The 57,671-nt window shown below is 69.9% G+C and carries 45 protein-coding genes (1 of these 45 cut by a window edge); 23 read left to right on the top strand and 22 right to left on the bottom strand.

All coding sequences use genetic code 11. The features are described 5' to 3' along the window. The 6 genes from ACFY1S_RS26710 to ACFY1S_RS26685 form a co-directional block, all read left to right on the top strand. Positions 1 to 656, top strand: partial view of a hypothetical protein gene (locus tag ACFY1S_RS26710; RefSeq protein WP_387123289.1) — the 3' portion only. 160 nt of this gene lie to the left of the window's left edge; 656 of the gene's 816 nt are visible here — the last part of the coding sequence; the start codon falls outside the window, past its left edge; it ends in the stop codon at positions 654 to 656. Positions 657 to 2,970: 2,314 nt separating this feature from the next. Beyond that, the gene (locus tag ACFY1S_RS26705; protein WP_387123382.1) at positions 2,971 to 4,077 is read left to right on the top strand and encodes a branched-chain amino acid aminotransferase; all 1,107 of its coding nucleotides are present in this window, start codon (positions 2,971 to 2,973) and stop codon (positions 4,075 to 4,077) included. 336 nt (positions 4,078 to 4,413) lie between these two features. Then, entirely contained in the window at positions 4,414 to 5,691 is a 1,278-nt protein-coding gene (locus ACFY1S_RS26700; RefSeq protein WP_387123287.1) for a sensor histidine kinase, read from the top strand. Then, the gene (locus ACFY1S_RS26695; protein WP_139585220.1) at positions 5,640 to 6,248 is read left to right on the top strand and encodes a DNA-binding response regulator; all 609 of its coding nucleotides are present in this window, start codon (positions 5,640 to 5,642) and stop codon (positions 6,246 to 6,248) included. Before ACFY1S_RS26700 ends, ACFY1S_RS26695 begins: the two co-directional genes overlap by 52 nt. 164 nt (positions 6,249 to 6,412) lie before the next feature. Then, entirely contained in the window at positions 6,413 to 6,886 is a 474-nt protein-coding gene (locus ACFY1S_RS26690; protein WP_387123284.1) for an acyl-CoA thioesterase, read from the top strand. A 96-nt stretch (positions 6,887 to 6,982) separates the two neighbouring features. Further along, entirely contained in the window at positions 6,983 to 8,383 is a 1,401-nt protein-coding gene (locus ACFY1S_RS26685; protein ID WP_387123282.1) for a cytochrome P450, read from the top strand. A 71-nt stretch (positions 8,384 to 8,454) separates the two neighbouring features. Here ACFY1S_RS26685 and ACFY1S_RS26680 read toward each other — a convergent pair whose 3' ends face one another. After that, the gene (locus ACFY1S_RS26680) at positions 8,455 to 9,261 is read right to left on the bottom strand and encodes a BTAD domain-containing putative transcriptional regulator (protein ID WP_387123280.1); all 807 of its coding nucleotides are present in this window, start codon (positions 9,259 to 9,261) and stop codon (positions 8,455 to 8,457) included. A 258-nt stretch (positions 9,262 to 9,519) separates the two neighbouring features. Between ACFY1S_RS26680 and ACFY1S_RS26675 the strand changes: the two genes are divergently transcribed. Beyond that, entirely contained in the window at positions 9,520 to 10,485 is a 966-nt protein-coding gene (locus tag ACFY1S_RS26675; protein ID WP_387123278.1) for a DUF1702 family protein, read from the top strand. A gap of 73 nt (positions 10,486 to 10,558) precedes the next feature. Here ACFY1S_RS26675 and ACFY1S_RS26670 read toward each other — a convergent pair whose 3' ends face one another. Both ACFY1S_RS26670 and ACFY1S_RS26665 read right to left on the bottom strand, forming a co-directional pair. Continuing rightward, positions 10,559 to 11,419 (bottom strand): MaoC/PaaZ C-terminal domain-containing protein, encoded by an 861-nt coding sequence (locus ACFY1S_RS26670; protein ID WP_387123276.1) that lies wholly within the window; start codon positions 11,417 to 11,419, stop codon positions 10,559 to 10,561. A 33-nt stretch (positions 11,420 to 11,452) separates the two neighbouring features. Then, positions 11,453 to 12,823: an extracellular solute-binding protein gene (locus ACFY1S_RS26665; RefSeq protein ID WP_387123274.1), complete on the bottom strand. Its 1,371-nt coding sequence runs from the start codon at positions 12,821 to 12,823 to the stop codon at positions 11,453 to 11,455. A 192-nt stretch (positions 12,824 to 13,015) separates the two neighbouring features. Between ACFY1S_RS26665 and ACFY1S_RS26660 the strand changes: the two genes are divergently transcribed. Next, positions 13,016 to 13,894, top strand: coding sequence for an alpha/beta fold hydrolase (locus tag ACFY1S_RS26660; protein WP_387123272.1), 879 nt, complete (start codon positions 13,016 to 13,018; stop codon positions 13,892 to 13,894). Positions 13,895 to 13,944: 50 nt separating this feature from the next. Here ACFY1S_RS26660 and ACFY1S_RS26655 read toward each other — a convergent pair whose 3' ends face one another. From ACFY1S_RS26655 to ACFY1S_RS26600, 12 genes are all read right to left on the bottom strand, one after another. Continuing rightward, on the bottom strand, positions 13,945 to 15,114 hold the full coding sequence (locus tag ACFY1S_RS26655) for a pyridoxal-phosphate dependent enzyme (protein ID WP_387123270.1): 1,170 nt from the start codon (positions 15,112 to 15,114) through the stop codon (positions 13,945 to 13,947). A 17-nt stretch (positions 15,115 to 15,131) separates the two neighbouring features. Then, the gene (gene sbnB / locus ACFY1S_RS26650; protein WP_387123268.1) at positions 15,132 to 16,115 is read right to left on the bottom strand and encodes a 2,3-diaminopropionate biosynthesis protein SbnB; all 984 of its coding nucleotides are present in this window, start codon (positions 16,113 to 16,115) and stop codon (positions 15,132 to 15,134) included. Between the two features lie 9 nt (positions 16,116 to 16,124). Next, positions 16,125 to 17,090, bottom strand: coding sequence for a 2,3-diaminopropionate biosynthesis protein SbnA (gene sbnA, locus ACFY1S_RS26645; RefSeq protein WP_364363201.1), 966 nt, complete (start codon positions 17,088 to 17,090; stop codon positions 16,125 to 16,127). A 69-nt stretch (positions 17,091 to 17,159) separates the two neighbouring features. Then, positions 17,160 to 17,369 carry an MbtH family protein gene (locus ACFY1S_RS26640; RefSeq protein WP_364363198.1) on the bottom strand — a complete coding sequence of 70 codons (210 nt, stop codon included), beginning with the start codon at positions 17,367 to 17,369 and terminating at the stop codon, positions 17,160 to 17,162. Between the two features lie 111 nt (positions 17,370 to 17,480). After that, entirely contained in the window at positions 17,481 to 18,536 is a 1,056-nt protein-coding gene (locus tag ACFY1S_RS26635) for a phosphopantetheine-binding protein (protein ID WP_387123265.1), read from the bottom strand. Between the two features lie 4 nt (positions 18,537 to 18,540). Beyond that, positions 18,541 to 20,124, bottom strand: coding sequence for an AMP-binding protein (locus tag ACFY1S_RS26630; RefSeq protein ID WP_387123263.1), 1,584 nt, complete (start codon positions 20,122 to 20,124; stop codon positions 18,541 to 18,543). Then, a complete protein-coding gene (locus ACFY1S_RS26625; protein ID WP_387123261.1) occupies positions 20,121 to 21,983 on the bottom strand; it encodes an FAD/NAD(P)-binding protein in 1,863 nt (620 codons plus the stop codon). Before ACFY1S_RS26625 ends, ACFY1S_RS26630 begins: the two co-directional genes overlap by 4 nt. A gap of 196 nt (positions 21,984 to 22,179) precedes the next feature. Beyond that, the gene (locus ACFY1S_RS26620; RefSeq protein ID WP_387123259.1) at positions 22,180 to 22,920 is read right to left on the bottom strand and encodes a thioesterase II family protein; all 741 of its coding nucleotides are present in this window, start codon (positions 22,918 to 22,920) and stop codon (positions 22,180 to 22,182) included. 25 nt (positions 22,921 to 22,945) lie between these two features. Further along, complete coding sequence (locus ACFY1S_RS26615; protein WP_387123257.1) at positions 22,946 to 24,361, bottom strand: condensation domain-containing protein; 1,416 nt, start codon at positions 24,359 to 24,361, stop codon at positions 22,946 to 22,948. Further along, positions 24,351 to 25,931: an amino acid adenylation domain-containing protein gene (locus tag ACFY1S_RS26610; protein WP_387123255.1), complete on the bottom strand. Its 1,581-nt coding sequence runs from the start codon at positions 25,929 to 25,931 to the stop codon at positions 24,351 to 24,353. The genes ACFY1S_RS26615 and ACFY1S_RS26610 overlap by 11 nt, the downstream gene beginning before the upstream one ends. Further along, positions 25,928 to 26,218 carry a phosphopantetheine-binding protein gene (locus ACFY1S_RS26605; RefSeq protein ID WP_387123253.1) on the bottom strand — a complete coding sequence of 97 codons (291 nt, stop codon included), beginning with the start codon at positions 26,216 to 26,218 and terminating at the stop codon, positions 25,928 to 25,930. Before ACFY1S_RS26605 ends, ACFY1S_RS26610 begins: the two co-directional genes overlap by 4 nt. A 49-nt stretch (positions 26,219 to 26,267) precedes the next feature. Then, positions 26,268 to 29,525 (bottom strand): condensation domain-containing protein, encoded by a 3,258-nt coding sequence (locus tag ACFY1S_RS26600; RefSeq protein ID WP_387123251.1) that lies wholly within the window; start codon positions 29,523 to 29,525, stop codon positions 26,268 to 26,270. A 407-nt stretch (positions 29,526 to 29,932) separates the two neighbouring features. On the opposite strand from ACFY1S_RS26600, the gene ACFY1S_RS26595 reads away from it, so the two are divergent. From ACFY1S_RS26595 to ACFY1S_RS26565, 7 genes are all read left to right on the top strand, one after another. Next, positions 29,933 to 31,114: an acyl-CoA dehydrogenase family protein gene (locus tag ACFY1S_RS26595; protein ID WP_387123248.1), complete on the top strand. Its 1,182-nt coding sequence runs from the start codon at positions 29,933 to 29,935 to the stop codon at positions 31,112 to 31,114. A 275-nt stretch (positions 31,115 to 31,389) separates the two neighbouring features. After that, positions 31,390 to 32,406: an alcohol dehydrogenase catalytic domain-containing protein gene (locus ACFY1S_RS26590; RefSeq protein ID WP_387123380.1), complete on the top strand. Its 1,017-nt coding sequence runs from the start codon at positions 31,390 to 31,392 to the stop codon at positions 32,404 to 32,406. 195 nt (positions 32,407 to 32,601) lie between these two features. Continuing rightward, complete coding sequence (locus ACFY1S_RS26585) at positions 32,602 to 33,846, top strand: cytochrome P450 (RefSeq protein ID WP_387123246.1); 1,245 nt, start codon at positions 32,602 to 32,604, stop codon at positions 33,844 to 33,846. Next, entirely contained in the window at positions 33,843 to 35,147 is a 1,305-nt protein-coding gene (locus ACFY1S_RS26580; protein WP_387123244.1) for an enoyl-CoA hydratase/isomerase family protein, read from the top strand. Before ACFY1S_RS26585 ends, ACFY1S_RS26580 begins: the two co-directional genes overlap by 4 nt. A gap of 41 nt (positions 35,148 to 35,188) precedes the next feature. Further along, complete coding sequence (locus ACFY1S_RS26575; protein ID WP_387123242.1) at positions 35,189 to 36,439, top strand: PLP-dependent aminotransferase family protein; 1,251 nt, start codon at positions 35,189 to 35,191, stop codon at positions 36,437 to 36,439. Positions 36,440 to 36,545: 106 nt separating this feature from the next. After that, positions 36,546 to 40,094 carry an amino acid adenylation domain-containing protein gene (locus ACFY1S_RS26570; RefSeq protein ID WP_387123240.1) on the top strand — a complete coding sequence of 1,183 codons (3,549 nt, stop codon included), beginning with the start codon at positions 36,546 to 36,548 and terminating at the stop codon, positions 40,092 to 40,094. A gap of 179 nt (positions 40,095 to 40,273) precedes the next feature. Continuing rightward, positions 40,274 to 41,509 carry an acyl-CoA dehydrogenase family protein gene (locus ACFY1S_RS26565; protein ID WP_387123238.1) on the top strand — a complete coding sequence of 412 codons (1,236 nt, stop codon included), beginning with the start codon at positions 40,274 to 40,276 and terminating at the stop codon, positions 41,507 to 41,509. Positions 41,510 to 41,933: 424 nt separating this feature from the next. Here the strand turns inward: ACFY1S_RS26565 and ACFY1S_RS26560 are convergent, their stop codons facing one another. After that, entirely contained in the window at positions 41,934 to 43,691 is a 1,758-nt protein-coding gene (locus ACFY1S_RS26560) for a condensation domain-containing protein (RefSeq protein WP_387123237.1), read from the bottom strand. 128 nt (positions 43,692 to 43,819) lie between these two features. On the opposite strand from ACFY1S_RS26560, the gene ACFY1S_RS26555 reads away from it, so the two are divergent. From ACFY1S_RS26555 to ACFY1S_RS26545, 3 genes are read left to right on the top strand one after another with little or no spacing between them, the layout of a single operon-like run. After that, positions 43,820 to 44,200 carry an acyl carrier protein gene (locus ACFY1S_RS26555; RefSeq protein WP_387123235.1) on the top strand — a complete coding sequence of 127 codons (381 nt, stop codon included), beginning with the start codon at positions 43,820 to 43,822 and terminating at the stop codon, positions 44,198 to 44,200. After that, complete coding sequence (locus ACFY1S_RS26550) at positions 44,197 to 45,561, top strand: condensation domain-containing protein (RefSeq protein ID WP_387123233.1); 1,365 nt, start codon at positions 44,197 to 44,199, stop codon at positions 45,559 to 45,561. The genes ACFY1S_RS26555 and ACFY1S_RS26550 overlap by 4 nt, the downstream gene beginning before the upstream one ends. A 51-nt stretch (positions 45,562 to 45,612) precedes the next feature. Continuing rightward, the gene (locus ACFY1S_RS26545) at positions 45,613 to 46,596 is read left to right on the top strand and encodes an LLM class F420-dependent oxidoreductase (protein WP_387123231.1); all 984 of its coding nucleotides are present in this window, start codon (positions 45,613 to 45,615) and stop codon (positions 46,594 to 46,596) included. A gap of 78 nt (positions 46,597 to 46,674) precedes the next feature. Here ACFY1S_RS26545 and ACFY1S_RS26540 read toward each other — a convergent pair whose 3' ends face one another. Continuing rightward, positions 46,675 to 46,803: a hypothetical protein gene (locus ACFY1S_RS26540; protein WP_387123229.1), complete on the bottom strand. Its 129-nt coding sequence runs from the start codon at positions 46,801 to 46,803 to the stop codon at positions 46,675 to 46,677. A gap of 107 nt (positions 46,804 to 46,910) precedes the next feature. On the opposite strand from ACFY1S_RS26540, the gene ACFY1S_RS26535 reads away from it, so the two are divergent. From ACFY1S_RS26535 to dpgB, 4 genes are all read left to right on the top strand, one after another. After that, complete coding sequence (locus tag ACFY1S_RS26535) at positions 46,911 to 48,101, top strand: serine hydrolase domain-containing protein (RefSeq protein WP_387123227.1); 1,191 nt, start codon at positions 46,911 to 46,913, stop codon at positions 48,099 to 48,101. A 178-nt stretch (positions 48,102 to 48,279) separates the two neighbouring features. Then, a complete protein-coding gene (locus ACFY1S_RS26530; protein ID WP_364363139.1) occupies positions 48,280 to 48,786 on the top strand; it encodes a pyridoxamine 5'-phosphate oxidase family protein in 507 nt (168 codons plus the stop codon). A gap of 405 nt (positions 48,787 to 49,191) precedes the next feature. Then, positions 49,192 to 50,334, top strand: a complete 1,143-nt coding sequence (dpgA, locus tag ACFY1S_RS26525) for a 3,5-dihydroxyphenylacetyl-CoA synthase DpgA (protein ID WP_387123224.1) — start codon at positions 49,192 to 49,194, stop codon at positions 50,332 to 50,334. After that, on the top strand, positions 50,331 to 51,044 hold the full coding sequence (gene dpgB, locus ACFY1S_RS26520) for an enoyl-CoA-hydratase DpgB (RefSeq protein WP_387123222.1): 714 nt from the start codon (positions 50,331 to 50,333) through the stop codon (positions 51,042 to 51,044). The genes dpgA and dpgB overlap by 4 nt, the downstream gene beginning before the upstream one ends. A gap of 330 nt (positions 51,045 to 51,374) precedes the next feature. Here dpgB and ACFY1S_RS26515 read toward each other — a convergent pair whose 3' ends face one another. From ACFY1S_RS26515 to ACFY1S_RS26505, 3 genes are all read right to left on the bottom strand, one after another. Continuing rightward, a complete protein-coding gene (locus ACFY1S_RS26515) occupies positions 51,375 to 51,800 on the bottom strand; it encodes an SgcJ/EcaC family oxidoreductase (RefSeq protein WP_387123220.1) in 426 nt (141 codons plus the stop codon). A gap of 87 nt (positions 51,801 to 51,887) precedes the next feature. Then, positions 51,888 to 53,048, bottom strand: a complete 1,161-nt coding sequence (locus tag ACFY1S_RS26510; protein WP_387123218.1) for an epoxide hydrolase family protein — start codon at positions 53,046 to 53,048, stop codon at positions 51,888 to 51,890. A 15-nt stretch (positions 53,049 to 53,063) separates the two neighbouring features. Continuing rightward, positions 53,064 to 54,440, bottom strand: coding sequence for an FAD-dependent oxidoreductase (locus ACFY1S_RS26505; RefSeq protein WP_387123216.1), 1,377 nt, complete (start codon positions 54,438 to 54,440; stop codon positions 53,064 to 53,066). Positions 54,441 to 54,814: 374 nt separating this feature from the next. Between ACFY1S_RS26505 and ACFY1S_RS26500 the strand changes: the two genes are divergently transcribed. After that, positions 54,815 to 55,618: an alpha/beta fold hydrolase gene (locus tag ACFY1S_RS26500; protein ID WP_387123214.1), complete on the top strand. Its 804-nt coding sequence runs from the start codon at positions 54,815 to 54,817 to the stop codon at positions 55,616 to 55,618. A 259-nt stretch (positions 55,619 to 55,877) separates the two neighbouring features. Here the strand turns inward: ACFY1S_RS26500 and ACFY1S_RS26495 are convergent, their stop codons facing one another. Further along, complete coding sequence (locus tag ACFY1S_RS26495; protein ID WP_364363117.1) at positions 55,878 to 57,074, bottom strand: MFS transporter; 1,197 nt, start codon at positions 57,072 to 57,074, stop codon at positions 55,878 to 55,880. A 176-nt stretch (positions 57,075 to 57,250) separates the two neighbouring features. Further along, positions 57,251 to 57,671 (bottom strand): DUF899 family protein (locus ACFY1S_RS26490; RefSeq protein WP_387123212.1); only part of this gene is annotated, 421 nt, incomplete at its 5' end.

The raw sequence follows: 57,671 nt of genomic DNA, 5'->3' as shown, positions 1-57,671 counted from the left end.
AGACCGGTGACCTGGTCGCCGGCACGGATCCCGACCGCTGCCTGAACCGCTGGCTCGACGACGTTGCTGACGCCGAGCTGGAGGTGAGCGGGGTGCTCGGCTACTGCGCCGGCGGCACGTTGGCCCGCCAGGCGGCCGGCCTGCTGCGTACGCGCGGTCTGCCCGAGCCTCCGGTCGTGCTGCTCGATCCCAACGACGTCGACGGCGCACTGATCCAGGACCTCTTCGCCACGTCGGTGGAGGGTTACGCGGGTCTGCTGTCGGACGACGAGATCCGGGACGCCCTCGCCGCCGCCGAGGGTTTCACCGGCACCCTCGGGCCGGACATCGGCAGGCAGTCGCCCACGGCGCTGGCCGAGGCGATGCGCGGCCTCCAGGCCGTGTACGACGAGGTCGTCCACACCGTGTGCAGGATGTTGGAAGCCGACGACGAGGTGGGCCGGGAGTTCTCGGAGCGGTTCTCCGCGTTCCTCGGCTACCTGGTCACCGCCGGACGTGCGGGCGCGGCCCGGGGTGGCGCGGAGACGGTCATCGTGTCCGAACGCCACGACCTGCCCGCCGGGTTCGGCGTCGCGGACCACCGTCTCCCGGTGCCGCGCGCGACGCTGCTCGCCGATCCCACAGTCGCGCGCATCGTGGCGGAGGCACTGCGCTGAGCGGCCCGCTGGCGCCACCCCGAGCGCCGTCGACGCCACCACCAGGTACGCGATGGGGTCAGTCGCCACCGCGTCCGGTGCCCGGCACGTCCATTCCTCTACGGAACGCCACATGACGAACCCGCGCTGTGGCAAACGGTAGTCGTCTCTCGATGGCGGAAGTCGCCGCCCTGGGCATCGCATGGGTGACGGTCATCGTCGGAACAGATCAACTCTGCTGCACGGATCGGCAATCCCCGCGGGTCGTTCGCTCCTGATTGGGAGCCGACCCGCGACAGTGCAGGACGTGAAATGCTCTCGTGGAAGTTCCTGTTCGAACATGATTGCCGGGCACCGGCGACAGGCCGTGATCCGCCGTTCGCAGTCGGCCGAGCACGCTCTCCGCTGCCTCATTAGCGCTAGTCAAGTTCGGTCAGGGCGTCGTACCGGTGTGTGTTTCGGACACGGCGACGAACGCCGTCGCTCTCGCGCGAGATCTCATCCCGACTCGATGGCCTGAGACAGTAGCGAGATGGCCGGCTGGTACGGCGTCGCGGGCACCACCGGCACGCCGACCCGCGAGATGGTCACGGAGCCGCGAGATGCGACTGGCGGAGCTGCCGGCGAGCGTATCCGGCACCCATCCACTGAAGACGTTCGCCAAAAATCCCGAACGATCCGTCAGCAACTTTCATGACGGCATCGCCGTGATTGCGGGAGGCATTCGGTCGCCGCCGAGGTGCCCGGGTCGCACGTAACCAGCATGCACCCGCACGGACCGAGGTGGCACGCAGGCCAGGTCGCCACGCGACTCACGGCCACCGCCCGCTGTGACCGGCGTGGTCGGCGACGTCGGTGCCGACCCGCGAAGCGAACAGGTCGCGCGCCTGGACGCCGGGCGGGGCCTCCCGACCGCCGGGCACGACCCGGGTGGGCCGTCGCGCCGACCCGCCCCGGCAGCACCCGCCTGAGGTGCGCGAAGGTCACGACCCAGCGTCCACAGTGCTCAAGCGCCAGGCGCGGCCACGATCCGCGCCTGGCTGACGCCGCAGCCCTGGGGGGAGGGCCTCGGCAGCCGGACCCACCGGCCGCAACGACGAAGGTGCCGGCGGTCAGCGGACTGAGTAGACATTACCTGCAACTGGCGTCGGCCATGTGCCCCGTTTCGCCATCACCTGCCCGCGCCACCGACTCGTATTACCCAACGCTCATCGCGCGGCACAGGCAGCTATGTCGGTACACCGGTCACCACTCGGCGCTATCACAGCGTGGCGGGCCGCGATCGCGACAACGACTCCCGACCGTCCCGCTAAGGCGCGGATCGAACCCGTGTCCGCCATCCGTATAGTCCCTCAACTGTCACCACAACCTGACCCGTCGTGAGCTTTCCCAACGCGTTGACGTCGACCCGCAGCGGGGTGTCCGCCGACGTCACACGCACGGAACCCACAGTCACCCGCTTCCTCGAAGAACACATCCATCCAGTGATCAAATACCGACTGATCGCACCGCGGCGGCGAGGCCTGACGACATCCCCGCCGTCCGGAGAGAGACCGTTCGATCCATCGTGGTCGGACCGGAGCACAAAGCTGCCCGAGACGAACCGGGACGACGATCGGAACGGCCAGCCATTGCGGCCCCTTTCGCCTCACGGTCGCCCTGCCGAATATTTGCGAATACCTGGCAATCGGGGGGACCTCGCCACCGACTGCACGCTTTCTCCGGGACGGCACGGGGATTGATGCGGCCTCCGATTGATGACATCGAGAGGACCAGGAATGCGCACGACAGTAGCGACAGATGCCTATTTGACGCCACTTTTTTCCCGACACCGCCACACAGCGGCCAATGGGGGAAGTCAGCATACGTTTCAAGCCTGCGGCCGGGGCCCTGACCTGCGGCGACGCCGAAACGGCTCCGCGCCGAACCGGTCGTCGATCACCCACCGAGCCGAACCCAAGAAAATCTTGTAGCCGCTCTGACCTGGCCTTTTCCCCAGGATCAGGAGGTGGAGGCCGGCCAGAAGGTGATCACGGGGACTCGACGCAAGAACGCCACTCGATCTAGGATGGATGTAGAGGGAGTTCGATACAACCCGGGGGGCCAGAAAGGGAGGCGATCAGTGTAAAACGGACCATCCGGTCGCAATGTGCGTCACCATACGTAGCCAACCAACCGAAGGAAAATTGTCAGGTTCAGCGCTGGTTTGCCAGCCAACCTTCGGTTTCCTGAACGACAGGAACTATTTGCGCAGAATAAATTGTTGGTGACCGGTCGCTTCCACGAGAGCCGCCGGTCGCACGCAACATATGGTCTGAGGGGGAGGGCAGTAGCCATAATAGATTTTGACGTGCGTCCAAGCCGTAATCCCATGTCCGAAGTGGAGCGAAGGGCGATACTCGCCGCACCGGTCTTCGGCAAGGTGTTCACCGACCACATGATCACCCTGCGATGGGACGCTGAGCAGGGGTGGCACGATGGGCGACTCGAGGCTTTCCACGACATCGCCCTGCCGCCGTCGGCGTCCGTCTTCCACTACGGGCAGGAGATCTTCGAGGGCATGAAGGCGTACCGCCAGCGGGGCGGGTCGATCGCGCTCTTCCGTCCCGAGCGCAACGCCGCCCGGTTCAACGCCTCCGCCCGACGGCTGGCGATGCCGGAGCTCCCGGTGCAGACCTTCGTGCGCGCCGTCGAGCTGCTCGTCCAGCAGGAGCGACACTGGGTACCCGGCGGTGACGGCACCAGCCTGTACCTTCGCCCGTTCATGATCGCGACGGAGCCCACGCTGGGGTTCACGCTCCCGTCGCGCAGCTACCTGTTCGGCGTGATCGCCTGCCCGGCATCCGCCTACTTCAGCACCCGCACCGGCCCGCCGGCACTGACCGTGTGGCTGTCCGAGGAGTACGCCCGGGCCGCGCCCGGGGGGACCGGCGCCGCGAAGGCCGGCGGCAACTACGCCGCCGCCTTCCTCGCCCAGCGGGAGGCTGTGGAGCAGGGCTGCGACCAGGTGGTCTGGCTGGACGCGGTCGAGCACACCTGGGTCGAGGAGATGGGCGGGATGAACCTCTGCTTCGTCCAACAGTCGACAGACGGCGGATCCCCGACCCTCATGACGCCCGAGCTGACCGGCACGCTCCTGCCGGGGGTGACCCGGGACTCGCTGCTCCAGCTGGCCGGGCGGCTCGGCCTGGGCCGCAGCGAGGGGCGCATCAACGTCGAGCAGTGGCGCAAGCAGTGCGAGGCCGGTGTGATCACCGAGGTCTTCGCCTGCGGTACGGCGGCGGTCATCGCGCCTGTCGGGCACGTTCGCGGGGCGAACGACGAGTGGACGATCGGCGACGGTCGACCCGGTCCGGTGACGCTGCGCCTCCGTGACGAACTGCTCGGCATCCAGTACGGCCGCATCCCCGACGACCTGGGGTGGACCCGCATCGTCTGCTGACGGCGACGCACTCGACTGTCGGGCTCCGACGGAACGAGGCGCCTGCCCGCGCGCGTGACGGCCCTGCCGTCACGCCCGCCGTTCCGGCGTGGCCGAGGGGCACCCGGAACGCGCCGCGGCGACGCGACCTCCTCCGGCACCCGGGGCGCCGGTCCGGTACGCCACCGGTCCGGGCACCTCGTCGTACGCCCGCAGCGCCTTCACCACGACGGATCGAGCTGTTCGGCCGGGTGGATTGCCGGCCGGGCAGCGGGTCGTCAAAGGAATTGCAGAAAGGGCCGCTGACCTTCCACGAAGACCTGGTTTCGGGGGTTTCCGAATGACATCACAGATGCCATGAAGCCGATCAGTTCCATACCGTCGGCCGAGGAGGCTCAACACGAAGACGTGGCGCCGGGAGTGGCGCGCCTACGGCTTGTGATCCTGGGCGTCCTGCTCGCGGTGCAGATCAGTGCGATCCTGGCAGTGCCCATGCCGCCGCAGCGGGTGGCCGTCAGCCTGGGCGCGGTCGCCGTCCTTGCCGTACTCCAGGCCCGTCACCTCGCGGTGACCGCACCGAGCCCGCCGTGGCTGCGACTGGGCATGCTGGCCGTCGAGGGTCTCGCCACCTACCTGCCGATGCTCACCGTCGGTGCGGCCTGGCCCGGAGCGGGCGGATTTCTCGCAGCGTCGGTGCTGCTCGTGGTCCCCGGTCGCGCAGCATGGGCGCTGTTCACCGCGGTCATCGTGAGCGTGTTCGCGGTCGCGATGACTGCCGGGTCGGGGTTCTGGCTCGCCGAGAACACCACGGTCGCCAGCCTGGCCATCGGCCTGACCATGTTCGCCACCTGTCGCCTCACCCGCATGGTCCGGCACGTGCAGGGCATGCACACCGAGGCGATACAGCTCGCCGTGATCAGAGAAAGGATGCGTTTCGCCAGGGACCTGCACGACCTGCTCGGCTACAGCCTGGCCGCGATCACGCTGCGGGCCGAGTTGGCCGGGCGGCTCATGAAGAGCGACCCGGCCACGGCGGGCGGCGAACTGCGGGACGTTGCCGCCATGGCACGGCAGGCCGTCGCAGAGGTACGGCAGGTGGCCGACGGCTACCGCAACATCTCGCTGGCCCGGGAGGTGGCGGCCGTCGCCTCGCTGTTCGCCAGCGCCAACGTGACGGCCCAGGTCGAGGTGAACTGCGCGGTCCTGCCGGACAAGGTCGACTCCGTGCTGGCCATGCTCCTGCGCGAACTGACCACGAACATCCTGCGGCACAGCAGCGCGCGGAACTGCTGGATCGCCGTCGACCAGACCGACCAGCACATCACGCTGTCCGTGGTCAACGACGGAGTGCCACGGACCGCGTCCACCTACCGCGACGGCGGCGGGCTGGAGAATCTCGCCTTCCGCCTCCAGGCGGTCGGCGGCACGTTGAGCGCATCGGTAGGGGACGACGGCCGGTTCCACGTGCTCGCGGAGATCGCCGTCAACGCTGACGCGGTCGTCGACGCCCGGTCACCCCGGATCGATCGCACCTCGTCGTCCGTCAGGCGTACGCCGACGATGTCCATTGAGGGGAGTTGCGCATGTTGCGGATCCTGCTCGCCGAGGATGTCGCCATGGTCCGCGGGGCGCTGATCGCCCTCATCGAACTGGAGGAGGACCTGCGGGTGGTGGCGGCCGTCGACAACGGCACTGACATCGTCTCCACGGCGCTGAGCTGCCGACCCGACGTGGCGGTCCTCGACGTCGACCTTCCGGGCCTGGACGGCCTGTCAGCGGCGGCACAGCTCCGGACCACGCTGCCGTGTTGTCGTACCCTCATCCTCACGAACCTGGGGCGGTCCGGGACGGTCAGCCGGGCGCTCGCCGCCCGGGTGTCCGGCTTCCTGCTCAAGGACTCCCCACCGGAGGACCTGGCGAACGCGATCCGCGCCGTCGCCGGAGGCCGCCGGGTGATCGACCCGCAGCTGGCCCTGTCCGCGTGGGACTGCGGCCAGAACCCGCTGTCCACCCGGGAGCACGAGGTGCTGCGGCTGACCGCCGGGGGCGCCGATCCCGGCGAGATCGCCTCGGCGCTGCACCTGTCGGTCGGGACCGTCCGCAACTACCTCACGACCGTCGTGACCAAGCTGCACGCCCGCAACCGCGTCGAGGCGGTCAAGTTGGCCTACGACTCGGGCTGGCTGCCATAGGGCCCGGCGGCACGCCGCAACTCCCAGTGATCGCAGATTGCTGTTTGCGTGAGCAAGATCCGAGATGGAGCGGCGTACCTCAGTCCCGCATCGTGATCACAGGTCAGGGCAGGAAACCTGCGGCGAGCCGAGACCCGCAGGAACGACTCGGACGGAGGCGGCCAATGAGGAAGCAGTACTACGAGTACCGGCACGTCGTCGGCTTCGAGGAGACGAACCTCGTCGGCAGTGTCTACGACGTCTACTACGAGCGTTGGCAGGGGCGGTGCCGGGAGATGTTCCTGCTCGAGCACGCTCCGGGCGTGCTCGACCAGCTCAGCGGCGACCTGGAGCTACGCCAGGTCGACTCCGAGTGCGAACACCTGGGCGAGGTTTCCGCCTTCGACGAGGTGTCGATCCGGATGCGGCTGGACGAGCTGAGCCAGACCCACATCGGCTTCGCCTTCGACGTCGTGCGGGTGCGCGACGGGGTGGAGGACCTGATCGCCAGGTGCCGTCAGCGGGTGGCGTGCGTCCGTGACGCCAACGGCGCCTGCACCCCGGCGCAGGTACCGGAACAGCTCGCATCGGCGCTGAGCGTCTACGCGGTCGTCCCCGCCACCCAGGCCAGGGGCACCGGCACCGGAGGCCGGGCGTGAGTTCGGCCGGGCAACACGCACCCGAACCCCGTCCGCCACGGACATCCGGGCTTCCCGCGCCCAGGTTCTCGCGATCCGACCACCTCGGGAGTTGACATGACGATCGCGAACGGCGCCGACCGGACGCCGAAGAATCCGGCGCGGCGGGCCGCTGGCGGCCGGCGGAGGTACCCCGGACCGCCGCCGTGGGCGACACCGGGACTGCTGCGCAAATTGTGGGGCGATCGGCTGGGCCTGCTGTCCGACGCGGCGCGCGAGTACGGCGACGTGGTCCGGTTCGCCATGGGTCCCAAGACCCTCTACTTCTTCAACCACCCGGATCACGCCCGGCACGTGCTCGCCGACAACGCCGCCAACTACCACAAGGGACTGGGTCTGGCCGAGGCTCGACGGCGGATTCTCGGCGACGGCCTGCTCACCAGCGAGGGCGATACGTGGCGCGGTCAGCGCCGGGTCATCTCCCCCGCCTTCCGCCGGGAGCGGATCGCGGGATTCACCGGGGTGGTGGCCGACGCCGGCGCCCAGTTGACCCAGCGCCTCGAGTCACGGTCCGGGAGCGTCGTGGACGTGGCCGAGGAGATGACGGCGCTCACGATGGACGTGCTCGGCAGGACTCTCCTGGACGTGGATCTGAGCCCGTTGAGCTTCCTGGGATCGGCCTTCGAGGCCGCCCAGGAGCAGGCGATGTTCGAGATGGTCACGCTGGGCGCGGTGCCGCTGTGGATGCCGCTGCCGCGCCACCGTCGGTTCCGGGCCGCGAAACGACAGATCGAGGACGCGGTACGGACGCTCGTCGCGTCCCGCGAGCGTGGCACGGGTACGGACGGGTCCGACCTCATGTCGGTGCTGCTCCGCGTCGCCGAGCGTGAACAGGACACCGACGCCCGCTGGCGCGGGCTGCGGGACCAGATCATCACGATGCTCCTGGCCGGGCACGAGACCACGGCCAGCACGTTGTCCTGGGCCTGGTACCTGCTCAGCCGTCATCCGGAGGCGGCCGAGCGGCTGCGCGCCGAGGCGGTCGCGGTGCTCGGCGACCGCACACCCGAGTACGCCGACCTGACCAGACTGCCGTACACCACGATGGTCATCCAGGAGACGATGCGGCTCTACCCCGCGGTCTGGGGGCTGCCGAGAGTGGCCCTGGCCGCGGACGAGATCGGCGGATACCCGGTTCCCGCCGGCGCGGACATCATGATCAGCCCGTACACGCTGCACCGGCACCGCGATTTCTGGTCCGAGCCGGACGAGTTCCGGCCGGAGCGGTTCGCCTCCGACGCTCCGGCCGTCGCACACCGGTACGCCTACATCCCCTTCGGGGCGGGCCCACGGGTCTGCGTGGGAAGTCATCTCGGCATGCTCGAGGCGACAATCATCGCGGCCATGGTCGCGCGTCGCTTCCGGTTCGAGTTCGCCGGCCCGACCGATCCGGTGCCCGAGGCCATGCTGTCGCTGCGGATCCGCGGTGGCCTACCGGTGCGGGTACGACAGGCCTGAGCGCCGAGGCGCCCGCGTCCCGCCCTGCCCCGGTGGTCTCGGCGTAGCGGCGGGGGCGCTCGGCGGTCGGTCTACGAGGCGAGCCAGACCGGCTCGGAGTCGAGTGTGCCGGCGAGGATCGCCTGGTGCAGTCGTTGCAGTCGGGGGCCCGGCTCCACTCCCAGCTCGCTGCGCAGCACGGTACGGATCTGCCGGAACGCCTCCAGCGCGTTCCCGGCCCGCCCGCAGCGGTAGTACGCGGTCATCAGCAGCGCGTAGAAGTTCTCGTGCATCGGGTGCCGGGCCACAAGCATCGTCAACTCGCCCAGCAGGTCCGCGTGGCGGCCGAGGGCGATATCGGCTTCGATCCGGCGTTCCACCACGCCGAGCCTGTTCTCCTCGAGCGACGCCACCTCCGCACGGAGGATCCGCCCGGCCGGGACGTCGACCAGGGCCGGCCCGCGCCACAGGCCCAGCGCGCGTCCCAGCAGTTCGGAGCTGGCGGTGCTGTCGCCGACGTCCACCGCGCGGCGGCCGGCGCGTGCCAGGTTGTCGAACTCCGCCACGTCGGTCTCGCACAGCTGCCCGTCGAGCTGGTAGCCGGAGTGACGGGTCTCCAGCAGCCGTCTCGCCCACTGGCGGTTGCGCGCGGCTCCGGTCAGCTTGGCTCTGAGCTGGAATATGTAGGTTTGCAGTGTGGTGGCGAAGCTGCGCGGCGGCTGGTCTCCCCAGAGCTCCTCGACGAGTGTCTGCGTGGTGACCACCCGCCCGGCGTTGAGCGCGAGCAGCACGAGGATCTGCCGCTGCTTGGGCGCGCTCGGCATCACCGGCTGGTGGTTCAGGTACGCGGATGCCGGACCCAGCAGTCGGACGACGAGCTTTTCGTCTACATTGATCACTTCTCTGCTCCAAGGGCTCGTACCGGGTGACTTTCCGTTGCTCGATCTTGCCTCGAGCGGAACCCAAGCTTCCAGAGACATGGTCATGACCCGATGGGTGAAGAACTCACCCCACAAACATGACATCGCAATGTGCGAGCATCAATGACCGGCGCTGTGACGAAGTCGGACGACCGGCAGCAACCGAGAGTAAGCGGGCCCGCATTTACCGCGCCACGATGGAGGGTGACCCGTCGGTGTCACCCGGAAGGTGGATAGGTGCCAACTGTCTTCGGATCGATGCGCAGGCTCATGCTGACCCCTCAGCTCGCCGACGTGACCTTCGCCAAACGGGGCTTCCCGGCGGAGCCCTCCCCGGGCAGCCGTCACCTGGAGGCCGTGCCCCAGGCCGTGATCTGCGGATTCGAGTGGGGGATCGACGCCCGCGACCAGTGGGAGGTGGAACGCCGGCTGGACCTCGTGAACGAGGAGCTGCGCGGTTTCGCCTACGAGGGGGTGACGATGGCCTTCACCGTTCTCGACGCCATGGGGCGTGGCCACCGGACCCGCGATCTGCTCCTCGGGCCGGGGCGTCCGCACATTTTTCTCGCGTACATCGGTATGGGTTTCGCGATGGCCAGATTGCCCAGGAAATTGTGGAGCAAGGCCGTTCCCGATCTGGCCGGTGGCCCCTACCACCCGACCATGAGCTGGCTCGCGGTCGACGGTTACGGATTTGACCGGGCCTATTTCGACAAACCGCGCTGGATCGATGCGCAACAGGTGCCGAAGCCCTACCCGTGGGAGGGTTCACCTGACTATTTCCTGCGCGCCGTCGACCAGGGTGTGGGGCGGGCGTTGTGGTTCATCTGCGGTGGTCGCGCCCCCGATGTCGCCGCCGCGGTGCGGCGTTTCGCCGAGCACCGCCAGCCCGATCTGTGGAGCGGTGTGGGGCTGGCGGCGACGTTCGCCGGGGGAAGCGACGCCGACGGCCTGGACGCGCTGCGGCGGGCCGCCGGCGACAAGTGGCCGCAGGTGGCACTGGGCGTGGTGTTCGCGGTGAAGGCGCGTTCCTACTCCGGTCTGGTTCCTGACTACACCACCGCCGCCTGCCAGATCCTGGCCGGCCTCACCGTGGACAAGGCTGTCGCCCTCGCCGACGCCACCGCGGTGCACTCCCCCGGCGCCGAGCCCGCCTACGAGTTGTGGCGGCAGCGGATCCGGGCGCACTTCGACAACGCCTGACCGGCACCAGGACGACAATGACCGGTACCGGCTCGCGGGGCGAGCTGGTACCGGTCACCGGTGCGACGGCCCGCTACCCGGACGGGACGCGACTGGTCATCCGGCCGCGGTCGATAACCACGGTCCCGTCCCCCGTGGCGGTCCGGAAGAAGGCCGTGCCGTCGTGATCGCGCCAGATCGAGACGACTAGTGAGTCACCCGGAACGACGGGAGCGGTGAACCGACCAGACATCGCGACGAAGTTCGCCGGGTCGGAGCCGCACAGCTCGTGCAGCAGCACGCGTCCGGTGAACCCGAAGGTGCACGGACCGTGCAGGATCGGTCGGCTGAATCCCCCTCGCGCGGCGAACCGGGGGTCGGCGTGCAGCGGGTTCCGGTCACCGGAGAGCCGGTAGATCAACGCCTGCTCCGGCCTGGTGCGCTCCACCACCGTGTGGTCCGGGGGCCGGTCCGGCGGCGACCACGGCGGGGAGCTGCCGCGGTCGCCGCCGAACCCGCCCTCGCCCCGGATGAACATGCCGGACCGGGTGGTGATGACGGGCTCACCGGTGGCGGGGTCGACCGCGACGCTCTCGAACCGGACCAGCGCGTCGGCGCCCTTGTCGTACATCCCGGTGACTGTCGACGAGGTGAGGACCGTGCCGGCGACCGGCAGGGGCCGATGAAGCTCGACGTACTGCTCGGCGAGGACGAGGTGGGCGCGGTCGAAGTCACCGATGCTGCGCGCCGGTGGGACCTGCGCTATCACCAGGCCGTAGGTGGGCAGCACCTTCTGCTCGACGCCCTCGCTGTTCTCGGTGGTGAACTCCAGCTCGCGCAACGGATCGTCGAGGCCGGCGCCGACGCCGAGGGCGTACAGCAGCGCGTCCTTCGAGGTCCAGGACCGCTCGCACGGTTCCCCGGGTACGCCGACGAGACTGTGCTCGAGCGGCATCGTCACCTCCAGGTGCTGGCTCCGGTACGGCGGCTACAGGCTGACGGCCAGGTCTTCCGGGGTGCGGCGGGGAGGTCCGTCGCAGTACGCGTTGTAGGCGTCGAGGTGCTTCTGCGCCCGGCGGGTCGCCTCGACGAACCTGGCATGGGGCTCGGCGCCGGCGGTCAGGACGTCGTGCATGGCACTGGTGATCTCGCCCATGATGCCGGCCTGCCCGCCGAGCAGAGGGCCGAGCGCCGCTGGCGACCCGTCCGCGGCCTCCAGCTGCTCGCCCGCGACGCGCAGGCGGGGATTGTCGCGGTACGTGCCCTTGCGGAGGATGTCGACCGCGTTCCGGGTGATCGGGATGCGGTAGTGGCGCTTGGCCCACTCGGCGGCGTTGCTCGGCCGGTTCAGGTACTGCATGAACGCCAGCGCACCGTCCTGCTTGGCCGGGCTGAGACCGGCGGCTAGCCAGAGCGCGAACCCGCCCATCATGTTGCCGGCCAGCGGAACCTCGTCGTTGTACGGCAGCGGACCCACCGCCACGGTGAACCCGTGCCGGTCGCCCCTGTCCAGCAGGTGCGACGCGTCCACTGAGGAGCTGAGGAAGAGCGCGATCCGCTGCTCCTCGAACGCCTCGTAACCGCCCGGGAAGTCCAGCAGTTTGCCCGTGTACAGGTAGTGGCCGTCCCGGTGCAGGCCCTGCCACCACCGGACGTAGTTCATCATCTCGGTCGAGGCGAGGTCGACCTTCTCGGCCCGGCCGGAACGGCCGTTGTCGTGGTCGGCGATCAGCCCGCCCTGCTGGGCCACCGCCTGGAGGAAGACCCAGTAGAAGTTGGGCCAGGCGATGCCGTGCGTGGGCCCGTTCGGCAGTTTGGCGAGCGCCTCGCAGGCGGCCGTGACCTCGCGCCAGGTGCGCGGCGGCTCGGTCACTCCGGCCTTGGCCAGCAGGTCCATGTTGGCGTACAGGACGATCCCGGAGGCCGTACGGGGGATGGCCGCCAGCTCGCCGGCGTAGCGGAAGTAGTCGCGGGCCGCCGGCACCATGTCGTCGAGCACGACCGCCTCACCGAGGATCTCGGACCGGCCCGCGATGGCGCGCTCGACGGGTGTGAACAGGGGGTTCCCGTCCCTCCCGAGGGTGTCCATGGCGCCCCGGGTGGCGGTGAAGTGATACTCGGCGATGTCCGGCGCCTCGCCACGCTCCGCAGCGCGGGCCACCTCGGCGGGCATCGTCCGGAAGTCGTACCTGTTGATCTCGACCTGGTACTCCGGGTGTGCCGCGTTGAACTCGTCCGCGGCGGTGACCGCGATGTCCGCCTCGTTGGTGGCCCAACTGGCCGGGTCCGTCAGCCAGACATTGATCTTGATCGGTCGTTCCTCGGCGACGTCACTCGAACTGTGTGCTGCTGCTGTCATGTCAGCCTCCATCTTGCCGGCACGGCGGGTCACGGGCGGGCGCGCACGTCCACCGTGTCAGCGATGCGCGGTGGGCCGCGCCTTCGCGTTTGCTCACCAGGAGCGGAGGTCGGGCAATCGGGAAGCTGGCCGCTGCGCGGCACCGTGCTCTGATGGCTGCGGTTGCGGCGACGCACCGCGTGAGGAGGCAGGATGCAGCGCACGGTACGGATTCCTGATGGTCGGCTGCTGGTTGTCGAGGAGCGGGGTGACCCCGCCGGCTGGCCGATCCTGGTACACCACGGCACCCCGAGTTCGCGCGGAGCGGCCTTCTACGGGCCGTGGGTACGCGACGCCACCGCGCGCCGGCTCCGGCTGATCAGCTACGACAGGCCCGGCTACGGCGGGTCCTCGCCCCGGCCGGGCCGCACCGCCGCCGACACCGCCGCCGATGTCCGCGCGATCTGCGCCGAGCTGGACATCGACCGCCTCGGCACGTGGGGCTTCTCGGGTGGCGGTCCGCACGCGCTGACGTGCGCCGCCCTGCTACCCGACCTGGTGACCGCCGCGGCGGTCCTGGCCGGGATGGCACCGTTCGAGGCCGAGGGCCTCGACTGGTACGACGGCATGTACCGGGACGACGTCGAGGACACCCAGCTGTACCTCACCGATCCGGTCGCGGCGTGGAAGAAGATGAGCCAGGACCGGGACGAGTTCCTGCTCGCGTCGACAGGCGAGATGTCCGGCGCCGACGGATCACCGTTCATGGCGGAGGACGCGGTGGACACGCTTGGCGTGTTCCACGAGTTCCACTCCTCCTGCCGGGCCGCCGGGCTGACGTCGGGCATCCGGGGCTGGTGGGACGACAACGGCACCCAGCTGCGGCCGTGGGGGTTCGACGTCGCCGATATCGCCGTCCCCGTCCTGCTCATGTACGGCCGGCGGGACGTGTTCGTGCCGTCCGGTCACGGCGGATGGCTGGCCCGGCACATCCCGGGCGTCGAGGCCCGGTGGTTCGACGAGGACGGGCACGGGACGCTGGCGCGAAAGCGCGTACCCGCGGCGCAGGAGTGGTTGTCCGATCGGCGGTAGCGGTTGCCGTTCGGCGGCTGCGGCACCGCCGCAGCCGCCCGGCGCCGGGCTCAGGCCGCTGGAACGGATGTGCCGGCCAGGGCGTGGGCCACCGCGTCGAGGCTGGCCGAGATGGTGAACACAGCGCCGGGCCGCGCGGCCTCGACGGGCACCGCCGGCAGATCCGCGCCTGTCACCCAGGCGACGACCGTCTCCTGCGGACCGACCAGACCCGTGGCGCTCGCCCGACAGAGTCCGGCGACCGCGGCGGCCCCGGCCGGCTCGGTCGGGAGCCGCGCCGCGTCGGACAGCAGCGCCACCGCGTCCAGGATCTCCGCGTCGCTGACCGTGACGAAGTCGCCCCCGGCGTGGCGGACCTCGTCGATGGCCCAGTCGCCGAGCATCGGCTCGGGGACCTCGATGCCGTCGGCCACCGTGCCCGGCCACCGGGCGGGCTCCTGGGCGCCGTGCCACCGCGCGGCCAGCGGCGCGCAGTCCCGCGCCTGCACCGCGATGATCCGGGGAACCGTCGCCAGCACGCCGCACGCGACGAGTTCGCGGAAGCCCTTGGCCGCGCCGATCAGCGTCACCCCGTCGCCGACGGGCAGGACCACCGCGTCCGGCGCGCGTCTCCCGAGCTGCTCCCAGACCTCGAAGGAGGCCGTCTTCTTCGCCTCGATGGTGAGCGGATTCAGCCCCGTGCACCGGTCCAGCCAGCCGAAGTGGGCGGCCGCATGCCGGGACAGCTCGAACGCGGCGCGGTAGCCCTCGCGGACCCGGAAGACGTACGCCCCCATCGCCGTCATCAGCTCGACCTTCGCCGGCGCGCAGTCCTCGGGTACGAAGATGACGACTGCGACGCCGGCGGCCGCGCCGCCGATGGCGGTGGACAGGGCGGCGTTACCTGTCGACGCCGTGGAGACCACCCCGACGCCGAGCCGCAGCGCCTCGTCGATCACGAGAGCCGTCGCCCGGTCCTTGTTGGAGGCGCTGGGACCGGCGGTCTCGTCCTTGAGCCACAGCCGCGGCAGGCCGAGCCGCCGTCGCAGTCCCCGCGCGGGGCGCAACGGCGTGCCGCCCACCGGCAGCGGATACCGGGCGGGCACGTCGGGTCGGGGCAGCAGGCCCCGGTACCGCCACATGCCGGTCCCCGAGTCGGGCCCGGGCAGCAGCGACCGGTCGTAGTCATAGGTGTACGTCTCGTGCCCGTGCGCGACGGACTCCAGCCGTGCCTCACCCACAGGTGCCTCCCAGCACGTCAGTTCCCGAAGAAGTCCGTCACCGAGACGGTGCGCGCGTCGCTCTTCGCGCGGTCCAGGACCAGGGCGCCGACCGCGATGTCGAGAACGCCGAGTCCGAACGGCGAGAACACGACTGCCTCGTGCGGCTTCAGCTCACACCTGCCCCGCAGGACGTCGGCGAGGGTGCCGGTCACGAACCCACGTCCGCCGGACAGCTGCTCGGCCAGGTGCGGTGAGGTCTGGGCGCGCAGGCAGTGGTCCACGTCGTCGACGATGTTCTGCGTGGCGAGCAGCGTCCGCGGGTGGATGTCGCGCAGGGAGACGTTGAGAACCGTCTGTCCCGGCGCGAAGCGCAGGCTCTCCGGCAGGTACGGCGTTCCCGCGGTCGTGGCGAAGACGACCACGTCGCAGCCGAGCGCGGCGTCCAGGTCCACCGCCTCGCCGGATCCCGGCCAGTGCTTCTCCACGTCGCTGACGAACCGCTGCGCCCGCTCGGGCACGAGATCGTGGCACACGAACCGGGTCACCGGAAGCTCCGTGTGCCTGAGGTACTCGGCGATGGTCCGTGCGATCACGCCCGTACCGACAAAGCCGAGACTCACCGGCCCACCCCCCGGTCGCAGGGCCCGCGCCGCCAGGGCCGCCGAGGCGGCGGTACGCGCGGCGCTGATGTGGGCCGACTCGAGGCAGGCCACGGGCCGGCCGGTCCGGTCGTCGTTGAGCAGGAGCACCGCCGACGCCCGGGGCAGACCGAGGTCGTGGTTGCCGGGGAAGCTGCTTATCCACTTGAGCCCGGGCATCCCGACCTCGCCGCCCAGGTACGCGGGCAGGGCGATGATGCGGTTCGCCGGCCGGTCCGGGAAGCGCAGGAAGTGGCTGGACGGGTTGACTGTCTCGCCCCGGTCGTGGGCGAGATACGCCTTCTCGACGGCCGTCAGGACGGCGTCACGGGCGCCGTCGAGCGCGTCGACGGCGACCGCGTGCGGCACGATCTGAAACATTCGGACTCCTCACCACCGCGCCAGGACCGAGTCGATGCCCGGGAAGTGCTCAGCCACCCACTTCTCGGAGTAGATGGTGTCGACGTACCGCTCGCCGGTGTCCGGCGAGATGGCCACCACCGGTTCACCGTTGCGGAACGTCGGCGCGAGGCGGCGCACCGCGGCGAGCACCGTACCTGTGGACCCGCCGACCAGCAGGCCGTACCGCCGCGCCACGATGTGGCACGCCGAGACCGTCTCCACCTCGGGTACGACCACCCGCTCGTAGTCGCCCCGGTCGACGAGCAGCTCGGGACGGAGGCTCGCGCCCAGGCCGGGGATGAGGCGCGGGGCGCCGTGATCCGCGAAGAGGATCGATCCCTCCGAGTCGACGGCGATGATCCGGGTGGCCGGGCGGTTCTCGCGGAAGAACTCCAGACAGCCCATGAGCGTGCCGGAGGTGCTCACCCCGACGAGCACAGCGCCGACATCGGGCAGCTCTTCGAGAATGCTCCGGGCGGTCTGCCGGTAGTGGGCGGAACTGTTGGCCCGGTTGGCGTACTGGTTGGGCCAGAACAGTTTGCGGTCCTGCTTGAGCTGGGACCGGATGTAGTCGATCCGGGTCTGCAGAAAACCGCCGTTGGCATCCCGGTCGGTGACGATCACCACGGTGGTGCCCTGCGCCCGCATCGTGCGGATGGCGGCCGCGTTGGTGTTGGGATCGGCGACGATCGTGAGACTGATCCCCCGGTTGACGCACACGGTTCCGAGTGCGATACCGAGGTTCCCGGAGGACGATTCGATGAGCCGGTCGCCAGGTCCGATTCCGGATCTGTCGATCAGATCCTCGATCAGCGCGACGGCGGTCTTCAGTTTGATGGACCCGGCGGGGTTGAGACCCTCCAACTTCAGGCTCAGGTCGACCCCGGGCACGAATCCGGCCAGGTCGAGGAAGATGTCGTCGGTGACAATCTCGTACGCGGCGTCAAAGATCATCGGGCCTCGCTACGCCAGTGGTGCGCGGTCGGCATCGGCCGGTGGGCCGGCTCCGTATCCGCTGGGCACTCAGCCATCCTGGGAGTGGACAAGGCTTGCCGGACGCATGTCCGTCCAGTGCTTCTCGATGTACTCGAGGCAGGCGGAGCGGGAGTCGTCGTCGTGGACGACGACCCAGCCGTCGGGACTTGCGACAGCGGCCGGCCACAGCGAGTACTGGGCTTCGTCGTTCACCAGCACGTGATATCGAGCGTCGGCGTCTTCGAACGGGTTGGACACGAGCACTCCTCGTTTCGTCGTTGATCACTGTCGCTCGACTGGCGGACCGGCCGTCTGCATCGATCGTCCGCGTCGCAGGCGGGCGGGGCATCTTGCCCGTTGCCGACGCCCTCATCGACGGGATCCGCTGGTCGAGGCGCCGACAAGCACGTCGATCCGACCGGCGAGGTCCTTGAGCACCGGGGTGTCGACGAGCACCCGGACGTTGAACTCCACGTTCCAGGTGCGGCGGGCCGACAGCACCAGCCTGGTCGCGAGCATCGAGTCGCCACCGAGGTCGAAGAAGTTGTCGCCACGGCCGACCGCGTCGACGCCCAGGACCTCAGCCCACATGCGGGCCAGGGCGAGTTCGGTGTCGGTGAGCGGCTCGGCCTGCGCGTCGCGCTCCCGCACTCCCCCGTCGGCGGGTACGGGCTGCGCGACGCCGTGCAGGAACTCGAGCACTGCGGCACGCGCCTGGTCGTTGGCCGCCAGCTCCGGCCTGTCGCAGGGGACGCGTACGGTCCGCAGGTCGGTCGCGCCCAGCCAGCCGGCGTCGGCCGGATGGCCCTGCGAGATCACCTGGAGGACCGGGCCACGCGGCGGCGGCTGCTCGTCGTGGTGGGCCGACACGAGGAAGGTGATCCACTCGACGTACACGCCCACCACGTTCTCCACCGGGCCGCTGACGTCGGCGTCGCCGAACCCGAAGGCGGCCAGCGCGAGCCTCGCCCGCAGGCGCAGGTCCTCCCCGATCCGCCGGACCAGGGTCTCGGGGGTGGCGAGCAGCCCCTCGATGTCGAGCAGCGGGGGTCGTTCGACATTCGGCGCGCGACCCTCGACCTGCCGCACGACCTCGTGGTATTCGTGCAGGATCTCCGACGGCGGGGTCCGCTGCGGGTCGAGCAGCACGATGGGTACCGGACCGACGGGACCGGCCAGGAGCGCGGCCATCGCGACCGCCAGGGGTGCGGTCGCGCAGTAGGCGATCAGGGCGACCGGGCGGTCCGGCCCCAGCCGCGCGAAGAGGTCGCGGGCGTACGCCGGAGTCGTGAGCGCGGTCGGCATCGGCGAGGTCAGGACCTCCTGGCACTCGAATCCGGACCGGTCGAGGTGCATCTCGCTGATGTGCGCCTCGGGCCGCCGGCCCGGGTAGTCGAGGATGAGAAGCAGTGGTTTGTCGGACACGGTCTCATCGCTCCCCTGCGTCGGCGGCTACCGCTGTGGTGCGGTTCGCCGGAGCCAGCAGCCGCGCGATGGCGGCACGATCGGCCTTTCCGCTCGACGTCCGCGGCAGGGACGGCAGCACCGAGATGGACGGTGGGACCGAGTACCAGGGAAGTTCGTCGCGGAGCGCGGCGAGCGCTGCTGTCGCGTCGAACTCCGCGTCGCCAGTGACGGTGACGGCGGCGCGCAGTTGGCGGGAGCCGGCGCCCAGGCTCACCGGGACGCAGATGGCCTCCACCACCCCGGGCTGCCTGCCCAGGCATGCCTCGACCTCGAGCGGGTTGACCCGGTACCCACGGATCTTCACCTCGTCGTCGGTACGGCCGAGGAAGTGCAGCACCCCGTTCTCCACGCTCGCCAGGTCGCCGGTGCGAAAGGCCCTGGTGTGCCCGTGCGCGGTCGGCGGGATCCGCACGTACCGCTGCGCGTTCAACGTCGGCTGGTTGAGGTAGCCCAGTGCCAGGGGCGAGCCGGCGACGAGGAGTTCACCGACGTTCGAGTCACCGGAGTCGACGATGTCCAGCAGGACCTCGCAGCCCGGCAGTGGCAGGCCGATCGGTGCCAGCGCTGGCCACGAACTGCTCGGTCCGGTCAGCGTGTGCACGGACACGGTGTGCGACTCGCTCTGCCCGTAGTGGTTGTTGAGCACGCATCCGGGCAGCCTGTCGAAGAAGTCCCTGATCGCCGGCGTGCAGACCAACTGCTCGCCAGCGGTGTTGATCTCACGGAGGGCGAGGTTCGCCAACGAGTCGAACGCCGTCGCCGCCGTCGCCAGCATGTGCAGGGCGACGCAGGGCAGGAACAGCCGTTCGATCCGCTCGCGGGCGAGCCAGTCCAGCAGCTCGATCGGGTCCTGCCGCAGCTCCTCGGGCATGATGACGAGCGATCCGCCGCCGCCGAGCGTGCTGAGCGTCTCCTGGAACCAGATGTCGAAGTTCAGCGGTGCGAACTGTGCCGTCCGCAGGTCCTCGCGGACCGAGTGCTGCCGCTGCCAGGACGCCATGTTGTCGATGCAGCTGTGCGGCATGGCCACCCCCTTGGGGTTCCCGGTGGACCCGGAGGTGTAGATGACGTAGACGGGCGTCTCCGGGGCGCGGCGGACGAACCGCAGGTCGGTCCCGGCCAGCGGGTCCACCTCGCTCCACGCCGGGATCGTGATCCGGCGCGGCGCCGGCAGCTCCGGGTCGGGTCCCGTGTGCAGCAGGACCTCGGCTCCGCTCTCGGCGAGCATGTAGGCCAGGCGTCGGCGCGGGAAGGTGCCGTCCAGCGGCAGGTAGGTGGCGCCCGCGCCGATGACGGCCCAGGCCGCCGCGACGATCGCCGCGGACCGGCGTCCGGTGACGGCGACCGTGTCGCCCGGGCCGACACCTGCGTCCCGAAGCAGCTCGCCGATGCGGGCGATCCAGGCGGCCAGCTCGCGGTATGTCAGCTGGTGTTCCGGGTCGGCGACGGCGAGCGTCGCCGGCCGGAGGTCGAGCGATCGCTCGAACGAGTCGAGTACGCAGGACGGATCGGCCGTCCCACCCCAGAGTCCGGTTTCGGTGATCATCGCGACGTGCCTCCCTCGAACGCGCTCACGATCTGTCCCGCACGCCGTACGTCCTCGACGAGTTCGTGCACCGCGCGGTCCACGTCGGACTGTGCGCGCTCGAAGCGTCCGGGTGAGGTGAGGTAGCCGTTGTAGAACGTCGCGCCCTCGCAGAGCAGGCCGAACGCCCAGATCCGGGCGGCGGAGGTGCCGTCCTGCGCCACGGGATGGCCCAGCGCGTCCACGTCGATCGACGCCACGACCGGGCTGTCGGGCCGGAATCGCCGGAGCACACCCCGTCTGGCCATCGCGCCGACCACTGTCGTGTCGTCGGGCAGGGAGCTGAGGCGATCGGTGTAGCCCCGGTAGAGCCAGTCCGCGTGGACCGTGTGGCGGGCCGGGAACGCCGTCGAGGACAGGGCCCAGGAGCGGCTGTCGTCGTCCCAGCTCACCAGGGGGTTCGGTCCCAGGGACATCGACACCACACCTGACCGCAGCAGCGTCAGGATGTTGGCGGACCGCTCCTCCTCCGGGCCGATCACCAGGCGGTTGATCGTCTCGGCGTGGTAGCGGTAGAACCGGTCCAGCGACGCGTCGGTCAGTCCCCCGAACTCCACCGCGTACCGGATGGTGTCGCGGACCTCGCGACACATCTCGGTCGCCGCCTTGAACGGGCTCCCCTCGAATCCCCGGGCCGCCTGGGCGATGTCGGCGGCCATCCACGACTCCAGCGACCGCTGGTACGCCTCGCCGTCCGAGGGCGGCGGGAGGTCCTTGGCGCTCGGCGTCACGGTCCCGTGGTACGCCAGCTCGGGGTCGAACTCGTCAGGCCCGGGCAGGTCGTCGAGCGCGGACAGGCGACCGTCGGCGACCGCGGCACGCGCACGCAGGAGGAACGCCTCGGCGTCCTCGGTGCCGGTCTGCTGGAGGATCGTCGCCCGGCGGTACGCCACCCGCAGTTCGAGCATGAGCAGCGGCAGGACATCCCTGTCGAAGTCCAGTTGCGGCGTCGCGGCCCGCAGCCTGTCGATCGCCGAACGGGTGAACGCGACCGGCTCGTACGCCACGACCAACGACGGCGCGGGCCGCGCGCGGTACGGCAGGCCGGACCGGGAGAACACGACGATCCGCGGCTCACGGCCGCTGGGCACGTACCGCTCAGGTGTGACAGTCCGGTCGAACCTGCCGCCCCGCCCCACGGTCAACGCGAGGATCGCGTCCGTCGCCGTCAGACCGAGGCCCGCGATGGCGACGGTCTCCGACGGCTGGACGGACGCGAGCTGCCCGGGCAGCGGGTAGGGCCTGCCGATCAGTCGCCCCGCCGAACCGTCCCGGTCGTCTGGCGGCCGGGAGGGGCGCTGGCCGACCGTCACGAAGACGTAGTCGGCCTCGATGTGGTCGCCGTTGTCGAGCGACAGGATCGACGTGTCACCCTTTCGCCGCAGGTCCGCGGCGGCGGACACGTGCGGGATCAGTCGCACGTTCTCCGGGGCGTTGTCCCGCAGACGCCTGTAGAACGACAGCAGATACTCCCCGAAGACCCGCCGGGGCAGATTGTCGTTCGGGCGTACCAGACGCCCCTGCGTGCCCACCGTGAAGCCGTCCCGCGCCACCCGCAGCCCTCGTTCACGCGCCCAGTCGAAGAGGGTGGGCCCGCTCAGCGGAGGCGCCTGGGAGACGGACCTGGGGGACGGGTACATCGAGACGTACGCGCAGGCGTGATTGAGCAGCAGGTAGTCCGGCTGGTGGACGTCGTACTGCTGCGGCTGGGCGGGGTTGGGGTCGACCAGGTGCAGGTCGAACGTGAACTCCTCGTCGACGAGGGCCGCGTGGCTGATGAGACGCTCCAGAACACTGAGCCCCCGGACACCGACGCCCACGATCGCAACAGTGACCGATTTTCTCCGTTGGCCCGGCGCGTACTGCTCATCCATCGCAGACCCTCCAAATAAGCGGCAATGGGCCGACGACCGCACACCGCATCGGCGGCCGTCACTGACAATTCCAGTCCGGTACGATCCGTCACACCTTCGCGATTGCCGCCGTCAGCGCTGCTGGCCCGCCATCGCGCGGCGATCACACCCGCAGGTCAGCGGCTATCCGCTCGAGCACCGCCGGGGACTTCTCGAAGATCGCGAAATGGTCACCGTCGAGCACGAGTTGCGCGTACCTGTCGCTTGTCTCCCGCTCCCAGCCGGCGACCTGTTCCGGAGCCGCGAAATGGTCACGCGTGCTGGCGAACGCCGTGATGGGGACCGGCAGACGCGGTTCGGGGTGGTAGCTGTAGATCTCGTTGACGTGGAAGTCGGCGACGAGCAACGGCTGGATCAGCTCCAGCATCACCGGCTCCGCCAGGATCTCCTCGGGCGTTCCACCCAGCCGGCGCAGCACCACCGCCAGCTCGTCCGCAGGCAGCCCGGCCAGCTCGGTCCTGATCATCGGGATGCTCGGTGCACGCCTGCCGGCCACGAAGAGGTGGACCGGCAGGGGACCGCCCCGGCGGCGGATCTCACGGACGACCTCGAAGGCGCAGAGCGCCCCGGTGCTGTGGCCGAAGATGGCGTACGGCTGTCGTACCGTCCTGAGCACCTCCGGCGCGAGCTGCCGGGCGATCTCCACGGCCGAGGTCAGGGGCTGTTCGGAGCGTCGCGTCTCCCGGCCTGGCGGTTGGACGGGGCAGGCCGCGATCGTCGCCGGCAGGTCGCGGCCCCACGCCCGGTAGACCGCCGCACCGGCGCCGGCATGTGGCAGGCACAGCAGGCGGACCGCCGCGTCCTCGCCGGTCCCGAACGGGAACCACTGGTTTCTGGGCCGCACTCGTCCGGCGCTGCTCCCCGCGCCGCTACGCACTGTCGCTCCCGGCGGCAGCGGAGATCCGGCCGAGCGGCTCGTCGGGCGCGGCGACGCCGTACGCCAGCAGTGACAGGAACCGGCCGGCCGCCTCCGCCACGGTGGCCGGGTCGAAGGTCTCGGCCTCGTAGTTCCACTCGCCCGAGTACCCGCCGTCCCGGCCGGCCACCAGGTTGAGCTGTAGCGCGAACTTGGCGTACCGCTCCGGAAGGCGGATCACCTCCGCGGTGACGTCGGGAAGCGAGAACGGCTCCCACTCCATGTCGTCGACGACGATCGCCACATCGCACGGCGGCGGCGCGTCGGGAGCGGTGCCCTCGCGCGCCAACTGGACGATCATCGGGTACGGGACGCCGCGATGCTGCATGGCGCCCAGGATCTCCGCCTTGGCGCCCCTGGCGAGCGCCCGGAACGACATGTCGGCCGTGACGGCCAGCCGCATCGGCAGCAGGCCGATGAGGACGCCGATCACGTCGTCGACCTCGGCTGACCCGCGCAGCGACATCGGCGTCCCGAAGATCACCTCATCGGACTCGCCGTACTGCCACAGCATCGCGGCCATCGCCGCCGCGAAGACGCCGAACGGTGTGGTCCGCAGTGCCCGGCTCGCGTCGCGTACCGCCTGGCCGAGTTCGGGGCCGATCTCGAAGGCGTGATGTCCGGCCATCGCGTTCCGCCGTCGGGCGTACTCCGGCCACCAGGCCGGCAGCGTGCCCGGGAGTGGCTCGTCGTCGCCCGTCGCCGTCCCGGATACCGCCCGGGCCGGCGGGATGGTGCACGACCGGGGAGCGTCCCGCACCCGCTCGCGCCAGTAGTCGAGGTTCGTCGGGTCCAGCCCCGCGGCCCGCTGGGCGATGGCGAGTTCGCCCGCCTGCACCGGCAGCGGCTCCAGGCCGGGCTCCAGGCCGCGTACCCGGGCGGTGTAGAAGTGCTTGAGTTCCCGCTGGAAGATGTTCAGCGACCAGTCGTCGATGACGGCGTGGTGGAGCTGCACCACCAGGACGACCTCGTCCGGAGACACGCGGACCAGCCACGAGCGCATGGGTGACTCGCCCAGGTCGAGCGGTTTGCCGACGATCCGGCCCAGTTCGTCGTCGAGCGCCGTCGACGGGCAGGAGAGCTTCTCCAGGCGTACCGGATCCGGGCCGGTGACCATCTGCACCGGTTCCTCGTTCCACTCGGTCAGCCGGGTACGGAGCACCTCGTGACGAGCGACGATCTGACTGAGCGCCCATTCGAGCGCGTCGACGTCGAGTCGCCCGGTGATCCGGCACACCCAGGCTTCCACGTGTCGGGACGATCCGTCCCACAGGGCGTCGTCGATCCACAGCCCCTGCTGCTCGTGGCTCATCGGGAAGATCCGCGAGCGCGTGCCCGCGCCGGGGTTGGCGTCCAGTTCACCGCTCATCGTTGCGCCCCGCCCGGACTCGGGTGGCGGGCCGCGAGATCCGGGCGATCTCGTGCAGCGCCGCGCGGTCGACCTTGCCGTTCGCGGTCACCGGATACTGCGTCAGGCCGCGGATGGTCTGCGGCACCAGGTACGCGGGCAACAGCCGACGCAGTTGATCATGCACCCGCAGGGGATCGTCCGACGGGGCGGGCGGATCGGCGTCCGGTCTCGGGACCTGGTACACCAGCGCCAGCCGGACCGGCACACCGTCGCTGTTGGTCACCGCGAAGGCGACGCAGTTGCGCACGCCCGCCAGCGAGCCGGCCACCGACTCGATCTCGGCGAGTTCGATCCGCTGCCCGTTGATCTTGACCTGGCGATCGCGCCGGCCGCGGTAGTGCAGGACGCCGTCGTCGTCCCACACCCCCATGTCGCCGGTCCGGTAGATCCGATCCGGGACCCCGTCGATGTCGACAGTCGGGAACTTCTCCCGGGTCAACTCCGGCTGCGCCAGGTAGCCGTTCGCCAGGCCCTGACCAGCGATGCAGATCTCGCCCTCCCGACCGGGCCCGCAGCGCGTGCCGCGCTCGTCGAGCAGCACCACGCCGGTACCCCGGACCGGCGTGCCGACCGGCACTCCCCCGGGCACGTCGCAGTCCGCGGGCACCAGCCGCCGCAGCGTCGTGATCATGCAGCTCTCGGCGGGCCCGTAGGCGTTCCAGAGCGGCAGGTCGGGATGGTGGGTCAGGAAGCCCCGCACATGCTCCGGCGACGCCTTCTCACCACCGGTGTAGACGTGGGCAAGGCCCTCGAAGCAGTCCGGCGCCACGTCGACGAACAGGTTGAACACCGAGGTGGTGATCCACAGTGTGTCGACGCCGTGCCTCGACACGACGTACCGCAGCGTGTTCGGCAACAGGCTCTCCGCGACCAGCACGACGGTGCCGCCCGTCGTGAGCTGACCCCACAGCTCGAACGCGTACATGTCCCAGGGCAGCGCCGCGAACTGCGGCGTCGCGTGGCCGGGACCGAAGCCGTCGAGGCCCTCGGGGCCGAAGAGCCGCGTCACCGCCTGGTGCGGCGACAGCACACCCTTGGGGACGCCCGTAGTGCCGGATGTGAAGAAGACCGTCGCGGGCGAGTCCGGTGGCACCGACACCGGGTCGTACGCACGGGCGCGCCACGCCGCGTCGTCGATGCCGCCGCCCGAGGGCTGGTACCTGTCGAACCGGCCGTCCCACCTGTCGTCCGTGGTGACCGTCACCGCCGGCGAGATGAGATCGAGGATGAGTCTCTGGCGCTCCACCGGCCAGCTCGGGTCGAGATTCGTGTAGGCCGCGCCGGTCTTGAGGACTGCCAGTTGCAGCGCCACCATCTCCGGCGAGCGGTCCAGCAGGATCGGTACGACCTGCCCCGGCCCGACACCACTGTCGGCCAGGTCGGCGGCGTAGGTGTTCGCGGCCGTGTCCAGCGTGCGGTAACTGATCGCCCGGTCCTGCCAGATCAGTGCGGGCGCGTCGGGGTCGCGCGTCGCGTGCGCGGCGACGGCCTCGTGGATCAGCGGCTGGGAACTGCTCGGTGCGCTCATGCCTCGGCCGCCAGCACGGACTCGGACCACACCCGCAGGGCGAAATCCGCGACGACGTCGTTCATGAACAGCCAGGCCGGCTCCGCCCGCCAACCACGCTCCTGTTCGAGGCGAGCGCAGATCTTGATGGCCGCGAGCGAGGTGCCGCCGAAATCATAGAAACTGTCGGTACGACCGACCCGGTCGACAGCAAGCACGTCAGCGATGATGTGCGCGACCGACTGCTCCACCTCACCATCCGGCGCTACATAGGCACTGTCAACGAACTGTTCCCTGGATTCACTCATCGAGATCCTCTGGTCGAGCCACGATTGTCGATTGACTGTGGTACCGGTACTACTCACCCGTGGCGGACGATCCGACCCGCGCGCCGCTGGGGACATCGCCCAGGTGCGCGCTCACCGCGCCGACCGACGGGTTGGCGAAGAAGGTCTTGAGGGGCAGCTCCACACCGAAACGATCAGTGATCCGCGCGACGAGGACTGCCGCCAGCAGGGAGTGCCCGCCCAGGTCGAAGAAGCTGTCGCCGACCCCCACCCGGTCCACGCCGAGCACCTGCGCGAACAGCTCGGACAGGATCTCCTCCTGCGGCGAGGCCGGCGCTCCGCCACCAGCGTCCGCCTCCGCGGCTGGTGAGGTCTGCTCCTCGATAGGCGCGGCGAACTCCAGGGTTCCGTCCGGACGCCACCGGACCACATCGCCGGTCCGGAACATCCGCTCGCCCACGCCGAACGGGCAGGCGACGAACCGCTCCGCCGTCGCCCCCGGCCGACCCAGGTACCCCCGGGCCAGCGGCGCACCGGCCACGTACAGCTCACCGTCTACTCCTGGCGGCACCGGCCGCAACCGGTCATCGAGCACGAACACCCGCGTGTTCCAGATCGGACGCCCCATCGGTACGACGAGACCGCTGTCGTCGCCGGCGCGGTGCGCGACACAGCCGACTGTGCACTCCTCCGGTCCGTACTCGCGGTGGATCTCCGCACCGCCGCGCGACCAGTCGTGTGCCAGCGACGACGGAAGGGTCTCACCGGCGACGACGAGCACCGTCTGCCGCTCGGCGGCCCGGTCCTCCTGCCCGGCCATCGCCCGCAGGTCCGAGGGCTCGAGCCGGACCGGCGCCACCGGACCCGCCGCGCCGTTGAGGACTGCGGTCAGCGGTCCGCCGTCCTGCGGGAGCAGCGCGACGGTGGCCCCGGCGAGCAGCGGCACCAGGATCGAGCTGATGTCGGGGCCGGACGACACAGGGGCGGCCACCGGCGCCGTGCCTCCCGCCTCGACGCGATAGGTGTCGGCGGCCCAGGCGCAGTAGTTGACGACGCCGCGGTGGGTGACAGTGACGCCATGGAGGGCGTCTGTCGGGCCGGCCGGGTGGACCACGTACGCCGGGTGGTCGGGGCGCAGCGCGGCGGCCCGCTCGTCGTCGGCGAGGGCGCTCCCCGGCACGCTCGCCAGCGCGGCGCGGGTGGCGGGGTCGTCCAGGATCATCACCGGGGGGCCACCGGCCATGGGTACGCCGGCGGCAGTGGCCTCGTCGGCGAGCAGGACCGCCGGCCGGGCGTCGGCGAGGACGAGGTCGACCTCCCCGGCGGGCCGGGCCAGATCGACCGGCAGGTACGCGGCGCCGGCCTTGAGCACGCCCAGCAGCGCGACGGCCAGCAGCTCGCCGCGCGGCAGAGCGACAGCCACCGACTGCTCCGGGCCGACCCCGCCGGCGGCCAGGTGCCTGGCGAGCTGGTTGGCGCGGTGGTCGAGCGCGGCGTAGGAGAGGCTGCTCCCGCCGGAGAGCACCGCCGTGGCGTCCGGCGTCCGGGCCGCCTGCTGCTCGAACAGCCGAGGCAGGGTGTGCTCGGGCACCGACCGGCAGGTGTCGTTCCACTCGTGCAGGATCCGCTGCCGCTCGGCGTCGTCCAGCAACTCGTGCTCGCTGACCGGCCGGGCCGGGTCGTCGGCGACCTGGCGCAGCAGTCGGGTGAGTCGTTCGGCGAGGGCCTCGACAGTCGATTCGTCGAAGAGGTCGGTGGCGTACTCGAAGGTGGCACGGATGCCCGCAGGTGAGCCGTCGGCGTTGTGCAGCGGGCGGACGAAGAGCGACAGGTCGAACTTCGTCGTCTCGTGGCCGACCGCCTCGGGCTCGATCCGCAGGCCGGGCAGCTGCCACCGGCGGGTGACCGCGTTGTCGGAGATGAGCATCACCTGGAACAGCGAGTGCCGGGACACCGAACGGGCCGGGTTGAGGATCTCCACCAGGCGCTCGAAGGGCACGTCCTGATTGCTGTACGCGGCGAGGTCGGTCTCGCGGATGCGGGCCAGCAGCTCGGTGAAGCTCGGGTCGCCGCTCAGGTCGGCGCGCAGCACGAGGGTGTTGACGAAGAAGCCGACCAGGTCGTGGACCGCTTCGTCGGACCGGCCGGCCACCGGCGTACCGATCGGGATGTCGGTGCCCGCGCCGCACCGCGACAGCAGGGCCGCCAGCCCGGCATGCAGCACCATGAACAGCGTCGTCTTGTGCGCGGCCGCCAGCGCCTCCAGTCCACGGTGCAGTCCGGCGTCCAGTGTGATCCCGACGGCGCCGCCACGGTCGGTCGGTTCGATCGGGCGCGGCCGGTCGTACGGCAGCCTCAGCTCGTCGGGCAGGCCCCGCAGCGCGGAGGTCCAGTAGTCGACCTGGTCGGACAGGAGGTTGCTCGCCTGGACGCCGTCACCGAGCAGGTCACGCTCCCACATGGTGTAGTCCGCGTACTGCGCGGGCAACTCGGCCCACCGTGGCGCCTGGCCCTCCGCGCGGGCCCGGTACGCCTCGGCCAGGTCGCGCATCAGGATGCCCATCGACCACCCGTCGCAGGCGATGTGGTGGGTCATCAGCAGCAGCACATGCTCCTGGGGCGCCAGCCGGAACAACCAGGCCCGGACCGGCAGCGCCGTCGCCAGGTCGAAGACGTGTCGCGTGGCCTGCTCGAGAAGGCGGGGCAGGGTCGCCGGATCCGCCTCCACCACCGTCACGTCCGGCGTCGCCTCGGCGGCCTCGAGGATCTGCTGGTACGGCTGGCCGTCCACCTCGGGGAACACCGTACGCAGCGACTCGTGCCGCCCGACCACATCGTGCAGCGCCGCCCTCAGCGCGTCCACGTCCAGCCGGCCCTGCAACCGCCAGGCGAACGGCATGTTGTAGACGGAGCTCGGTCCGTTGAGCCGGGCCAGGAACCACAGCCGCCGCTGGGCGAACGACAGTGGCAGCCGCTCGGGCCGCGACGTGGCCACCAGCGCAGGCCGGGAACTGCCGGCCTCCCCCATGGCCTTGGCCAGCTGCGCCACCGTCGGATTCCAGAACAGCGCACGGACCGGGACCTCTACGCCGAACACCGCTCGGATGCGGCTGATCAGCCGGATGGCCCGCAGGGACTGGCCGCCCAGATTGAAGAAGCTGTCCTCGACTCCCACCCTGTCGACGCCCAGCACCTGTGCGAACAGCTCGCACAGGATCTCTTCGCGCGGCGACGCCGGCTCCCGGCCGCGAACCGGGCCGTCGGGCGCCGGAATCGGCGGTACCCCCGGGTCAAGCTTCCCACCATCGGCGTCGAAGCGATTAGCCATGGTCATCCCCATCCTGGCTGGAACGAATCGATCCGCGCTGGCTAACCGACAGGCGGAAGCAGGTGCTGGTTCGCTGCGTGCAGCGCTCTGGGAGCGTCGCAGCCGCGCGACCCGCCTCCACCTCCGATCTTGCTCGGGCGGTTCGACGGGATCAGGCGACCGGTGTCGGCCGCTGGGCGCCATGAACGCTCGTGTCACTGCCGAACAGTGTTCGAATCTGGGCCGCCGCGCCGTCCCCGGCATCTCCGGTGCTGCTCCACACTGAGGCGAGTCAGCCAGGCCGGCCGAGCAGCAACCGGGAAGGCGCGGCGGACAGTCCGGCCTGGAAACGTCTGGAAGGCCGCTGGTTCCGATCTCGGGCCCTGTGACGCAGCGCGGCAGCGGGACACCTGCTAAGGAGAAACTCGATGGAGATTACCCAGGCGCCGCCCAAGGATGAGCTCGTTCGTCGCGCCTCCGCGCTTGTCCCGCTCCTGCGGGAAAAGGCTCTCTGGATGGAGGAGAACCGGCGGATCCACGACGAGGTCATCGAGGCGATCACCGACGCGGGCATCCTGAAGATGCGGGTGCCGGTCCGCTACGGCGGATACGAGTCCGACATGGGCACTGTCGTGGACGTCCTGGCGGAGCTGGGGCGCGGCGACGGCTCGACCGCGTGGACGGTCGCGGTGTGGTCGATCAGCACCTGGATGACGGGGCTGTTCCCCGACGAGGTGCAGGACGAGATTTTCGCGACTCCTGACGTGCGGATCAGCGGGATCCTCAGTCCCGGCGCCGTGGCCGTCCCGGCCGACGGCGGTTTCGTCATCAACGGGAAGTGGTCGTTCAACACGGGCGCTCAACAGAGCACCTGGAACACGAACGCCGCAGTCACGCCGACCGGGGACGGTGGCTTCGCACCGGTCATGGTCGCGGTCCCGATCGCCGATCTGGAGATCATCGACGACTGGCACACCTCGGGTCTGCGCGGTTCCGGCAGCATCACCACCATCGCCAAGGATGTCTTCATCCCGGCGGAGCGGGTGCTGCAGATGGGCCCGGTGTTGCAGGGTCAGCACCGGTCCGAGCGGAACGCGAACGCGACGATCTACCAAGCCCCCTTCATGCCTACCGCGTGCGCCACCATCAGCGCGCCGGCCCTCGGTCTGGCCATGGCCGCGAAGGACGCCTTCCTGGAGCGACTGCCCGGCCGGAAGATCACCTACACCAACTACGAGAACCAGGCCGAGGCGCCCATCACCCACCTGGAGATCGCCGAGGCGATCACCAACATCGACGAGGTCGGCTTCCACGCCCGCCGCGCGGCGAACATGATCGACACCAAGGGCCGGGCGGGCGAGGCCTGGACGCTCGAGGAGCGGGCTCGCGTACGACTCGACCTGGGCGCCGCCTGCCAGCGGGCCAAGGAGGCGGTCGACATCCTGCAGGGTGCGAGCGGCGGCTCCTCCATCCACCAGGACGTGCCGATCCAGCGAATCCAGCGGGACGTGCAGGCGCTCAACCTGCACGCCATCCTGCACCCCAAGACGAACCTGGAGCTGTACGGCCGGATCGTCTGCGGGCTGGACAGCAACACGCCGTTCGTCTGATCGGCGCGTCCGTCACCGTGCCGCGACCGTGAACACCGCCACCGGTGGTGGCTGGGCGGTGGGCGGCACCTGATCTCACCGCCCCGGAAAGGCCGTCCGCCGTTCGCCGCACGGCACCTGTGGTGCCGGCTGTGGACGGCGGGCGGCCTCCGGGGCGACCCCACCAGGCGCGGCCAGCTCGGAGCGCCCGCCGCGCCGCTGAGCCCTGCTGCGGCCCCTCATTGTCCGGAACGGCCGGCTCTCCTGGCCGGTCATACGCGAAAGGCGTCGTCGTGATGCTGGCATCAGTGTGTCCCGCAGTCGGTCAGGCCTGGGAGTTGCGCGAGGTTCCCACGCCCGTGCCGGGTCCAGGCGAGGTGCTCATCCGCGTGCACGCGAGCGGTCTGTGCCGCAACGACGTGTGGCTCACCGACGGTACGTATCCGTATCCGCCGATCGAGCCGACAATCGTCGGGCACGAGCCCGCCGGTGAGGTCGTCGAGGTAGGCGCCGGGGTGACCTCGCGCAGGGTCGGCGACCGGGTCGGCGCCACCTGGATCCAGGGTGGCTGCGGCTCGTGCGACCACTGCCGGCTCAACCTCCCGGTCACCGGCATCACGGGCATGAACTGTGTCTCCCCCGCGATGACCGGGCTGACCAGGCCGGGTGGTCATGCCGAGTATCTGGCGGTGCCGGCGTCCTCCACCGTGCTGCTGCCGGACGCCCTGTCCTACGAGATGGCCGCGCCGCTGCTGTGTGCCGGGTACACGTCCTGGTCGGCCCTGCGGGCCGGGAACCCGCAGCCGCACGAGCGGGTCGCCGTGCTCGGCATCGGCGGCCTCGGCCACCTGGCCGTGCAGTTCAGCAGGGCCTGCGGCTTCGAGACCGTGGCAGTGACCAGCAGTCCGGACAAGACCGAACTCGCCCGCGGGCTCGGCGCCGACCACGTGGTGTCCGACGGGGAGGGCCTCGCGAAGATCGGCGGCGCGGACGTCGTCGTCGTCACCGGCACCTCCTACGGGGCCGCCGCCGAATGCCTTTCCGGCCTCCGGGTCAATGGCCGCATGGTGCTCGCGACAATTGACCCGGCGGGCTCTTTCACCATCGACCCGTCACGACAGTTCTTCGCCAAGGGTCAGACAATTCTCGGCGCCACCCACAATGGCCTGCCCTATCTCGTCGAGGCCCTCGACCTGGCAGCCAGCGGTGCCGTCACGGCTCACATCGAGGTCTTTCCCAAGGAAGAGATCGCCGAGGCCGTCGACCGCGTAGCCGCTGGAGATGTCCGCTTCCGGGCCGTCGTCACCTACTGATCGGATCAGGACCCGCCGGCGATTGGGCGTCGGGCGGTCCGCCGGGCCGTGGACGGGATGCCGGGAACGGCAACCGGGGCGCCAGCGTCAGCATTCCGCAAGATGTGTCCGTGGGAATGCCATGTCATCGTCATCGAAGAATGTCCGCCAATTCGGGCGCAAGGGCTGGTCTAACTGAGCAGCGAGGACGGCGTTATGCAGAAAGAAACCCCTCCGGTCGTCATCGACACCTCAGGTGTCGATATCCATGCGGAGAACGCGAGGATCCGCGAGCACGGGCCGGTCGCCCAGGTCGAACTTCCGAACGGTGTACGGGCGTGGTCGATCACCGGTTACGACGCGGGTAGGCAGGCGCTGAGCGACCATCGCCTCTCCAAGGACGGGCATCAGCACTGGACCGCGTACGTCCACGGCGAGGTCGACCCGAGCTTCCCACTCATCGACTGGGCGCTCATGGACAACATGAACACGACATACGGAAGCGCGCACAGTCGCATGCGCGCGCTTGTGGCGAAGAGATTCACGCCGCGACGGATCGAGGCGATGCGGCCGACGATCGACAAGATCGTTGCGAGCCTGCTGGCGGACCTCGCGGGCACCTCGGCCGGCACGGTGGTGGACCTCAAGGCGAGATACGCCTACCCCCTCGCCGCCCGCGTGATCTTCGATGTCGTAGGTATTCCCGAGGCGGCCCGGGGAACCATCCTGGGCGACGGCGAGGCGCAGATCGACACGACCAAGACCAGCGAGGAGATCGCCGCGAGTGTCGAACGGGGACTGATGGAGCTGGCCGCGGTGGTCGAGGCCAGGCGCCAACACCCCGCGGACGACCTCATGAGTGATCTGATCGCCGCCCAGCAGGAGGACGGCTCGGAGCTGCGCGACGGCGAGATCATCGGCAATCTGTCGTTCCTGCTGGGTACCGGCACCGAAACCGTCACGAACCTGGTGGTCAATTCGGTACTCGCCCTGCTCTCCCATCCCGACCAGTTGCAGCTGGTCAGGTCCGGGAAGGCCTCGTGGCAGGACGCGATCGAGGAAACCCTTCGCGTCGAGGCGCCGGTGGCACATCTGCCATTCCGGTTTCCCACCGAGGATGTTCAGCTCGGCGGCGTGACGATGAGTGCGGGCGATCCGGTCCTCATGAATTTCGCCGCCATCGGACGCGATCCCGCCATCCACGGCACGAGCGCCGGTTCCTTCGACATCGCCCGGCCGTCGAAGGACCACCTGTCCTTCGGCCACGGCGCGTACAGCTGCATCGGCAAGGCCCTCGGCCGCGTGGAGGCCGAGATCGCAGTCTCCGCGCTGTTCACCCGTTTCCCCGACCTTGCCCTCGCGGTTCCGGCATCGGACATCAAGCCGCAGAGCACGTTCATCATGAACGGCCGTGACGAGTTGCCAGTCCTGCTGGCCGCGCCCCCTGCCGAGTCGGCGTGACACCACCAGCCACCTCCCGGGTGCGGGACCGCTTACGGGCCGAGGTGACCGATGCCGCCGCGCGCGCGGCCGATCTGGTGTCGACGTTGCCCGCTCCCGCTGACCGCAGCCCCGACCAGCAGGCCCGAGCCACCTCGGCGCAGGTACGCGCCCGGACCGCGAGGCGTCGGCTTCTGCGCGATCAGTCGGAGCTGCTCTACCGCGAGGCCGTCGGAGCGAGCTTGCGACGGCTGTCCTTGACCGATCTGTCGTACCTGCTGGCCGACATCGTTCCCGGCCTGACGCCGAACCGGGCGGAGATGGAGATGGAACGCGGCCGCCGCCAGTCCGCCAAGGAAGGCCTCGAGATCGACCAGGGCATCGCGTCCTCCGCGCTGCTCAGATCCGGTGCCGGCGCCGACCTGCTGCGCTCGCAGCGGTTGCCGACCGACGAGGCCCGTTCGCGGCTGGCGGAGTTCCAACGGACTGGCGCGGTCGAGATGCCTGTGGTGTCGGTACGGCGCACGGACGGGGTGGCCGAGATAACCGTCGCCAACCAGCGGTACCTCAACGCGGAGGACGAGCCCCTCGGCCAGCAGCTGGAGATCGCGATCGACCTGGCCCTGCTGGATCCGGGGGTACGCGTGGGCGTCCTGCGGGGCGCCGTCATGGAGCACCCGAGATACGCGGGCCGGCGGGTCTTCAGCTCGGGAATCAACCTGAGCCTGCTGTGCGCCGGGCAGATCCCCTTTCTGGGCTTCGTCATGCAGCGTGAGATGGGCTACCTGAGCAAGATCCAGCGTGGCCTGTGGGATCCCCGGCAGCAGGCCGATCCGACGGCTCGGGGCGGCAAGCCCTGGATCGCGGTCGTCGACGGGTTCGCCATCGGCGGTGGCATGCAGCTGATGCTGACCTTCGACTACGTGATCAGCTCGGACACGGCCTACTTCACGCTGCCGGCGGCGCGTGAGGGCATCGTGCCCGGTGCGGCGAACCTCCGGCTCGGCCGCGTCCTCGGCCCCAGGCTGGCCCGACAGGTACTCCTGGGTGGTCGGCGGATCGGGGCCCGCGAGCCGGCCGCGGCCCTGCTGTGCGACGCCGTCGTGGCGGAGGAGGAGGTCGACGGCGCGATTGACGAGGCCGTGCACGCCATGGACAACCCGGCGGTGCTCGCCAATCGACACATGATCACCGCCTTCGAGGAGCCCGAGGATCACCTCCGTGGCTACCTCGCCGAGTTCGCCGAGGTCCAGGTTCAGCGGTTGTACAGCCAGGACGTCCTGCACCGGTTGGAGCAACAGTGGATGCAACGGCAACGGTGAGCACCGGCGCGCATCTCCACGCCGATGACCTGCATCGCAGCGTGTCGAGCCGGCAGGTCGCCGCGATGACCATGCTCAACGAGATCGTGGCCGCGTTCCCGGACGCGATCTCGTTCGCGCCGGGCGCCCCCTACGAGCCGTTCTTCGCGGACATCGCCGTCGGTCCGCTGCTGGACACCTACGTCGAGGCCCGGCGGGCCGCCGGCCTCGGCGAGGAGGCGGTACGCCGACAGCTGTTCCAGTACGGCCCGAGCAAGGGGATCATCAACGATCTGGTCGCCGCCGCCCTGCGGGCGGACGAGGCCATCGACGTCTCGCCTGACGCGATCGTGATGACTGTCGGTTGCCAGGAGGCGCTCTTTCTCACCCTGCGTGTCCTTCATCCGCCCGGTTCCAGCCTGGCCGTCCCCGATCCGTCCTATGTCGGCGCTGTCGCAGCTGCCGACTCGCTGGACGTAGTGGTCCACCCGGTGCCGGACGACGGCACCGGCCCGGACCTGGCGGCCCTCCGTACGGCGTCGGAGCGGGAGCGGGCTGCCGGCCGGCGCCTGCGGGCGCTGTACGTCTCCCCCGACTTCGCGAACCCGTCGGGATGCCGGCTCTCGCTCGCCGCCCGACACCGTCTGCTGGCGGCGGCGTCGGACCTCGACCTCATCCTGATCGAGGACAATCCGTATGCCTTCACGGCCGCCCCGGACGACCGGCTGCCCAGTCTGAAGGCGCTCGACCGCGAGGGTCGGGTGGTGCACACCGGCACCTTCGCGAAGGTCGCGGTACCGGGAGCCCGGGTGGGTTACGTGGTGGCTGACCAGTGGGTCACGTCGCCGTCCGGCCCACCGGTCCGACTGGCCGCCATGATCGCCGCAGCCAAGAACGCGGTCACCCTGAACACCTCCCCGCTGGCTCAGGCCCTGATCGGCGGGCTCCTCATTCAACACGGGGGCTCCATCGCCGCGCTCGGCCAGCGTAAGGCGGCGCATCTGCGCGGCAACCGGGCCGTCCTCCTCGAGCGGCTCGCGCACCACTTCGGCGAGCCCGGTCAGCGGGGTGCCCGGGTTCGCTGGTGGGCACCCGAGGGCGGTTACTTCGTCCAGGTCGAACTCCCGGTCGAGGCCGACGACGCGCTGTTGCGGCAGTCCGCGGAGACGTTCGGCGTCCTCTGGACCCCGATGCGCGGCTTCCACCTCGCCCGGGGTGGCGAACGACGCATCCGGCTGTCGTGTTCCGCGCTCGAGCACGACGAGATCGTCGAGGGCACCGCCCGGTTGGCTGACTTTGTCAACGCGTTGTAGGGCACATGCCGGTCGCCCGGCTGCGGGACCGGTCGTGACACGGATGCCCGGTCCGGCGACGACACCCGGTGTCGGCGACGACCGGCGCGCAGGCGAAGGAGGAGCAATGAGCAGCGACATCCCGTCGTTCGCGCGGCGACCGACAGCCAACCAACTCTGCCTGTATCTGGGCGAACAGACGGCTTTCTGGGCCGGCGGTCTGCACCACAGCCGGGCGGTTCTGGTGGCGGGTGACGTGGTCCTCGCGGCGCTGGCTGCCGCGTGCGCGGATCTCCAGCGTCGCCACGCCGCGCTGCGCATGCACTTCCGCGACGTCGACGGAGAACCGCTGCTGGTGCCGAGTGAAGGATGGCCCGTCGAGTTCGTCGCCGGCGTTCCGGGACCGTTGGCGACCGCGCTCACGGTGGCCGCCGCCGACGCGAGCCGTCCTTTCGACCTGGACGACGGGCCCGCCATCAGGGTGGGCGGGTATCCGGTGCAGGGCGGTGGCACCCTCGTGGCGCTGACCATCCACGCGGCGGTTGGCGGCCGTTCGGCAGCGTCGCGGCTGCTCGACGAGCTGGGTGAGCGCTATCCCGCGGCACTCACCGGTCCGCCCTGGCCGTCGACCGGCACGCCGTTGACCGAGCAGGAGGGCCCTGACCGCGTCGCCGACGCTGCCGCCACGCTCGACAGCGTCGGTGCCCTGACCGCGGCACCGCAGGCGATCGCCTGGCCCGCCAGCCGTGGCCGTGGGCGCAGTCACGGTCGGTCGATCACGACGCCCTGGTCGCTGGAGCCGAGCCAGACCTCGCAGGTACGACGGTTCGCCGACCGGGTCGGCGTCTCCCCGGCCACCGTCCTGCGGTGTGCCCTGCGCGTCCTTCTCCTGCGCGAGACCGGCGAGTCGGACGTGCCGATCGGCTCACCGACGCCCACCCGAACCGGCGACACCGAGGTCACGCCCGAGGACATCCAGATTCTTCGCCACGCCCTCGACGCGCACACGTCGGTCGTCGACGCGGTCCAGGCCGAGCACACCACGGCGACGCGGCCGGTGGACCATCCGGGCGTGCTGAACGCGCTGCTGACGCGGGCGCTGCGGTCCGAGCGGGACGCCGGGGTCGACGTCCAGGTCGGGTTCCGGTGTGACACGGCGACTGACCGGCCCACCACCTGGGCCGCCATGGGGGCCAGGGACATCGATCTACAGGTCACGCACTCGCCGTACGAGCTCGAATTCGACGTGACGTTCGATGACGATCGCGTCGTCGGGGCGTGGCGAGGCGCGGTAGGGCTGTTCGACCAGGACACCCTCGATCGGATGGGGCGCAGCTACTCGACCCTGCTGCACGAGCTGGTCCGGTCCCCCGCCGGACCGATCGGCGCGCTCGACGTGATCCACCCGACCGACCGGGCCCGGCTCGCGACGTGGGAGGCGCCAACCCCTCGCGCGAGCGGTGACGACACACTCGTCGAGTTGGTCGGTCGGTGGATCAGGCGTACGCCCCAGCGAACGGCAGTGGTGATGGCCGACGTCGCACAGACCTATTCGGACCTGGACGCTGCGGCTGACCGGATCGCCGCCGGGCTGACGGCGCTCCAGCTCCCCACGGAAACACCGATCGGCATTCTCGTGGCCCGTCGTGTGGAGCTACCGGCCATCCTGCTCGGAGTCGCCCGCGCCGGTCTGGCCGCCGCGCCCATGGATCCGGACCATCCCATCGAGCGCCTGTCGTACATCGTCAGTGACAGCGGATGCGGAGGGGTGATCACGGACGGCAGCCTGCCGGCCGACCGGGTGACGGCGCTCGGCGTACCGGTGGTGCCGCTGGGCGACCTGCTGGCGGCCACCCCGGCACCGATCCGCCGGCCGCCGCACCCGGACTCGCTGGCCTACGTGCTGTACACCTCCGGGTCCACCGGCCGTCCCAAGGGCGTCGCGGTGACCCACCGCGGCCTGGCGAACTGCCTGGTCGCCACCCGGAAGCTCCTTGACTTCCAGCCGGAACAGTCGCTGCTCGCGGTGACCACGATCTCCTTCGACATCGCGATGCTGGAGACCTTCCTCGCCCTGACCAGCGGCGGACGGACGATCCTGGCGACCAGCGCCCAGGCGCGCAACGGAGCCGAGTTGCAGGCCGTGTTGGAACGGCATCGACCCGATGTCATGCAGGCGACGCCCATGACATGGCGGATATTGTTCGCGACGGGTTGGTCGGGCGATCCGCGGTTGACCGTGTCGTGTGGCGGCGACGTCGTCTCGCCCGAACTGGCCAGCCGCCTGGTTGCCTGCACGAAGGAGTTCTGGCACACCTACGGGCCCACGGAGGCCTCGATGTACGCGGTGTGCGAACGACTGCCGCGGGAGCCGCAGCCGTCGATCGTGCCGGTCGGCCGTCCGTTGCCCGGCGTCTGGCTGCGGATCCTCGACGCCGCGGGTCTGCCGGTGCCACCCGGTGTGGTCGGCGAGCTCTACATCGGCGGCGTCGGGGTGGCCCGGGGTTACGTCGGTGCGCCCGGGCAGACCGCCGAGCGGTTCGTGCCCGACCCGACCGGCGAGGGGGGCCGCCTCTACCGAACGGGTGACCTGGCCCGGTGGCGCGCCGACGGCCGACTGGAACTGCGGGGACGCAACGATCGTCAGGTCAAGATTCGCGGGCATCGCATCGAACCGGACGAGATCGAGCGCGTCCTCAGTGGTCACCCGGACATCGCGGTCGCCGCGACCGTGGTGGCCGGCCGGGACCGCGACAGCAGAAGCATCGTGGCGTTCCTGCAGCCACGACAGCCGGGGGCCGGCCAGGAGCTGGTGAGCCGGGTCGCGGCGCACGCCCGCCAGGTGTTGCCGGCGTACATGGTGCCGTCCTCGTACGCGCTGCTGAGCACGATGCCACTGACCGCGACCGGCAAGATCGATCGGACTGCCCTCTCCCGCATCAGGCCACCGCGACGCGACAACGCCGAGAGCGACCAGGAGACACGCTGGGTCCACGAGGCGTGGGAGTCGGTGGCCGGGAAACGCGTCGACCACGATGAGGACTACGGCCAGCTCGCCGGGAACCTGCCGAACGCCTGGAAGCTGCGCGCCCACGTACGACGTGAATTGGGCATCCAGCTCCGTCTGGACGACATCGTGGCCGCGGCCACCGCCGCCGACCAGGCACAGCGGATCCGACAGGAGCAGCTCGCCGCCGGCACGCCGCCGCTGCGCTGGTCTGGACGTACGGACCGGGCCGCGCTGGTCCTGCTGCAGGGGGACGCGGCCTGGCCGGCGCAGGCTGTGGCGGAATTCGAGCGCTGGTTCAAGGTGGCGGTCCTCGACGTGCCCGACGGGCGCCCGCAGGACGTGCCGGCGCGGCTGGCGACCATCGACGCTCCGGGCGGCACCGTTCTGGCCGCGTACGGCGGACTGGTGACACAGGCGGCCGAGTTCGCCCAGACGGTGCGCAGGCGGATCGGCGTGGGGCCGAAGGTGCTGGCCGTCGAACCGGCCGCGCCGAGCGGACCGCACCCGCCGGAGCCCGCTCCACAGTGGGTGGCGAGCCGCGACCGGGAGCTGCTCCGTTCGTGGCGGGCGACGGCAGCTGAGGCCGACGTCGTGCTGGTGGCCCTGGACCACGACGCGCCGATGGACTGGTCGCTGCTGGCGTCCGTCGTCGCCGGGATGGGCTGACCCGGCCCTCACACGACTCCCGTCCGGCCAGCGGCGGGGCGACCACCACCGTTCCGGACGGTGGCCCGGCAACCGCGAAGTGGTCGACAACGGCGGTCAGGGACGACGGTGGACCTGTGGAGGCGACCAGTCGTCCCCGTGCCAGCGGCGATCGTCAGTACACCAGAGATGGATGGTCAATGACCGCGAACATGAACACCGCCGAACTCGACCTCCCCCCGCTGCCCGAGCCGGGCCTCACCCCGGCCCGGGTGATAGCGAGAGCCGAGGCGATGGTCCCCGAACTGATAGAACGCCAGGCCGAGGTGGAGGAGCGCGGTTTCTACGCCGAGGACATCCACGAACGCTTCGCCCGGAACGGCTTCTACCGGATCCTGGTGCCCCGTCGCTACGGTGGGTACGAATTCGCGGTGGAGACCTTCCTTCGTGTCTCCATGACTCTGGTACGTGGCTGCTCCTCGACCGGCTGGATGTACAGCCTCGGGGCCTCGCACGCGCTCATGGCCGCGACGATGTTCGACGAGCGGGCGCAGGCGGAACTCTTCAGCGGCGGCGACTTCGTGTGTCCCAGTACCGCGGTTCCCAGCGGATCCGCAGTACCCGCTGCCGGCGGCGGCTGGACGGTCAACGGCACCTGGTCATACTGCTCCGGAGCGCCGTACGGGACCCACTTCATGGCACACGCACTGATGCCCGGGGAAGGTGGAAGCCCTCCGTCGACGCTGCTCTTCGTGGCGCCGCGGCGCCAGTGGGCGCGGCTGGACGACTGGGGACAGCTTCTGGGCCTGCGGGGTAGCGGTTCGCACAGCATCACGATGGAGAACAGCCACATCCCCGACCACCTGGCTCAACCAGGCGTACGGATCGTCGAGCACGACGCGACGTCGGGCACGCCTGGGCGGACCCTGCACGGCAACCCGGAGTACGGGGGCACGCTGCATGCCTTCATCAGCCTCCTCAACTGTTCGATGGCGGTGGGCATGGCGCGGGGAGCGCTCGACGCGTACGAGGACCTGCTGCGCGACCGGACGACTCTGGCGCCGCCGATGGTGCCCCGCTATCAGGACCCGGACTACCAGCTCTGGTACAGCGACGCCTTCGGGATGATCGGTACCGCCGAGGCGGCCCTGCTGAACGCGATTCAGCAGTGGCACCACGTGGCGGCCCAGGGTCCGGCCGCCGCGACCAGGGAATCGGACCTGCGCCTCTCGGCCATCTGCCGCCAGGCCGCCAACCTGTGCTGGGAAGCGATGGGGCAGTACATCATCCCCACGGCGGGCTCGAGTGCCCTGCGGCACGGTGAGCGCCTCGAGCGGGTGTGGCGGGACATGTCCACGCTGCGCACCCACGCCGGCCTCTCGGTCCTGCTGCCCACTGTCGCCCTGCGCGGGCTCGCCAGGACCCTGGCGCGCTGACGCGCTGCGCGAGCCTGGCGCGCTGACGCGCTGCGCGAGCCTGGCGCGCTGCCTGCGCCTGGTGCACGACGACCCCTGAGTCGGCGCCGACGACGATCCCGACCCGGTGCGCCACTGCCTGGAGGGATCGTCTGGCGTGCCCACGGTCGCAGGATCTTCGGTGGTCCTCACCAGCTGTCTGGTGGCCGCTCCCGTACCGGGTGTACGCACGAGTCAGCACCGCCGCGCGGGGACTCCCTGCGCGGCGGTGCTGCCCATTCCTGTGGAGTTCGGAGCGCGATCGGCGTCAACCGGCCGGTCGCACGAATGCCCGGCCGGCCCTTCGGCCGTCAGCCGCTCGCGGCCGATGCGGATGCCGTCACGGCACCACCGCCGGTGAACCCGGCCTGTGCCGCGGGTGCGACCGGCCGCTGCCCGGATCGCGTCACGCGGTCAACAGTTCGAGCCGCTCGGGCCCGTCGTTGATGATGTCGAGGAAGTGCTGCTTGATGTCATCGACGAGGCTGGGATCGTGCAGGTCGGTCCGCACCTGCACGGCGACGTGGAGCCCCTCCGGGGTCGGCGTCACCAGGAGCATGACGACGAAGAAGGACTTCGTGGCGAACGCGGTGCCCTCGCTCACGAGAACCCCGTCCATGCCACCGAGGCTGAGGCTGGGCGTCGAGTTGTAGTTCAGCGCGACCATCCGGTCCAGGGGGATCACTCCCTCGGAGCCGCTGAGCGCGTCGGCCAGATCCTTCGGGGCGAGCAGAGCGTCACGCGCGGACATGGCCTGCTGATACGAGCCGCGCATCCGCGCGAGGAGGTGCTGACCCGAGCGGGACGGACCATTCGGCCGCAGCAGGATGGTGCCCACCCTGTTGGTGACGGTCCTGTCGATCACTTCACCGGAGTTGTTCGCGATGGGCACCATCACCGCGAAATCCGGCAACGCGCCCGCCCGGACGATCGACTCCACGTACACCGCCGCTACACCGACGGACGGCGGCATGCCGTTGGCTCGGGCGTAGTCGTTCCAGGACCGTAGTTGCGACTCCGGTACCTGGAAGCTGCGCAACACGGCCGGACCCGCGGGCGAGTACCGCGATCCGTCATGCATCGGGGTTGCCTGTGCAGCCCCGTCGCTGCGGCCGGGGAACTGGCAGGTCGGCAGCTCATTCAGCTCGTCGCGCCAGTACTGACGCTGAGCCTCGATGTCCGACGACGCGAGCTGGTGGCGGAAGTCGCAGGCCATCTCGGCGAGGGAAGCCGTCCGGCCCGGCCACTGCGGCGCCTTTCCGGCCAACCGCGCCGCGTAGGCCACCGGTAGCTCTGCCGTCAGGATGTCCCACGAACGACCGTCGAAGCCCGAGTGGTCCACCGCCACCCCGAACAGGGTGCGACCGCTCTCTCCACTGCGTACGAGCACGCACCGCCAGACCTTCCCCTCGTCGACCCGCAGCGGTATCCGCAGGGTCCGCCTGAGTGCATCGGCCGCTGCCTTGTCACTGTCCTCGTCGGCCAGCCGATGAAACTCCGCCTGTCCCGGATCGGCAGGCACCTCGGCGAGGCCGAGCTCCGGACCGTGCAGATACCGGGCGTGCAACGCCTGGTGACGGCGGTGGACATCGGCTGCGGCACGCTCCAGAGCGGCCACGTCGATCTCGCCGTCGAACCACCAGGCGATCTCGACGACGATCTTCTGCGGAACCGTTTCGGCCTGGATCGGAGTGATGGCCACGAGTTCGTCACCTTCGGCGGCGGAGGGCGTGGCGGGGACGTCCGGTTCGATTCTCGCGGGGGCTCGGTTGGTATCGATCCAGGCGGCGAGCTGGGCCACGGTGGGGGTCCGGAAGACCTGGGTGAACCTGACCCGCACCCCTGTCATCTGCTCCAGCCGGGCACAGGCGACAGTCACCCACACCGAGTCGAGCCCGAGATCGAACACGGAAGCCGTACGCGGCAGGCCAGGAACGTCAAGCATCTCGGCGAAGAGGCGCTCGACCATGACCTCCGTCTCGCCTCGTGGGCTCTCGTCCCCGACAACGCCGGACCCAGCAGCGGTATCGGAGGCCTCCAGGGCTTCTTGCTGCGTCATTTCCACTCCTCGAAGGGATGGCAAGGGCTGGCAACAACGGTTGCCCAGAAGCCGAGGATCGCTCGCCCCTCTCCGGTGTCGCACCTCTCGGGTTGCCTCCCCCACCCACGTCAGACACCGTCACGACTTCGCCCGGGGCCCAGGGCAATCCCTGAGGTGCGTCCCGGTGAACCGGCTGCCACGTTGGGACCCGCACAGGACCTTCAGCTCCGGGATCGCGAATGGGGAAAGGTATGGGATCCAGCTCCGACCGGGAACAGCTCGCCACGCAAGCCACTGAGGCACCGTCGGCGGAGCTGCCCGAACCACTGTTCGCCAACCCGTCGGCCTACCGGGCCCCCGGCACGCGCCGACAGGAGACCCTCTGCTCGCTGTTCGCGGAGGCCCTCGGCGTGGCCAGGGTGGGAATGGACGACAGCTTCTTCGACCTCGGCGGCCAGTCACTCAACGGCGTCCGGCTGATCAACCTCATCAACAAGGAACTCGGCTCGGAGCTGTCGATCGACCAGTTGTTCGACTTCCCGACCGTCGCCGAACTGGACGAACACCTCGGGACCGACGGGTACGGGGCTCCCACTGAGCATCAGACGGCAACCAGCAGGAGGCAGGCGTGACCACAACCGACGCCGAGGGTCGGGCCGCAGCGGCCACGGTGGCCCCGCTATCTCTCAACCAGGAGTTCAACAGCCTCTTCGACGGGGGCGGCGACGACGGCCCGTTCGGTTGCCGCAACCACGCGGTCTCGGGTTGGCGTATCACGGGCGGTCCCGTCGACAGTGACGTCCTGCGCGATGCGCTGCTCGACGTCGTGACCCGGCACGAGGCGCTCCGGACGCGCATCGCCGGGCCGCCCGACGACAGGTACCAGGAAATCCTGCCGCCGAGCCCGGTGCGGTTGGATGTCCGCGACTTCCCCGCCGTTCCCGAGGCGTCCCGCGAGGAGCTGGCCGAGGCGCTGATCCACGAGATCGAGACGGAGACGATAAGCGCGTACGATTCGCCGTTCCTGCGCGCCACGCTGGCCAGGTTCGATGACCGGGACGCGGTCCTGGTCCTGATGGCGCATCACATCAGCGTCGACGGACAGTCCCTGACGGTGATCATTCGGGACCTGGCCAATCGCTACGCCGCCCGGACCGGGCACCGCGTTCCAGACCTGCCAACGGCCCCGCAGTACCGCGAGTACGGCACCTGGGAGCGTGAGGTCGCCACATCCGAGGCGGCGCGCGAATACTGGCGCCGGCGGCTGGACGGCGCCCTGTTCACGGCGATGCCGACAGACCTGCCGCGCTCGATGGGTCTTGCCGAGTCGACGGCCCGGCACCGTTTTCTGGTTCCGGGTGACGTGGTGTCAGCCATCGACCGCGTGGCCAGGTCGAACCGGGCCAGCCGCTTCATGGCCATCGCCGCGATCTACCAACTGCTCATCAATCGGCGGACCGGCGCCACGGACGTGGTGATCGCGACGTTCACGCCGGGCCGCGGTGGAGGGCTCTTCGACGAGACAGTCGGTTCGCTCTACAACTTCGTACCGCTGCGAACGGACCTCAGCGGGTGCAGGTCGTACGAAGAGGTGCTCCAGCGGACCCGGCGGACGTGCCTCGAGGCGTTCGCGCACGACATACCGTCCATTCAGATCTTCAACGAGGCGCCGCAGCTCATGGGCCCGGTGATGACCGACAACGCGACGGCGATGGTCCTCCAGAGCGTCCCCCTGAACCCGATCGTGGACGCGCCCGGTGACCTGAGGTACGTGCAGATCACCCGTCTGCTGAAGTCGCAGGAGCTGGCTTCCGCGGTGCCGGACGGCGCGCTGTGGGACGTAAACAAGGATCTGTCGGGCGATGCCATCGGGTCCGTCTCCTACAAGCGGAACCTCTTCCACGAGGAGACCATCGCCTCCATGGCCGCGGAGTTCGGTGAGATCGCACGCGCCTTCAGCTCGTCCGCTGACGCTTCACCGGGTCTGGTCTGACATCCGCGCCGCGAGGAAAGGACATGCTTCGTGACAAGTAACCCGCACAGCATGCGATTCGGTATGTTCGTCCCCCAGGGTGGCGATTTCGAGCTGGCCGGCATACCGGCGACCAAGCAGTGGGACGTGATACTCGATCTCGCCAAGGCCGCCGACGCCGGGCCGTTCGAGTCGATCTGGGTCTTCGACCATTTCATCACCGATCCGCCGTCCGACGAGTCGACGTTCGAGGCATGGTCGATGATGGCGGCCTTCGCCACCAGCACGTCACGGGTACGGCTGGGGCAGCTCTGCACGTGCGTGGGCTACCGCAATCCGGCCTACCTGGCAAAGGTCGCGGCCTGCATCGACGTCATGTCCGGCGGCCGGCTGGACGTGGGCATCGGCGCGGGCTGGTACGAGCAGGAGTGGCGTAGTTACGGCTACGGCTTCCCCAGCGTCGCGGACCGGCTGGGCATGCTCGACGAGTGCGCTCAGATCATGCGGCAGATGTGGACGACAGGCTCGGCCACCCTGATGGGGAAGCACTACCAGATCGACGGGGCGATCAGCCGGCCGCTGCCCCTGCAGGAGGGCGGGATCCCGCTGTGGATCGGGGGCGCCGGTGAGAAGAAGACCCTGCGGACCGCGGCGAAGTACGCGCAGTACACGAACTTCGGGGCGTCGCTTGAGGGGTTCAGCCACAAGTCCCAGGTCCTGGCCGAGCACTGCAGGGATGTAGGCACCGACTTCGACGCGATCGTCCGCTCGGTCCTGCTCAATGTGACAATCGGCGAGACCGAGAAGGATGTCGCCGACAGGTTGGCCTGGGTCCGGGCCCACTACGAGCCGCTGCTGCCGGCCACGCAACTCGAGGCTCTCCTCGGTTACTGGACGGAGGGCCTGATCGGCACACCGGAACAGATCGTGGAGCAGCTGACCAAGGCCGGCAAGCTCGGCGTCGGGTACGTGATCGCCAGGTTCATCGACGCCGCCTACGACCGGACGAGCATGGATCTGTTCGCCACCAAGGTGCTGCCGGAACTGACCAGGTAACTCTCGCCCGAGGGTGGCTCAGCGGGCGGCCGGCGCCACCGCCGCGTGGCGCGACCCGGTCCAGCAGCGGTGACGCGGTCACCGCTGCTGGACCCTTTCACGAACGGGGGCCGTCGAGCGGACCGTCACGCTCACCGCCAGCTCGGCACTGCCGAAACCGACCTGCCCGACCTCGTCGTTCGGACCACCCAGCAGCTGAAGATTCACTTCGCAGCGGTTACCATCGATTGCCGCACCGGCCTCGTGGCCGAGGCGGATGTCGCTGTCGAACGGGCGAGCTGAGTCTTCGATCGGGCGAGTTGAGGGGGCGGCGGGTGTCGGCTGGCGGGTTCTCGGCGAAGCGATGGGTTCGGGTACGCGACCTGCTCGAGCGTCTCGTCGGCTCTGGTTTCGTTCCCGGCGCCCTGGTGGCGCTCTCCCGCCACGGCGAGGTTCTTGTCGAAGCCACTGGAGCCCTCGCGTTCCAGGGCGCCGGGGCGGGGATCCCGATCGCGGGAGACACGATCGTTCGGCTGGGGTCGATGACGAAGCCACTCGTCGCCGCGTGCGCGATGACCCTGGTGGAGGATTGCACACTGCGTCTGGACGACCCGGTGGACGACCTCCTGCCGGAACTGGCGGACATGAGGGTGCTCGCCGATCCGGCTGGGCCGCTGCACGACACGGTCGCGGCGAACCGCCCGATAACGCTGCGGGATCTGCTGACCTTCACCCTCGGCACCGGCACGATCATCGCCGACCCGGGAACGGTTCCGATCGACGAGGCGCTGAACGGGATCGGCAGGCGGGATCTCAACGAGTGGGTGCGCGACCTGGGGGCGCTGCCGCTGGTCCACCAGCCGGGTGAGCGCTGGATGTACGACACCGCCGCCGACGCCACGGGTGCGCTCATCGCCCGGGCCACAGGCATGTCCTTCGGGGAGGCCCTGCGCGAGCGGATCTGCGCGCCGCTGGGGATGAGGGACACCGGGTTCAGGGTGGACGGTGACAACCTCGGCCGGTTCGCGACGGCGTACGAACGGGACAGCGGCCCCGCCGGCGAGGCGGTCGTCGAGGACCGTCCGGACGGTCGGTTCAGCCGGCCGGTGACGTTCGAGGGCGGTGGTGGTGGGCTCGTCTCGACCGCCGACGACTACCTAGCCTTCGCTTCGGCTCTGCTCGCCGGAGGCACCCGCCATGGCGAGCGGGTCCTCTCACGGCCGTCGGTCACCCTGATGACGACCGACCATCTGACAGCCGCGCAGAAGGCGGTTTCCGGATTCGAGCCCGGGTATTTCGACAATTTCGGCTGGGGTTTCGGGATGGCGGTCATCACCCGGCGTACCCGCCTGGGTCCCTCGGTCGGCAGCTACGGATGGCCCGGCTTCTGGGGCACGGCCTGGTACAACGATCCCGCCCAGGACATGGCGATGGTCGTCGTCATGCAGCGGGCGCACATGGGGGATCAGAAACTTCCGCTGTGGAACGACTTCTGGACCGCCATCTACCAGGCGATCGACGACTGATCCGCACAGCACCGTCGGCAGCCACCGCTCGCCCCACCTCGCTCGTCAGGGTGGTCGGAGGTGCCGACAGGTACGCCGACTCGCGCGTATCGGCCGATGGAGTTGACGGTGCCAGCCAATCGATCGTGTTAACGTCTCCCAACCACTTTCATCCTGCGGCCAGTTCGGAGGGTTGACGATGCCGACGAGCGAACGCGTCGACAGGCGCTACAGCGATGAGGCCGGCCGGCTGGTCCCGTGGGCCGAGGCCGAGGCGAGGCTGGCCGCGGCGGACCTCGCCTGGGTGGTGACCGTACGACCGGACGGCCGTCCCCACGCGACGCCGATGGTGCCGGTGTTCCACGACGGGAAGGTCTACTTCCACACCGGCAGCACCGAGGTGAAGTACGCAAACATCCAGGCCAACCCGCACGTGCTCGTGCTCGCCGGCGACACCGCCTGGGAGCAGGGTCTCGACGTGGCCGTCGAGGGGATCGCCGTGCCGGTCACCGACGACGCTCTGCTGCGCAAGCTCGCCGAGCTCTACCGCGGTCGCTGGGACGGCCGCTGGCAGCTCGACATCAAGGACGGCGCCATCGTCTCCGATATGCCCGACACCCAGATCGTGGCCTTCGAAGTGACGCCGAGCAGGGCGTTCAGCCACGCCAAGGGCGACCCGTTCAGCCAGACCAACTACCGCCTCTGACCCCTGCGGCGCCGACGCGGCCGGGCCGGGCACCATGCTGCTCGGTCGCAGCTGGACGATGAGCCGGCACAGCACCGCGCGACACACCCGCGCCACGACGCGGCTCGCGGCAGTCCCCGCCCGTCAGGCCGGCCGGCACCGTCTTGCGACACCGTGATCACCGCCGCTGCGCTGTGAGCACGTAGACCACCTCGCCGGCCTGCCCTGACGCGCGCCGTCCGGACGCCTTTCGCGACACCTGCCGCCGTGGGATCCGCACCGTGCGGGCGCCGACATCTCCGCCTGGCGCCCGGCAATCTCAAAGATGCCGCATCTGCTGCTCAAGCCGCATTGTCGTAGAACGAGCACAATGCGGCCCTGGTCAAGGACGCCAGGGCAGCTGAGATGCGGAAGGAAGATCTGCGTGTGACCGTTGACATCGCCAACACCCCGGGGCAATACGATCGGACACTGGCAGAAGAGTTTCCCATTCTCCCACCCACACAGTACGACTCCACGATTGTCGGGGTGGGCACGGCCTCGTCCGCCACGGCCTACTCGCAGCAGGACCTGCTGGACACCTTCGCGATCTCCGACCCGAAGATCCGCTCGGTCTTTCTCAACAGCGCGATCGGCCGGCGCTTCCTGGAGCTACCGCTCCCGGCATCGGACGGCACGCCGTCTTCGGAGACGCAGGCGGACCTGCTCGGGCGGCACAAGAAGCTCGCCGTGGACATGGGAAAGCGCGCCCTCCAGGCATGCCTGGACGACGCCGGTGCGACGATTTCCGATATCCGTCACCTGTGCTGCGTGACATCCACCGGATTTCTCACGCCGGGGCTCAGTGCCCTGCTCATCCGCGAACTGGGCATCGACAGGCACTGCAGCCGGACCGACATCGTCGGGATGGGATGCAACGCCGGTCTCAACGCCCTGAACGTGGTGTCGAGCTGGTCCGTGGCCAACCCGGGCGAGCTGGCCGTGGTGTTGTGCACCGAGGCCTGTTCCGCCGCCTACGTCCTGGACTCGACCATGCGCACCGCGGTCGTGAACAGTTTGTTCGGCGACGGCGCCGCCGCCCTGGCCGTGGTGGGCCGTCCCGCCGGCGACTCCGCGGGCACACCTGATCGTCCGCGCATCCTCAAGTTCGCCAGTTGCATCATTCCCGACGCGGTCGATGCCATGCGCTACGACTGGGACAGCGTCCAGAACCGGTTCAGTTTCTTCCTCGACCCACAGATCCCGTACGTCGTCGGCGCTCACGCGGAAATCGTCGCGGACCGCCTGCTGGCGAACACCGGCCTGCGTCGCAGCGACATCGCGCACTGGCTCGTGCACGCCGGAGGCAAGAAGGTGATCGACGCGGTGACTGTCAATCTGGGACTGAACCGTCACGAGGTCCGGCACACCACTGGCGTTCTACGTGACTACGGCAACGTATCAAGCGGATCGTTCATTTTCTCGTATGAACGGCTCCTGCAGGAGAGAGTAACCGCCCCGGGCGATTATGGAGTGCTGATGACCATGGGTCCTGGTTCCACGATCGAGACGGCGCTGGTCCAGTGGTGAGCGCGGAAACCGCCCGGAGAGGCAGGGGTGAGCAGGACGCCGACGGTGCGCGAGGTGACGTGGCGCTTCGCATCGACGGCTCGAAACCCCTGACGATGGAGTCCGTCGCCGCTGTGGAGGCCATCTGCGCGGCGGCCGAGTCGGAGATGTCCACCACCATGCTTCCGGTGCAGGTGACCGGGACGCCTGGCAAGGACTGGGCCCACGGCCTGGACGTGGCACTTGTCAGCAAGTGGGAGCGGTCGCTGCGCCGGCTCGAGCGGCTCAGCGTCACGACCGTCGCTGTGGCCTCCGGCGACTGCGGTGGCCTCGCCCTGGACGTCCTGCTGGCGACTGACTACCGGATCGCCACGCCGGACATCCGGCTGTCCCTGTTCGTTGACGGGGAGGCCACCTGGCCGGGCATGGCGGTCTATCGACTCGCCCAGCAGGCCGGCGGGACCCGGCTGCGCCGAGCGATTCTGTTCGGTGCCCACCTGGACGCACAGGAGAGTGTCGACCTGGGCCTCGTCGACGAGGTGACCGACGATCCGACCACGGCCCTGGCCGCCACCGCCGAGATGGTCAGCGGTCTCTCCGGCCGGGAGCTGGCCATCCGCCGGCAACTGATGTTCGATGCGGCGAGCACCAGTTTCGAGGACGCCCTCGGTCGCCACCTCGCGGCCTGTGACAGAGCCCTGCGGCGGGCGGCCGCTACCGGGACGCCGTAGCGGGATCCCCACCCCGAGTCCGCGCCGGGAATCCGGGTGAGTTGGGGCCGTGGCTGGCGAGCCACGGCCCCAACTCACCTTTCGTCATGTGGGCGGGCAGCCGGCGGCCCGGGATGGCGGAGGCGGACCGGCACACCACGGTGTGTGGGCACCCCCCCGCCGTCAGGACCCGCCGACCTGTGGTTATGCCGAGCTGAGCAGGCGGTCGACGTGTCGGTGGGCAGGTCCCTGGCTCTGTGAAACCGATGGTCCGGTGACGGGCTCCGGTCACGCGAAAGGCGACCGGCGCTCTGGTGAGCACCGGTCGCCAGTGACGTCCCGTCGGACAGCTCAGTCGCGCGGGCAGTTCTGGTAGACCGCCAACTGCCACCTGTCGTCGCGCCGGACCAGGATCCAGGACGCCCGGATGGCGTCCCGGTCCGCCAGTTCGGCCTCACCGGACGCGATCACCCCGCCCGTGGTCAGCAGCGCCACGGCGCCGTCCGCGAGCGGCTTGAGGTCGATGGGCGTACCGGTGACCCGGGTGCCCTCGTACGGGCCGGCGTAGCTGGCCGACATGAACTCCCGGATCTCGTCGCGGCCCTTCTTGTAGACGCCGGGAAGGATCAACGTGCCGTCCTGGGTGAACAGGTCGGCGAACGCGTCGGCGTCGTGCGCGGCCCAGGCCGCGACCATCCGCGCGGGTACGGCGGCGATCTCGGCCTGCTCGGCGCCGGAAATGGACGGCGCGGCGACCGGGGAGGAATTGGTCGTCATGGTCTCTCGCTTTCGTCGTACCGAATCGGACACTGCTCTGCTGAGCTGGTGAACGCTCGGGCGCCGGTGACCCGGGCGCCGGCGCGGTCAGCGTGGGAGGGAGCGGGCGAACGTGCGGATGTCGCCGACCAGCAGCTGCGGCTGCTCCAGGGCCGCGAAGTGGCCGCCCTTGTCGAACTCGGTCCAGTGGGTGAGGGTCGGCATGATCTGTTCGGCGAACCGGCGTATCGGCCGCACGGCGTCCTTGGGGAACGACGCGACACCTACCGGCATCGCCAACGGCCACGGCCCGCCCCAGGTCCTGGCGAAGTCGGCGTCCATGTGGCTCGACTCGTAGTACAGCTGGGCGCTTGACCCGGCGGTCGCCGTCAGCCAGTAGATCGACACCGCGGTGAGGATGGCGTCGCGGCTCACCGCGTCCTCGGGCACCTTCGCCGAGTCCGTCCATTCCTTGTACTTCTCGGCGATCCAGGCGAGCTGCCCCACCGGCGAGTCGGTAAGCGCGTACGACAGCGTCTGCGGACGGGTCGACTGGATCCGCTGCCAGCCGGTGCCGTCCTGCATGAACCGGCCGGTGAACTCCAGCCGGGCCAGGTCCGCCTGGTCCAGGCCGGCCATCGCCGCCGGGTCCTGCGGCGGGAAGGTCACGCACATGTTGAGGTGGATGCCCACGACGTGCTCGGGGTCGGCCAGGCCGAGCCGCAGCGAGATCGGCGTACCCCAGTCTCCGCCCTGGACCGCGTAGCGGTCGTAGCCGAGGCCGCGCATCAGTTCCTTCCACGCGCCGGCCACCCGGCCGGTGTCCCAGCCCACCTGTCCGGTGGGGCCGGAGAACGCGTACCCGGGGATCGACGGGATGACCAGGTGGAACGCGTCGGACGGGTCGCCGCCGTGCTTCACGGGGTCGGTCAACGGCTCGATGACGTCCAGGAACTCCGCCACGGTGCCCGGCCAGCCGTGCGTCAAAATGAGCGGCAACGCGTTCGGTTCAGGTGACCTGATGTGCATGAAGTGCACGTTCGCGCCGTCGATCTCGGTCACGTACTGCGGGTACGCGTTCAGGCGTGCCTCGGCTGCCCGCCAGTCGTAACCGCTCTGCCAGTACTCGGCCAGTTCCCTGAGGTACCCCAGCGGTACGCCTCGGTCCCAGCCGACCCCCGGCATCTCGTCCGGCCAGCGGGTGTTGGCGAGCCGCTGCTTCAGATCGTCGAGCTGGGACTGCGGAACCTCGATACGGAATGAGCGCATCCTGCACCTCCAGAACTAGTCACGGGCCTCTGCGAGCGGCGCGGTGGCCGCCTGCGTACGGCCACCGGATTGCCGGAACGTCCGAAGAACCCTGCCGGGGCGAAGGAGAGCCGACGGCTCGTCGACGAGGCCGGCGACCCTCATGAAGGCATTGGTGAGGCTCTCGTCGTGGACCGCCGCCCGCTGGAGCCGGGCGACGTAGCTGTTGATCATGCGGACCTTGGCGGTCCGGCGGCCCTCCACTCCCGAGTAGCCGAGGTCCGCGATCGCCGCGAAATCCCAGGGCGAGTCGATCTGGCGGGAGATCGCCTGGAAGAACTCACGCGCCGGTGGCACCTTGGCCTTCGTGAGCTGATCGGCCAGGACCTGGGACTCGATGGCGGCGACAGCCATGCCCTGTGCGTACACCGGGTTGAAGCTGCACACCGCGTCCCCCATCACCAGCAGGCCCTCCGGGAACCGGGACAGTCGCTCGTAGCGACGGCGGACGCTCGCCGGGAAGCGGAACATCACCGGGTCGTCGATCGGCTCGGCCTCGCGGATCGACTCGTAGATCTCCGGCACGGGCAGCGACCGGACGAAGGCGAGGAAGCCTTCGGGGTCGGTTGGCGGGTGGTCACCGAGTACACCGGTGAGGGACAACTCGACGCGGCCGTCCTCCCCCGGAAGCCGGTAGTAGAAGGCGCCACGCGGATGTGAGGGGGTCGCCGCCGCGATGATGGCGATGTCGCTGCCGAACGGATCGCGAGGTACCCGGTAGTGGCGCGTGGTGTAGGCGAGATCGACCTTCACCCGGTCCTCGGTCGGCCGGGAATAGCCCAGCTCCTCCAGCCAGGCCGGCGTCCGTGACCCTCGGCCGGTGGTGTCGATGACCAGGTCGGCGGAGAGCACCTCGGGGCCCGAACCTCCGTCGCGGGCCTGCACGCGCACCCCCGTGACGCGGGCCGCGTCGGGGGTCGTCTCCAGCCCGACGATGTCGTACTGCTGGAGGAACCGGACATTGCTGATCGCTTCCACCCTGCCGCGTACGAACCGCTCGATGACAGGCCTGGTGCAGGGCACCGAGAGCAGGCCCGTCTGTGCCTGGCGAAGCTGCATGCCGTTGAAATACCAGCGGATGTCACCGCTGAAGTCGCCCGGCCGGACACCGGCGGCCTCCAGTTCCGCCATGAGGCCGGGGAACCGCTTCTCGAAGATCTGCTGGCCGCGGCCGACGAGGCCGTGGGCGTGGCGGCCGTGCGGCACGCCGCGCCGGGGGCCCGTCACACCGGCCAGCTCGTCCCGATCCACCACGACCACTTCCGGGTAGACCCCGGCGAGTACGTCGGCGGCGAGCAGGCCAGCCAGGCTCCCGCCAAGTACCACCGCCCGGTTACCGAGCTGATCAGGCATCGCGATCTCTTCCTTCCCTGTGGGGCCAGGAACGTGCGCCTTGACGTACCGGCGGCCGCCGTATCGGGCAGGCGAAGGCCCGTCATTCGCCTCGTGTCCCGGCGGAACCAGAGCCAGAATCGGGGATGGCGGCGGGCCGGGCACCTTGCGCTGTGCTCCGGGACCGGGACCTGACGCCCCGTGCGCAGGACCCGATCGAGCACCGTCCGACAAGGCTCCGGGGGCTCATCGGCGAAGACTGGCGATGGACGACGGTCAGTCGAGTCGATCATGAGCTGGCGATGACCTGGCGGCACCGATCCCTGGGCGGCGGTTGGCCCTCGGACGGCGGGGCCGCCGGCCGCATCGGCGGCGCGAGTGCACGAGGGAGCGGCATGACGCATTCGGGCGACGAGCGGATCCTCAAGCGGTTGAGCCCCGGCGACACCGATCCGATCCTGGTAGCCGACTTCCAGGCGATGTCCATGTCACCGCGCCTGAGCGAGATGCTCAGCGAGCGGATCCGGGGCCGGGCGGTGTTTCAGATCGATCCCATCGGCGTGCTGTCCGAGGACCGCCGGTACCTTCCGCTGCCGGAACTGGCCGCGGCCTGCGTGGCCGAACTCCTGGACGCTGGCGCGGACCACGGCCAGGTGCAGGTCATCGGGCACTGCAGCGCCTCGCCGCTGGCCCTGCGGGTCGCGGGCCTGCTGTCAGCCACCCGTCCGGTCACCGCCGTTCTGGTGAACCCGACGTGGCCCGACGACGATCACGTGATGGGGAAGTTCAGCGAGTTCCTCGGCAAGTTCGGTCCGACCACCCGCACTCCCCCGGACCTGACGGCGGACCCCGAACTCGTCGTGTCGACAATGGAGCGGACCCTCCTGGACGAGGTGAACGCCCTGGCGGCAAGCAGGGGTCTCAGCGGCTCGGCGGGAGCGTTCTCGGACCTGGTGGTCTGGTATCGCGCGTGGCTGGCCTTCGTGCTGGCCGGCCGGAACGACACGCAGGCCGGGCCGGCCGTCGGACGAGCCGCGGTGACGGTGCTGTCCGACTCGCCCTCGACCCTCACGGTGCCCGGCCGGAACGAGGACTCCTACCTGGTGCGGGAGCTGCCGGCGCAGCCGGTCGGCACTGTCACCCCCGAGCTGGCCGAGATTGTCGCCACGACCATCGTGCCGAGCCTTCGGACGGCGTGACGAACCCGTCCGAGAGCGACGACCACGAACCCTGTTGCGGGCCGCCTGTGCGATACGGGCGGCCCGCATGTCGTCGACCGCCTGGTGGACGGCGGTCCCGACGGTAAACACATCGACAGCCGCAGGGCCGTCCCGTACGTGTCGACGTACACGGCGGTGACGGCAGGGCCGGCCGGACCGATCCGTCGGTCCAGCCGGCCCTGCCCCGGTTCCGCGGCCCCGGCCCGGCGCGTGGGGCGCCGGCCAGGGCCTGTCCGGATCACTTCACCGCATCGACAGCTGTCAGGTCGAGGTCTTCCTGCGCCTTCGGCCTGGTCCGCTCACCCCACCGCGTCACGGCCGGCATCAGCAGGCTCGGCAGGAGGAAGAACACGCCGAGTCCGATCAGCCCGGGCACACCAAGGCTCAGGACCACACCGAGGAGCAGCGCCGGAGCGGCCGCGTTGCCGGTGCCGGCGAAGATCCCGCTGAAGCCGTCGTACTGTGCCTGCGCGTGCGGCGGAGGCAGTTTCAGGGCCACCGAGAAGAGGCCGGCCGTGTGCATGATCTCGCCGTAGCTGTGCAGCACAACTGCCGCGATCACCACCACCAGCGCCGCCCAGCTGGGCAGCCCGGCCGCAACGGCCAGCACGCAACAGCTGAGGAGGAAGGCCAGCCCGGCCCGCCGCCAGGCGAGCCCGCCCTGCCGGATCGTCTGCACCTGACTGCCGAGGCGGACCTGGAGCAGGATGATGAAGACAGTGTTGATCGCCAGGGACACCGGGATGGTCCACCGCGGGGCGTTCGTCTTGTCGACCACCCAGAGCGGAAGCAACAGCGTGAGGACGTAGAACTGCGGGTGCATCAACGCCTTCAGAAGCGCGAACGTGACGTACGGCTTGTCACGCAGGGCGATCCAGCGCGGACCCGTGGCCGGCCTCGGAATCGGCTTGTAACGCGGCAGCCTGTCGAGAACCAACCAGGCGACCAGGAAGCTGAGCAGGTTGATGACGATGAGCGTGCGATACGCGTTGGCGGTGCCGAGCTGGATCGCGATGCCGGAGGGTATCAACCCGAGCGACAGGCCCACATTCGTGACCGCGTAGATCGAGGATCGGAAGGCTGGCGCGTCGTCGCCGGCCACCCGTCGCAACAGCGCTCCCTCGACAGTCCCGAGCGCATTCGACGCCACCAGGTGCACACAGGAGGCGACGAGGAAGCTGATGAAGTCGCCGATGAAGAGGATGCCCAGCATCGACACGGTCTCCACCAGCAGCAGGGCCCTGATCACCTGGACGGGGCCGCGCCTGTCGGCGAGTTCACCGAGCGGGAGAGCCATCACCAGCGCGGCGGTGAGCGCGATGGTCAGGCCCAGCCCGACCTGCGCGGCGGACAGGCCCACCACGCGGGTGTAGTACAGCGGCAGGCTTCCAATCAGCAGCCCACTTCCGAATGTGTTGATGAGCGTGGCCACCACGTACAAGCGCTTGGGGCCCGGCTCGCTGGGAAAAAGGGAGCTGACAACGCGAACGGGATTCCATCGCGGCATGGCTCGGCCTCCGATCTCTGTGTCGGTCGCTGGCACACGATCTCGGATTCGGCCTCACGGTGACATCTCCGGGCTTGCCTGGCCGTACGCCCGCCCGGCGTCGGTTACGCCTGGCCGCCCAGGGCAGTCAGCTCGAGCAGGCTGTCGGCCTGGCTGAGCTCTTCGACGCGGCGGTCATAGGCGGAGTACGTGTGGAACACGTCGCCGCTGTCCTGGATGAAGCAACTCAGGCCGACGATCTCGACCGGGATCTCGCTCACGACAAGCTCGATCGGCGAGCCGGCAGCCAGGATTTCCGCCTTGGAGTCGAAGTTGTACATCACCGGGGCGACGCGCTCGTCCAACGTGGCGTGGAAGTCGTAGTTGAAGTCGCTACCGAACGACGAATACCACGGGAAATGCCACCGCTTCCATCCCGGGCTGGCCCTGAGCTTGGTCAGCGGCGCGGGGGGCCCCGCGCCCCACCCCCCCCCCCCCGGCCCCCCCCCCCCCACCAGTACCCGGAGGGGTCTGCCGGGGGTCCCC

This window comes from Micromonospora sp. NPDC000663, from assembly GCF_042898105.1.
Taxonomy (GTDB): domain Bacteria; phylum Actinomycetota; class Actinomycetes; order Mycobacteriales; family Micromonosporaceae; genus Micromonospora.
Note: the sequence above shows the minus strand (reverse complement) of the source record. Positions and strands in the feature narration are given on the sequence as shown.

Excerpts from the sequence above, each read along its gene's own strand:
- ACFY1S_RS26660 (WP_387123272.1), top strand. The coding sequence starts at position 13,016 with ATGCAGCGCACGGTACGGATTCCTGATGGTCGGCTGCTGGTTGTCGAG.
- sbnB (WP_387123268.1), bottom strand. The coding sequence starts at position 16,115 with ATGTTTCAGATCGTGCCGCACGCGGTCGCCGTCGACGCGCTCGACGGC.
- ACFY1S_RS26690 (WP_387123284.1), top strand. The coding sequence starts at position 6,413 with ATGAGGAAGCAGTACTACGAGTACCGGCACGTCGTCGGCTTCGAGGAG.
- ACFY1S_RS26500 (WP_387123214.1), top strand. The coding sequence starts at position 54,815 with ATGACGCATTCGGGCGACGAGCGGATCCTCAAGCGGTTGAGCCCCGGC.
- ACFY1S_RS26545 (WP_387123231.1), top strand. The coding sequence starts at position 45,613 with ATGCGATTCGGTATGTTCGTCCCCCAGGGTGGCGATTTCGAGCTGGCC.
- ACFY1S_RS26590 (WP_387123380.1), top strand. The coding sequence starts at position 31,390 with ATGCTGGCATCAGTGTGTCCCGCAGTCGGTCAGGCCTGGGAGTTGCGC.
- ACFY1S_RS26530 (WP_364363139.1), top strand. The coding sequence starts at position 48,280 with ATGCCGACGAGCGAACGCGTCGACAGGCGCTACAGCGATGAGGCCGGC.
- ACFY1S_RS26670 (WP_387123276.1), bottom strand. The coding sequence starts at position 11,419 with ATGCCGCTCGAGCACAGTCTCGTCGGCGTACCCGGGGAACCGTGCGAG.
- ACFY1S_RS26630 (WP_387123263.1), bottom strand. The coding sequence starts at position 20,124 with ATGATCACCGAAACCGGACTCTGGGGTGGGACGGCCGATCCGTCCTGC.
- ACFY1S_RS26700 (WP_387123287.1), top strand. The coding sequence starts at position 4,414 with ATGAAGCCGATCAGTTCCATACCGTCGGCCGAGGAGGCTCAACACGAA.
- ACFY1S_RS26605 (WP_387123253.1), bottom strand. The coding sequence starts at position 26,218 with ATGAGTGAATCCAGGGAACAGTTCGTTGACAGTGCCTATGTAGCGCCG.
- ACFY1S_RS26615 (WP_387123257.1), bottom strand. The coding sequence starts at position 24,361 with ATGAGCGGTGAACTGGACGCCAACCCCGGCGCGGGCACGCGCTCGCGG.
- ACFY1S_RS26595 (WP_387123248.1), top strand. The coding sequence starts at position 29,933 with ATGGAGATTACCCAGGCGCCGCCCAAGGATGAGCTCGTTCGTCGCGCC.
- ACFY1S_RS26610 (WP_387123255.1), bottom strand. The coding sequence starts at position 25,931 with ATGAGCGCACCGAGCAGTTCCCAGCCGCTGATCCACGAGGCCGTCGCC.
- ACFY1S_RS26685 (WP_387123282.1), top strand. The coding sequence starts at position 6,983 with ATGACGATCGCGAACGGCGCCGACCGGACGCCGAAGAATCCGGCGCGG.
- ACFY1S_RS26600 (WP_387123251.1), bottom strand. The coding sequence starts at position 29,525 with ATGGCTAATCGCTTCGACGCCGATGGTGGGAAGCTTGACCCGGGGGTA.
- ACFY1S_RS26570 (WP_387123240.1), top strand. The coding sequence starts at position 36,546 with ATGAGCAGCGACATCCCGTCGTTCGCGCGGCGACCGACAGCCAACCAA.
- sbnA (WP_364363201.1), bottom strand. The coding sequence starts at position 17,090 with ATGATCTTTGACGCCGCGTACGAGATTGTCACCGACGACATCTTCCTC.
- ACFY1S_RS26515 (WP_387123220.1), bottom strand. The coding sequence starts at position 51,800 with ATGACGACCAATTCCTCCCCGGTCGCCGCGCCGTCCATTTCCGGCGCC.
- ACFY1S_RS26665 (WP_387123274.1), bottom strand. The coding sequence starts at position 12,823 with ATGACAGCAGCAGCACACAGTTCGAGTGACGTCGCCGAGGAACGACCG.
- ACFY1S_RS26505 (WP_387123216.1), bottom strand. The coding sequence starts at position 54,440 with ATGCCTGATCAGCTCGGTAACCGGGCGGTGGTACTTGGCGGGAGCCTG.
- ACFY1S_RS26585 (WP_387123246.1), top strand. The coding sequence starts at position 32,602 with ATGCAGAAAGAAACCCCTCCGGTCGTCATCGACACCTCAGGTGTCGAT.
- ACFY1S_RS26510 (WP_387123218.1), bottom strand. The coding sequence starts at position 53,048 with ATGCGCTCATTCCGTATCGAGGTTCCGCAGTCCCAGCTCGACGATCTG.
- ACFY1S_RS26695 (WP_139585220.1), top strand. The coding sequence starts at position 5,640 with ATGTTGCGGATCCTGCTCGCCGAGGATGTCGCCATGGTCCGCGGGGCG.
- ACFY1S_RS26565 (WP_387123238.1), top strand. The coding sequence starts at position 40,274 with ATGACCGCGAACATGAACACCGCCGAACTCGACCTCCCCCCGCTGCCC.
- ACFY1S_RS26555 (WP_387123235.1), top strand. The coding sequence starts at position 43,820 with ATGGGATCCAGCTCCGACCGGGAACAGCTCGCCACGCAAGCCACTGAG.